This is a genomic window from Burkholderia anthinoferrum (assembly GCF_002925705.1).
GTDB classification, from domain to species: domain Bacteria; phylum Pseudomonadota; class Gammaproteobacteria; order Burkholderiales; family Burkholderiaceae; genus Burkholderia; species Burkholderia semiarida.
In genome coordinates this window covers 1-56,183 of the sequence record NZ_LFZP01000057.1, presented here as the reverse complement: position 1 = coordinate 56,183, position 56,183 = coordinate 1, and the positions used below count along the sequence as shown (strand labels likewise).

Sequence of the window (56,183 nt, the reverse complement as noted above, 5' to 3'; positions counted from 1 at the left end):
GACGGAGGGCGTGATGGAGCAAGCGATCGTGATCGTGCAGGGTATCGGTAATTCGGGACCGGATCATTGGCAGAGCCACTGGGAGGCGGCGTTGCCCGGCGCCGCGCGCATCGCGCCGGCTTCGTGGGAGGCGCCCGAACTGGCCGACTGGACGGCGGCGCTGGACGCGGCCGTCGCGAACGCCGGGGCGCCGCCGCTCGTGGTTTGTCACTCGCTGGGCTGTCTGTTGTTCGCACATTGGCATGCCGCGTCGGCGCGCGCGGTGTGCGGCGCGTTTCTCGTGGCCGCCCCCGACCCGCAAGGGCCGCGCTTTCCGGTTGCCGCCGCCGCGTTCGCGAACCTGCCGAAGCGTTCGTTCGGGCGCGTGCCGGTGCTGGCGATCGCGAGCGCGGACGATCCTTACGATCCATCCGGGCGCGCGCTCGAATGGGCAACGGAACAGGGCGCGACGCCGCTTCTGCTCGGCGCACGCGGCCATCTGAACGCGGCGTCCGGGTTGGGCGGATGGTCGGAAGGGCGCGCCCTGCTTGCGGCTTTTGCGGCCGGACTCGGGCGGTAGTGCGGGTCAGCGCCGGCCGACCTTCGGCTTATTCCCGCCGTTGTGTCGGACAGAGGGGGGCGGGCGCCCCAGCCGTCGCGATTTTGCCGCGTGCGCGCGCCGGTTTCACGGCGGCTCCAGTATGATCGACCGATGGCGGCGGAAGCCCCGGAATCGAACAACGAAGGAGACACCCCCGATGCGTGCAGTGCCGCAACCGGAGCGTGCCGGCCGCTCGCGGCCGGACGCCGGCGCAACCGATCCCGGCCGCATGGCCGCATGGCGGCTCGCGATCGGCCTGTCGCTCGGCAGCGCGATCGCGCTTGGCCTCGCACGCTTTTCGTACGCGCTGCTGCTGCCGCCGATGAAGGCCGATCTCGGCTGGACGTTCGCGCAGGCCGGCGCGCTGAACACGGCGAACGCGGCCGGCTACCTGATCGGCGCGCTGGCATTCCCGCTGCTGTCGCGGCGCTGGCGCGCGGGCACGCTGCTCGCGGCCGGCTGCGCGTTGACCGCCGTGCTGATGGCCGCGGGCGGGCTCACGTCGGACATGCACGCGCTGCTGGCGCAGCGGCTGGCAACGGGTGTCGGCAGCGCATCGATCTTCATCAGCGGCGGCGTGCTGGCCGCGCGGCTCGCATCCGCGTCGCCGCGCGACGCGGGGCTGCTGCTCGGCCTTTATTACGGCGGCACGGGATGGGGCATCGTCGCGTCGTCTTTGCTCGTGCCGGCCACGCTCGTGCCGCGCATGCACGGCTGGCAACCCGCGTGGTTCGCGCTCGCGACGGCATGCGTGCTGTTCTCGGCGGTGGCCGTGTCGGCTGCACGCCGCATCGAGCAGGCACATGCGGCACCGGTGAGGCAGGCCGACGCCGACGGCGCGAAACCGGCGGTGACCGCGAGCCCGGCGCGCTTCGCGCTCGCGCTGGCCGGCTACGGCCTGTTCGGCGTCGGCTATATCGGCTACATGACGTTCATCGTCGCGCTGCTGCGCGGCGCGGGGATGAGCGGCACGGTGGTCGCCGCGTTCTACGTGATGCTCGGGATCGCGACCGTCGTGTCCGCGCGGTTGTGGTCGGGGTTGCTCGACCGGATGCGCGGCGGCCACGCGCTCGCCGTGCTCAATGCGCTGCTCGGCGTCGCGACGCTGATGCCCGCGCTGTTCGTGCATCCGGCTGCCGCGTTCGCGTCGGGCTTGCTGTTCGGCGCGACGTTCCTGTCGGCGGTCGCGTCGACGACGGCCTTCGTGCGGCACAACCTGCCGCCCGACGGCTGGGCGAAGGGCATCAGCGCGTTCACGACGGTCTTCGCGTTCGGGCAGATCGCGGGGCCGGTCGCGATCGGGTGGGTGTCGGACAGCGCGGGCCTTGCGCGCGGGCTCGTGTATTCGGCGCTGACGCTGTTCGCGGGCGCCGCGCTCGCGGCCGGGCAGCGCGCGCTGCACAGCAGGTCCGCGTAGTCACGCGAACGTCACCGCACACACGCGGCGCGCGACACGCGATGAAATGCACGGCTGAAGTAGATGAGGCTGTCGCCGTCGTCGCGCACGCGAATCGACGTCGCCTCGATGAACATCACCGAGTGCGAGCCGACTTCCTTCATCTCGGCGATCGTGCCCTGCAGGCTCGCGAGCGCATCGCGCAGCACCGGCACGTCCTGTTCGCCGCGATCCCATACGGGCAACTGGAAGCGCTGTTCCATCGGCAGGTCGGTGAGCCCCGCGAAGTGTCGCGCGAGCAGTTCGTGCTCGGCCGGCAGCACGTTGATGCACACCTGACGGTTGCGCTCGAAGGTCGCGTGCATCGCGCTCGACCGGTTCAGGCACACGAGCAGCGTCGGCGGCGCATCGGTGACGGAACACACGGCGCTCGCGGTGATCCCGCAGCGGCCGTGCGGCCCCGCGGTGGTGATCACGTTGACGGCCGCGCCGAGGTGGGCCATCGCCTGGCGGAAGGCCTTCTGCGCGTCGGTCGGCTCGACGCGCGGCGGTCGCTGGATATCGGTCGTGGAAGACATGGGCGCTCCTGATTGGACGAAAGCGGCGAACCGCGCGGCGCTGCGAGGGCAGCGCCGGATCGCCGACGATGACCCAAGCGTACGTCGCGAAAAGGCGGCCGACCATTCGCACGATTGACGATCGGGATGGCGTTCCTGCCAACGCGTCTAAAGGTTCTACCTAGACGCGTGCCGCCGCGTGCAAAAAAAGCCGCGATTGTGCGTTCGCGCGGCACGTCCAGGGGTTTGCAGCGGGTTTTCGGCTCGTTATGATGTGCCGCACACCCCCAGCGAACGACGCTTGCGCCACGCCGGCCACCGGCGTTGCGCGCGGCGCGTGCGATACCGATACCGATATTCAGCGAGACCCCCGCGATGACGTCACCCGCACCGATCGTATACATCGTCGACGACGACAGCGGCATGCGGACGTCGCTCGCCTGGTTGCTCGAATCGGTCGGCATCGCGTCCGAGGGATTCGCGAGCGCCGCCGATTTTCTCGCGCGCTTCGACGTGAACCTGCCTGCGTGTCTCGTGCTCGACGTGCGGATGCCGGAGAAAAGCGGCTTCGACGTGCAGGCCGAACTGAACGCGCGCGGCGCGACGCTGCCGGTGATCTTCGTCAGCGGGCACGGCGACATTCCGATGTCGGTGCGCGCGCTGCAGAACGGGGCGATCGATTTCGTCGAGAAGCCGTACAACTCGCAGCAGATGCTCGAGCGCGTGCAGCGTGCGTTGCGGCTCGCGCAGCAGCGGCATGCGGTGAGCCAGCGCCACCGTGAACTGCGCCAGCGGCTCGATGCGCTGACCGCGCGCGAGAAGGAAGTGCTGCGCGGCGTCGTGGACGGCAAGGGCAGCAAGCAGATCGCATCCGATCTGTCGATCAGCGTGAAGACGGTCGACGTGCATCGCGCGAGCATCAAGGAGAAGCTCGGCGCGACGTCGATCGCCGCGCTCGTGCGCGACGTGATGGTCGTGTGGGGCGACGACGGTGAGCCGTCGCGGTGAGGTTCGGCGCGTTCAGCGCATGTACAGCCCGCCGTTGATGTCCCAGCATGCGCCGTTCGCGAAATGCGCGTCGCCCGACGCGAGCAGCACGGCGGCATCCGCGACGAAGCCGGCCGACCCAAGCTTGCCGCCCGGCAGGCTCGCGAGCACCTGACGCAGCTTGTCGGGCGCGACGCTTTCGTACACGATCGGCAGATCGAGCGGGCCCGGCGAGATCGCGTTGACGGTGACGCCCTGCGCGGCGAGATCGCGCGCGAACACCTTGGTCAGCGTCAGCGTGCCGCCTTTCGCAGCCGCATAGTGCGCGCCCGTGGCCGAGCCGCCGTTCTGCCCGGCGAGCGACGCGATGTTGACGATGCGGCCCGCGCCGCGCCGCGCGAAATACTGGCCGAACACCTGGCAGCCGAACAGCACGCTGCGCAGGTTCACGTCGATTACGTGGTCGAACTGCTCGGCCGTGATCTCCATCGCCGGCACGACCTTCGATGCGCCCGCGTTGTTGACGAGCACGTCGATCGCGCCCCAGCGCGCGACGAGCACATCGCGCGCCGCTTCGAAATCGCGTTTCGACGTGACGTCGAGCGGCAGCGCGATCGCGCGTTCGCCGCTCGGATCGAGCTCGCGCGCATGCGCATGAACGGCATCGGCCGCGATGTCGGCCAGCGCGACGCGGTAGCCGGCCGCATGGAAGCGCTCGGCGATGACGGCGCCGAGCCCGCGCGCGGCGCCGGTGACGAGGACGACTCGGTCTGACATGGTGTGGTGTTCCGTGGTTCGTGGGCGCACGCCGGTGAAGGCGGCCCCCGCATCGTGGTTCATGCGGCCAGCGCCGCTTCGAAGTGTGCCGCGATCGCGCAGACCCGTTCGTCCGCGCCCTTGCGCCCGACGATCTGCAAGCCGGCCTTCAACGGTGAACCGGCGAGCGGCAGCGGCAGGCTGAGCGCGGGATGGCCGCTCAGGTTGAACGGCCGGATCAGCGACGACATCGCGATCACCGATACGCCGTCGCGGGCCTGCTGCAGCGTGATCGGCAGCGCGGGTAGCGTCGGCAGCACCAGCACGTCCGCGTGTTCGAGCGCGGCATCGACCTGCGCGGCGAAGCGTGCGCGCACGGCCTCGGCTTCCTTCAATGCCGCAGGCGCGGTCGTTGCGGCCGCACGCAATCGTGCATCGAGATCGGCGCCGAGTTTGCCGGTCGCGACCAGATGGCCGAACGCGCGCGACGTTTCCGCGTTGATCACGGTGAGCCCCGCGGCGAACGCGGCCGGCATTGCATCGAGCACGACGGTGTGCGAGCGCAGGCCCGATGCACGAACGGCCGCGTCGAGCGCGGCGGCGATCGCCGGATCGGCTTCCACGGCGAGTCGAGCGACCGTGCAGCCTTCAACGGAGGCCGTCGCCTGCGCACGATCGAAGCCCGGCGCGATCGCGGCCATCACTGCGACGAGCGTGCGGATGTCGCGGGCGAATGGCCCGACGCAATCGAGCGTGGTTTCCGCGGGCGCGACGCCGCGCCGCGACACACGGCCGAACGTGGGCTTGAGCCCGGCCACGCCGCAGCAGGCGGCCGGCCCGCGAATCGAGCCGCCGGTATCGGTGCCGAGCGCCGCATCGACAGTGCGCAGCCCGACGAGCGACGCGGAGCCGCTCGACGAGCCGCCCGGAATGCGCGAGGCGTCCTGCGGATTGACGGGTGTGCCCGTGTAGTCGTTGATGCCGGTCATGCCGAACGCGAGCTCGTGCATGTTCGCCTTGCCGGCGATCTGCCAGCCGGCGTCGAGCAGCAGGCGGACCACGTCCGCGTGGCGTACGGCGGGCGGCGCGTCGGCGAGCGCGCGGCTCGCCGCGCGGGTCGGATGGCCAGCGATATCGATCGTGTCCTTGATCGCGATCGTCGGGCCCGGGCCGCCGAGCGTGAAAGTGTCGATGAAGCCTGTCATGGTCGGTATCGTGCGAAAGCGGCGGGAAACATCAGGACCGTGGCGCGGCGGCGAGCGGCCACGGGCCGTCGAGCACGCGTTCGGTGCGGAAATGGCGGATCAGCCAGGCGGAGCCGCTGGCGGCCGGCGCGAAATCGACGGTCAGCCGCGCGGCGATCAGCTCGGCCGAGCCGTCCGCGTAGCGCGACGCCTGCAGCATGACCCAGCGGCCGCGTGCGCTTGCATGGCCGGCGCCGATCTCGATCGACTCCGACGTCAGGAAGTGCAGGTTCGCCGCGAAATGCGGATCGGGCGGCAGATAGCGGCCGAGCATCGCGACGATCGCGGCGGTGCCTTCGACGCGGCCGAATTTCCTTGCATACTGCAGGCCGATGCCTTCCCACACGGCGTCGGTCGTGAACAGTTCGGCCAGCGACGGGCCCGCGCCCGCATCGTCGGGTACGTCGCACAGCGCCATGTACCGCGTGATCGTCGCGCGCACCGCGCGCTCGGCGTCGAGCGCCGCGACGCGCCGCGCGAGCGCGTCGATCGCGGCGGGTGTCAGGTCGCTCATCGCGCGCCTCACGCCGCGGGCTTCGCGGCCGGCGGCACGCTCAGCGCGCGGCCGACGCGCGCCTCGATCTTGCCGTAGCGCCACAGGTTGTATTCGCCGACGGGCGTCGTGCGGTACAGGTTGCACACCGCGACCGCCGTGTCGAAATCGGCGACGTCGGCCATGATGTAGAACGTCCATGGCGCGCCGTCGGCCTGGCCGACCACGAGGCGGTCGTCGTCCATCACGCCGAGCACGCGCACGCCGGGCATCGCCTCGACGGCCGCGAGCATCGCGCCGTACGCCTGCCACACTTCGCCGATCCGCTCGCGCGGCAGGTCGAAGAAATTCTGCGACACGCCGCAGCAGAACAGCACGCGCAGCGGCAGCGGATTCGAATCGGACATATCGGGTTCTCCAGAGGAATCGGTTGGATGCATGATCCGGCCGGCGAGCGCGCTCCGGATCCGGTTTCATGCGTATGCATCGAGGTTGCGGTCGATGCCGGTCACAGATAGCCGGGAAACGGCGTGACGCCGGTGAACACCGCGCCCGCGCCGTCGAAGTTGCCTTCGCCGAGAAACGCGTGCTGCGTGACGACCATCGCATCGCGCAGCAGCCGCTGCAACGGATGCGTGCGATAGATCGCCGCCGTGCCGCCGAGGCGGTACGCGCGTTCGACGACGCTCGCGCCTTCGCGCGCGATCTGCGTGGCCGCGAGCCGCAGCAGGCTGATCTGGTCGGGCGTCACCGGATTGCCGGCGAGGATCGATTGCCACACGGTATCGGTCGCGTCATAGAAGAACGCGCGTGCCGAGCGCAGTTGCGCTTCGGCCTTCGCGAGCTCGATGCGGAAGTACGCGCGATCGGCGAGACGCGGCGCGCCGGTCGTCGTCTGGCGGCCGCCCGACATCCGGTTCACGACGTCGAGCGCCGCGCGCGCGAGGCCGAGGTTGACGACGGCCAGCACCTGCGCCGCATACGCGACGGTCGGGTAGCGGTACAGCGGCTCGTCGACCGTCGCCTCGCCGCCGCGCACGAAGGTCCACGCCTCGGGCACGAAGCGGTCGTTCACGCGCAGGTCGTGGCTGCCGGTGCCCTGCATGCCGACCACGCTCCAGTTCTCGACGATCTCGACGTCGGCGGCGCGGAACACGGCCGTGCGCGGCTTGTTGGGCGCCGCGTCCCGCGCGCCCGGCACGGCGATGCCGACGCCGAGCCAGTCGGCGCCCTTGCAGCCGCTCGCGAATTTCCACGTGCCGTTCACGCGCCAGCCGCCCGGAGCGTCCTGCACGGGCTGCACCGGAAACAGGCCGCCCGCGAACACCTGATCGGGGCCGCTCGCGTACAGCTCGGCCTGCGTGTCGAGCGGCAGCGCGGCGAGGTAGACGTTCGCGGAGCCGAAGCTCGCGACCCACGCGGCCGAGCCGTCGGCGGTTGCGATCCGTTCGATCATGTCGAGGAACGCGGTCGGCGCGAGCGCGTCGCCGCCGAAGCGGCGCGGCGTGCCCGCGCGATAGATGCCGGCCTGCTTGAACAGCGCGATCACGTCGCGCGGCACGTGCGACAGCCGGTCGAACTCGTCGCGGCGGGCGGCGACGGTTTCGATCACCGCGTCGAGCGGCGACAACTGCCCGGCCGCGGGACGGGCCGCGGGCGGCGAAGGCGGCGCGGATTCGATGGCGAGGGCGGCTTGCGGCATGAAAGTCTCCTGGGGATGGGGCGATGTCGGGCATTCGCACGTGCGTGTCATATGCAAACAGACCCTAGTCTAGAAACGCCGAAAACACGCAGCAATTGGTGCGTTGGGCCGCCTGACTGGTGACGCTCCGTGCCGGCCTAAAGAAATCTTCAGATGCGATCGGCGCGCGCCGGTGCTATGTTGGGCTTCCGGTCGCGCGACGCCGCGCGCCTTGCTCTGAATCCGATCATGAGTTTTCCCGACGAAGACGATTTCCACCGGCTGCTCGACGCGCTGACCACGTGCGTGCTGCTGCACGACGCGCAGACCAAGGCGATCGTGTGGGCGAATCGCGCCGCGTGCATCGCGCTCGGTTTTTCCGTCGAGGAATTGCTGCCGCTGAAGGCGCCGGACATGACGCGCCCCGAGCCGAAGTACCGGCGCGAGATCGCGGTGAGCGCGTGGGATCGCGCGCTCGTCGACGGGCCGCAGGTGTACGAGTGGTGTTATCGATCGCGTACGGGCGTCGACATGCTGTCCGAGGCCACCGCGACCTACGTGCCGCTGCGCGGGCGCGACGTCGTGATGGTGCAGTTTCGCGACATCAGCGCGGAAGAGGCGGTGCGCCAGCAATTGCGCCGCTACGAGGCGCGGCTGCGCGAGTTCATGCAGGATCTCGACGAAGGGATCGCGGTCGTGACGCCGCACGGCGGCGTGCAGTTCATCAGCGAGTCGGGCCGCCGCGTGCTCGGGCTCGCGCCCGGCGAACCGCTCGGCGAGGTGCTCGACTACTGCGCCGAAGCCGATCGCGACCGGCTCGTCGCGCAGTTGCGCGATGCACCGTCGGCGCATCCGTCCGCGCCGCAGCGCTACCGGATCGTACGGCGCGACGGCTCGGCATGCTGGCTGCGCATCCTGTGCCGGCAGGTCGAGATCGAAGGCGATCTCGACGGGCTGCTCGTGCAGTTCCGCGACGTGAGCGACGAAGTCGCGATCGAGGACGCGCGGCGCGCCGAGGCGCGGATGCTCGAATACGCGGGCCGTTACAACGCGATGGGCGAGATGGCGACCGTGATCGCGCACGAATTGAGCCAGCCGCTCGCGGCCGTGCGCAATTTCATCGAAGGCGCGGTGCGACGGCTGAACGGCAACGGCGCCGTCGACGACGCGATCTGGGGGCTGCGCAGCGCGGACCGGCAGGCCGAGCACGCGGCGCTGATCATCAAGAGCGTGCGCGAGTTCATCGTGAAGCGCGAGCCGGTCGTCGCGCGGGCCGACCTGCGCGACATCCTCGCGGACGTCGCGTACTTCATCGAGCTGCGCGCGAAGGAAGCCGGCGTGACGGTCGCGATCGTGCAGGCCGACACGCCGCTGCCGATCCGTTGCGAGCGCGTGCTGATCGGGCAGGTGATCCTGAATCTCGCGTTCAATGCGATCGAGGCATTCGCCAGTTGCGAGCGCGTGCCGCGCACGCTGACGCTCGGCACCGCGAACGTGGCCGGCCAGGCGGAGTTGCGTGCGGTCGACAATGGCCCGGGCATCGAGGCCGGCGCGCACGAGCGGCTGTTCGACGGCTTCTCGTCGTCGAAGGCCGGCGGCAACGGGATCGGGTTGTCGCTGTGCAAGAGCATCGTCACGCGCCACGGCGGGCGGATCGCCGCGAGCGCGGCCGCAGGCGGCGGGCTCGACTGCCGCGTCACGTTGCCGCTCGCCGATGGTTGAGCGCAACCGCGGCGGCGCGTCGCGGCGGGGCGGTGGCGCACGGCGCATCGTCAGCGCCCCAGCGCCCGCGCGGTCCGGCCGCCGATGCCGAAGTCGGTGTTCGGAATGTCCTTGATGATCACGCGCGTCGCCTGCAGTGGCACGTCGAGCACGTTCGCGCCCGCGTCGGACAGCGCGGCGATCAGCGCGCGCTTCTGCTCGTCGGTGCGGCCGGCGATCAGGATCGCGACGATCACCGGCAGCGACGGCGGCGCGCCGTCCGCGGCGCTGCGGCCGCCGAGGCCGATATGCGTCGCGGGCAGTTCGGTGAGCAGCACGCGTACCGATTCGATCGGTGCGCCGATCGCGTCGACGGTCGCAACGGTCAGTCTCGCGATCAGTTCGGCCTTGCGCGCATCGTCATGGCCGGCCGGCAGGAAAACTTCGAGTGTGGGCATGATGGCTCGGAAAGGTGAAGGTGACCGGTTCACCTTTGCGCGTGCAGCTGTGAACCGGCCACGGCTTACAGCAGGAAGCCGATCGCGCTGAGCGCTTCGGTCGAGTCGATCAGGCGCACGACCTTCTCCGCGATCCGCATCTCGCCGTCGGCATCGACGTGCAGTTTGTGCGTGACGTCGGCCGCGAACAGCGTCGCGGCACCGCGCTTGTACGCGACGACGACCTGCGCCGATTTCAGCTCGACGGTGTCGGCGCTGCCGCTCTCCAGCGTGAAGCGCGACACGGTGCGCACCGTGCGCGCCGCGTCGGCGGCCGACGCCGAGTAACCGGACACCATCCGCTGCACGCGCTTCTCGCGCATGTCGTGGTCGTCGAACACGTAGTTCAGCGTCGCCGCGAAATCGGTCGTGTCGGGATCGATCGGCACCACGTAGTGGCCGGCCGGATCCCACAGGTCGAGCCATGCGCGGTAGTCGCGGCGGTCGAGCATCTCGGCTTCGCGCCACACGAATTCGACCGCGCGGGCGAAGGTCTGCTCGGAAAAGAGGGCGTTGCGGTCGTCCATCACTGTTGCTCCATCATCTTGCGCCACTGCTGGTAGGCCTCGCGCATGCCGGTTTCGTCGGTCGCGTGCGCGGTCTTTTCGCCGTTCGCGGCGGTAATTTCACGGTTCAGCCCGCGATTCACGAGGATCGGCACGTCGGGGCCCGCATGCGCGCCGCGCTGCACGCGCTCCCAGGCTTCCGCGTCGTCGGGGCTGCCGAAGCCGAACGGGCCCTGGAAGTGTTCGTGAATGCGCAGGCGCTCGCGGTTCGCTTCGTCGGGGCCGCCGTCCATCGCGAGCGCGACGTGGCGGATCTCGGTTTCGTTCGCGGAGATCGGCCGCAGCACGCGAAAGAACGCCATCGACAGCGCGAGGTTCGGGAACAGGTTCAGGTTGAAGCCGACGCCCATCAGCGAGCGCACGATGCGGCGCACTTCGTCCGGCGCGTGGCGCTCGGCGAGCTTCGCCGCGAGCGGCGCGAAGCGTTCGGGCAGCGGGGCGCCGTCGTCCGCGTCGAGATCGATCAGCTCGGGCATCAGCACCGCGAGGCTGTGGCCGTTGCCGAGCGCGCGGCAGAACGCGTCCTCGCTCGTCATGAAGCGCGTGATCGCGGCGGCCGTTTCGTCGTCGATCGACTTCATCCACGACTTGTGCACGACCGGGAAGTGGTAGAGGTCGGTGGTGTTCTCGAGCTGGATCTTCCAGTTGCCCTTGAACCTGAACTTGTGCTCGCCATTCGCCTTGATCGGGTAGCCGGCGCCCTGTTTCATGAACAGGTCGATCCACGGCTTCGCGCCGCCGAGGAAATCCTCGAGCGGCTCGATCGCGTCGTTGAAGCTCGCGAAGATCAACCCCTGGTACACGCCGACGCGCAGCTTCACGAGCGGCAGGTCGCCCTTGTCGCACACGCCTTCGTAGCCGTCGCCGTACGGCAGCGCGCGCAGCGTACCGTCGAGCGCGTACGACCAGCTGTGATACGGGCACGTGAAGCCCTTCGCGTTGCCCTTGTGCGCTTCGCACACGGTCGCGCCGCGATGGCGGCAGCGGTTCTGCAGCACGTTGATCTCGCCGGTCTTGTCGCGCACGACGATCACCGGCTGGCGGCCGATCGTCGTCGTGATGAAGTCGCCCGGGTTCGGCAGTTCGCTTTCGTGCGCGACCCAGATCCAGGTGCGGTAGAAGATGCGGTCGAGCTCGGCTTCGAACAGCGCGGGGTCGTGGTACATCGCGGGCGCGATGCGGTCGGGCTGCGCGAGACCGTGCAACGCGCGGGTGTCGATCGTCTGGTAGGCAATGTCGCTCATCGTCGTCGTGGGGAAAGAGTCGCGAAAATCGGGCCGCGCCGGGCGCAGCGTCCGGAGATCAGTCTCGTCTTCTGCTACATATCGGTCAAATTGATCTAAAATCGACGATCAAATAAATGCGGCAAATGATGGAGGTCACGATGACATCGGTCGATCATCTCGATCTGAACCTGTTGCGCGTATTCCAGGCGATCGTCGAGGAACGCAGCCTGACGAAGGCCGGCGAGCGGCTTGCGCTGTCGCAGCCGGCCGTCAGCTATTCGCTCGGCCGGCTGCGCACGCTGTTCGACGATCCGCTGTTCGTGCGCACGCGCGCCGGCATGCAGCCGACGCCGGTCGCGCTGGAACTCGCCGGCATCGTCGGCAAGGCGCTCGACATGGTGCGCGTCGCGCTGCGCTACGCGGAGCGCTTCGATCCGGCCACCAGCACGCGCACGTTCCGGCTGTCGCTGTCGGATGCGGGCGAGATGGCGTACCTGCCGGCGATCTGCCGGGCGCTGCGCGAGCGCGCGCCGCGCGTGACGCTCAGCGTGCAGCCGCTGCCGGTGGAGGAGATCGAGGAAGCGCTGCGCGCGAGCCGGCTCGACTTCGCGATCGGCAACTTGCCGGAGTTGATGCCGCGCACGCGCCACCAGGTGCTGTTCGAGGAAACCTACGTGTGCATGACGGGGCGCAGGCGCGGGCTGCCGACGGCCGCCGCGCTGAGTCTCGAGCAGTTCGTGCGCGCCGCGCACGTGAACGTGAAATCGGTCGAGCACAGCCACCACGCGCTCGACGATGCGTTGCGCGCGCAAGGCGTGGGCCGCAACATCGCGCTCGAGGTGCCGCACTTCGTTGCGCTGCCGAGCGTGCTGTCGGTCACCGATCTGTATGCGACGCTGCCGAAGCGGCTCGCGCGGATTCTCAACCGCGACAACGCGTTCCGGCTGTACGACCTGCCGGTCACGCTGCCGCCCGCGCCGGTGACGATGCACTGGCACGAGCATTTCCACGAGGACGAGGGCAACGCATGGATGCGCGCGCTGCTCGCGGAGATCGTCGAGCGTTTCGACGAATGACGATCGGGCGGTGCGAGATGGGCGGCGGCCGCGTGTCGCCGGCGCCGGCCTGTCCCGACCTGAAGCGCATCGGTGCGTCAGCCGATCGGCAGATCGCGATGCGCCAGCGCGCCCCCGCGCATCAGAGATCGAGCACGAGCACGGGCGAGCGCGCACGCGACACGCAGCAGCAGATCACCGTGTTGCTCGCGCGCTCGGCCTTGCTCAGGCAGTGATCGCGATGATCGGGTTCGCCGTCGAGCACCGGCACCATGCAGGTGCCGCACACGCCTTCGCCGCATGAGGTATCGACCTCGATGCCGATCTTCGCGAGTGCGTCGACGATCGACGTATCGGGTGCGACGCGCACCGATTGGCCGCTGCGTTGCAGGCGCACTTCGAAGCCGTCCGCCGCGGCGTCATCCGCGGCGGTGACGCCCGCCGACGGTTCCGCCGCGAAGCGTTCGAGATGAATCGCGTCTTCCGGAACGCGCGTGACCGCGGCGGCGACGACCGCATCCATGAACGGCCCGGGGCCGCACGTATAGACATGCGCGCTCGAGTCGATCGACTCCATGCAGCGGCCGAGTTCGGCCGCGAGCGCATCGGGCTCGACGCCGTAGTGGAACGTCACGTGCGATGCGAACGGCTCGGCCGACAATTCGTCGACGAAGGCCGCGTGATCGCGGCTGCGCGCGAAGTAATGCAACCGGTAGCGTGCGCCGCGCCGGTTCAGCGCATACGCCATCGACAGCAGCGGCGTGATGCCGATGCCGGCCGCGACCAACACGTGCTCGCTCGCGGCATCGGTCAAGCGAAACAGGTTGCGCGGCGCGCCGATCGACAATTCGGCGCCGACGCTTACGTCGTCGTGCAGCGAGCGCGAGCCGCCGCGCGAGTGCGTTTCCTTCTTCACCGCGAACAGGTAGCTGCGGCGCTCGTCGGGGTTGCCGCACAGCGAGTATTGCCGCGTGATGCCGGACGGCGCGGTGACGTCGATATGGGCGCCCGGTTCGTACGCGTCGAACGGCTCGCCGTCGACGCGCGAGATCCGGAAACAGCGGATGTCCTGCGCCGCGTCGATCAGCGCGTCGATCCGGACCTGGTGGCGGTTCGCTTGCATGGGAAATTCCGTGGGGTAGAGAAAAGCGGCGCGGCCGAGCCCGCGCCGGCATGCAATCGAGAATAGGGATGGGCCTCGCATAAATCAAATCGATTAAAAATCGATGCTGGAATAAGCGGGATGGATGATGGTGAGTGTGCCGATTGTCGCCGGTCGGCGTGGCGGCGATCGCGCGGCCGGTGCGCGGACCACGCGATCGGTGAACCGCGCGGCTTCAGCGAACGGCGATGGCGTTGCCGCCGTCGACGGCCGCGTCGGCCGAAGCCGATGCCGCTGCATGACCGCGTTCGCGTTCGAGGCTGCGGCGATAGTGGCGGCACCCTGCGGCGAGCAGCAGCGCGGCCAGCGTGGCCGCCGCGACGTTGACGATCGCCATCGAATGGCCGACCGCGGCCGGCGCGCCGAACACGCGATCGGTGAATAGCGCGACGACGGTCGTGCCGATCCCGAGCGCGATCAGGTTCGACACGAGCAGGAACAGCGCGGAGATCTGCGCGCGCATCTGGTTCGGCGCGAGCGTCTGCATCGCGGCGGTCGACGTCGGCATTGGGAACGATGCGAAGAACATCGCGACGACCAGCATCGCGAGCGACGCGGGCAGGCTGTCGAGCTGCGTGAACAGCGTCGCGGGAATCACCATGCACGCGGCGCCGATCGCGCCGGCACGCATCGGCGCATCGCTTCGGCCGCGCCGCAGCAGCCAGTCGTTGAGCCAGCCGCCGCAGAACACGCCGGCCGTGTTCGCGGCCAGCAGCACGATGCCGAGCGTGTAGCCGGCTTCGACGGCCGTCATTCCGAAGTGGCGGATATAGAACGCGGGCGTCCAGCTCAGCAGGCAGTACAGCGTCATCGCATAGAACGAGAAGCCGAGGTAGTGGCACGCGAAGGTCGCGCGATGCGCGCCGACGAAGCGCAGCGAATCGCGCATCGACACGCGCCGCACGGCGCCCGAGCGATCCTGCGCGAGCCCCTTGCGCTGCGGATCGCGCACGGTCGCGGCGAACAGCAGCGCAACGAGGATCCCCGGCAGCCCGACGATCAGGAACGTGACCTGCCAGGCATGCACCTGCCCGACGATCGGCAGCGTGAACGCGCTCGCATGCTTGAGCAGCGCGATCACGTAGCCGCCGATCAGGAACGCGATGCCGCCGCCGATGAACGAGCCGAGCGAATACACGGCGATCGCGCGGCCGAGCTTCTCCTTCGGGAAGTAGTCGGCGAGCATCGAATACGCGCCGGGCGACAGCGCGGCCTCGCCGACACCGACGCCCATCCGCGCGACGAACATCTGCACGAAATGCTGGCTGAGCCCGCATGCGGCGGTGGCGACGCTCCACAGCGCGATGCCGAGCGAGATGATGCGCGGGCGCGCATAGCGGTCGGCGAGATACGCGACGGGCAGCCCCATCACCGCATAGAACAGCGAAAACGCGAAGCCGTTGAGCAGGCTGAACTGCGTATCGGACAGGTGCAGGTCGCGCTTGATCGGTTCGATCATCAGGACGAGGACCTGGCGGTCGACGAACGAAAAGATGTACGCGAGCATGCAGATGACGACGACATACCATTCGTACGTATAGCGCTTGCCGTCGGCAGCGCGGGCCGTGGATGCGGACATGCGGGTTCTCCAGGAGCGGGCGGTGGAAACGCGCGGCATCGGCCTCGCGGGCCGGGCGCCGTCGCGGCGCGAACGCGTGCGCGTGACACGATCGGTGACGCAGCGTAGTCGGCCAAATTCGGCCGCCATAGCCGGAGTGACAGCCGCGCCGCACGGACATTTACCGACGCGGATAAAGAAAACACCGAGGCCTTGCGCGCGAGCCGCCCCGCAGCGTACGTGCGACGGGGCGCGCGCGCATCATGCGGCGCGTCTATAAGCGTTATAGAGCGCATTGCGTCGACGTCCGAAATTGTCGTTCCTAGACTCGGCCGGGTTTTGATCGGCGGCGTTCGCGTCTCAAGGCGAACGCGCTTCACACCGAGCGGCGCGATGCCGACAGGCGCCGCAACTTCTACGGGACGACTCAGATGAACCAACCGAACGGGCGGGCCGACCGGCTTGCCGTACTGCTTGCCGCGCTGCTCGCGTGCATGACGCTGCCGGCCGCCGCGCAATCGAGCGTGACGCTCTACGGCCGCATCGACACCGCGATCGAATACGCGAACGCCGGGCCGAACCACGTGACACGCATGGGCAGCGGCAACCTGTGGGCGTCGCAGTGGGGGCTGAAGGGTGTCGAGGATCTCGGCGGCGGCTACGCGACGATCTTCAAGCTCGAGGACGGCTTCAACGCGGCGAACGGTGCGTTGTCGAACAGCAGCGCGCTGTTCGGCCGCGAAGCGTGGGTCGGCATCACGGGGCCGTTCGGCGGCGTGCAGTTCGGCGAGCTCTACACGATCCTGCATACGACGCTCGTCACGTACAGCCTGCCCGGCCTCGGCGCGGGGCTCGCCTGGGGCAACGCGACCAACAACTTCGTCGGGCCCGCGTTCCTGCGCGTGCGCAACTCGATGCGCTACACGTCGCCGCGCTACGCGGGCTTCATGCTGCGCGCGATGGCCGCGCGCGGCGCCAATGGCGCGGCCGGGCAGCCGGCGACGCTCGGCGATACGTACGGCGCGGGCATCAACTACGTGCGCGGCGGGCTGTCGGTCGACGTCGACTACATGCAGCAGAAGTTCAGCCCGGTAGCCGCATCGACGCTCGGCAACACGAGCCCGGCCGCGAACGGCAACTACACGCTCGGCGCGATTTCGTACGACTTCAAGGTCGTGAAGGTGGCCGCGCTGTATATGCGCCATCGCGGCGGCCCCGATGTGGCGACCGCGGTCGACAGCCAGAGCGCGTATCCGCACAGCGACATCATGGAGCTCAGCGCGACGGTGCCGATCGGACGCGCGTCGCTGCTGCTGAGCGTCGGCCATTACCGGAAGGTGGCCGACAGCGACGGCAACGCCGATTCGTACGGCATCCGCTTCGACTATCCGCTGTCGAAGCGCACGGTGCTGTACACGGGCGCCGCGATGGTGCGCAACGGCGCGCATGCGCGCTTCGTCGTCAACGGCGCGGCGGGCGGCGGCGTCGCGGTCGCGAAGCCTGGCGCGACCGCGAGCTCGCTCGTCGCGGGCATCCTCACGTCGTTCTGAGCGTTTTGGCGGACCCGCGCCCTGGTGCGGGCCCGCTCGCGCCGCTACGCGCAGGCGGGCGGGTGCGGCGCGAGCCATGCGTCGAACGGTGCCTGCTCGCCGATATTGAACAGTTCGAGCAGCAGCGCGCGCAGCCAGCGATGGCCGGGGTCCGCGTCGAAGCGACGATGCCAGTACGCGTTGACGGACCACTCGCCGGCGCCGGCGACTTCGTAAAGCACGCACGGCTGGCGCGCCGCGAACGTGATCGCGATCGTCTCCGGCAGGATCAGCGCATAGTCGCCGCCTTGCAGTAATGCCGGCACCACCATGAAATCGGGCAGCGCCGCGCGCACGCGCGGCATCAGTTCGTGCCGTTCGAGCAATTGCATCGATTGCGGATGCGACGTGATCGCGACGAAGCGCAGCGCGTCGGGCGCCGCGCCGTCGAGCACGAAATCGTCGGGCAGGCCGACGCGCCGGGCGGTGCGGCGCGGCATCAGCAGCACGCAGCGCTCGTGCAGCAGCGCGGTGCGCTGGAAATGGCTCGACGCATCGGCGAAATGGCCGAGCGCGAAGTCGATGCGCCCCGATTCGAGTGCGACGTTGAGCTGGCATTCGTCGACGTGCAGCGTCTCGATCACGGCGCCCGGCGCGCGCCGGTCGAACGCGGCGAGCAGCGTCGGCAGGAACGCGCTCGCCGCGAAATCGCTCATGTGCAGGCGGAACACGCGCTGCGTGCTGTCGGGCGCGAAGCGCGAGCCTTCGTCGAGCACGTCCTGCAGGATCGCGAGTGCCTTGTCGACCGAGATCGCGAGCCGTTGCGCGCGCGGGGTCGGCTCGACGCCGGTGCCGGTGCGCACGAACAGCGCGTCGCGGAACATCAGCCGCAGCCGGCCGAGCGCGTGGCTGACGGACGGCTGCGTGACGCCGAGCCGCAGCGCCGCGCGGCCGACGTTCCGCTCTTCATACACCGCGCGAAACGTCTTCAACAGGTTGAGATCGAGATCCTGCACGCGCAGGCCGTCGGGCGAGTCGCCGTCGTGCGGCGCGGCTTCGGGGCGGGCGGGGGCCGTCGCGCGGCCGGGAGTGGAGAGCGTCAACGTGTCTGCCTCGCGGTGACGGAAGGCGCGTGGCCGTAACGCCGCGCATATGCCTTCGCGAAATGGCCGAAGCCATGGATGCCGTGCGCGATCAGCACGTCGGTCACGCTGCGCGCGTCGCCGCGTTGCAGCGCCGCGTGCACGGCGGCGAGCCGGCGCTCGCGCACGTACGCGGCCGGCGTGGTGTGCAGGAACGCGCGGAACGCATGCTGCAGCGTGCGCGGCGCGACGCCCGCGACGGCCGCCAGCACGGCGAGCGCGAGCGGTTCGCCGAGGTGCGCATCGACGTGAGCGCACGCGCGCCGCACGTGCGCGGGCAGCGGTGGCGTGCCGCGCAGCAGCGCGTCGCTGTACGCGTGCGGCAGGTGCGTGAGCAGCAGCGACATCAGCCACGCGGTGAGGTCCGCGCCGAACACCGGCGACGCCGTGCCGATGCGCGGCTGCGCGCCGAGCCGGCACAGGTATTCGAAGGTCGACAGCACGAGCGCGGCGCCCGCGCCCGCGCCGCTCGTCGCGAGGTCGAATTGCAGCGGCCGCGTGAGCGGCGCGCGCAGCATGTCCTGCAACTTGCGTTCGAGCGCGCCGCGTTCGAGCCGCAGCACGAGATTGCGGCAATCGCGGCTCGTGCGCAGGCGGCTCGCGAGCGCGGGCGACGACACGGTCAGCGCGCCGGGGCCGGCGCGCGCGACGACGCTGCCGGCTTGCAGTTCGCACGCGCCCGCGAGCGTCAGCCGGAACAGGAAGTGATCGGCGTCGTCGCCGAAATCGATGCGCGTTTCACGACCGTAGCAGAGTTCGAGCAGCGCGCCGTGATGCAGCGGCACCTCGTACAGCTCCGCATGAAACGGATCGCGGCCGGACGCGGCCATCCGATGCGGCCCGAGACGATGCGCGACCGCGCGTTCGACTTCGTCGGGCGCCTGCAGCGTGCCGAGCCGGTTCGGCGCATGACGGGAAAGGGCGATGTCCATTCCTAGACCTCGAAGCGGAGGCGGGCGTGCAGCGTCGTGCACGGCGCCGCAATTGCGTTGCGCGAACGGGCGCGTCGTTGCGCGTTTTGAAGCGACGCGGCGCAGGCGGCCGCGTAGTCTCGGACAGACTCGATCACCGGGAGAAAACGATGAAGGTATGTGTTCTGGGCGGCGGCCACGGCTGCCATGCGGCGGCCATCGACCTGCTCGAAAAAGGCCACGACGTGACGTGGTGGCGGCGCGACCGCGCGCCGCATGCGCGGCTGCACGAGCTCGGCGTGCTGAACGTCACCGACTATCGCGGCAAGCGCACGGTGCCGCTCGGCGACGCGCCCGGCGCGATTCGCCTGACCGACGATCTCGCCGCCGCGTTGAGCGGCGCGCGGCTCGTCGTGGTGCCGCTGCCGGCCACGTCGCACGACGCGCTCGCCGCGCAGGTCGCGCCGCTGCTGGAGGACGGCCAGGTCGTGTTTTTGCCGCCCGGCACGTTCGGCAGCGTCGTGTTCGCCCGCGCGGCGGCCGACGCCGGCAATCGTGCGCGCGTCGCGTTCGCCGAAACGGGCACGCTGCCGTACCTCGTGCGCAAGCATGGCGACAACGACGTCGTGATCAGCGCGTACGCGACGCGCCTGCCGACCGGCGTGTGGCCGGCGAACGCGGCCGGCTGGGCGTTCGACGTGCTGCGTGCGGGCTATCCGTCGGTCGAGGCGGTCGAGGATGCGTTGTCCGGCGCGCTGATGAACGCGGGCCCGGTGATCCATCCGCCGCTGATCCTGATGAACGCCGGGCCGCTCGAACACTTCGACGCGTGGGACATCCACAACGAAGGCACGCAGCCGTCGATCCGCCGCGTGACGAACGCGCTCGACGCCGAACGTATCGCGGTGCGCGAAGCGCTCGGCTACCGCGCGCCGCATTTTCCGCTCGCCGATCACTACGCGACCGAAGGCGACGAGTGGATGTACGGGCGCGGCGCGCACGGCAAGCTGACCGATAGCGGCGACTGGCGCGAGAAGATCGATCTGCGCACGCATCGCTACATGCTCGAGGACACCCGGCTCGGGCTGTCGTTCATCGTGTCGTGCGGGCGTTGGGCCGGCGTGCCGACGCCCGTCGCGCAGGGACTGCTGGGCATCGCGAGCGCGGTGGCGGTGCGGGACCTGTACGCGGAAGGCCGCACGCTGGAACGGCTCGGGCTCGCGACGCTGTCACGCGACGCGCTGCGCGTGCTGCTCGGCGCGGGGTACACGGCATGAAGGCGGCCGCGGAAGTGACGCGCATCCACGTGCTCGGCGCGGGGCGCATGGGGCAGGGCATCGCGCTCGTGTTCGCGTTCGCGGGCCTCGACGTGACGCTGATCGACTTCAAGCCGCGCGATGCGGCCGGCCGTCGCGCATTCGACGATCGCACGCGTGACGAGATCGCCCGGCCGCTGCATGCGCAGGTCGCGCTGGGCCGCATCGATGCCGCACAGGCGGATGCCGTCGTCGCGCGCATCGCGATCGTCGCGCGGGACGGCGCGGCCGACGCGGTGCGCGATGCCGATATCGTGTTCGAAGCGCTGCCCGAAGTGCTCGATGCCAAGGCGGACGCGCTGCGCTGGCTCGGCGAACACGTCGATGCGCACGCAACGATCGCGTCCACCACGTCGACGTTCGTCGTCACCGAATTGCAGCGCTACGTCGCGCACCCGGCGCGGATGCTGAACGCACACTGGCTCAATCCCGCGCTGCTGATGCCGCTCGTCGAGGTCAGCCGCAGCGAGGTAACGGATCGGTCCGTCGTCGACGCGCTCGCGGCGCTGCTCGAACGCGTGGGCAAGAAGCCGGTGATCTGCGGGCCGGCGCCCGGCTATATCGTGCCGCGCATCCAGGCGCTCGCGATGAACGAGGCCGCACGGATGGTCGAGGAAGGCGTCGCAAGCGCGGAGGATATCGACACGGCCATCCGCACCGGCTTCGGCCCGCGCTTCGCGGTGCTCGGGCTGCTCGAATTCATCGACTGGGGCGGCTGCGACATCCTGTATTACGCGTCGACGTACCTGGCCGGCGAGATCGGGCCGCGCTTCGCGCCGGCCGCGAGCGTCGTGCGCAACATGGAAGCCGGCCGCGACGGCGTGCGCACGGGCGCCGGCTTCCACGACTATGCGAACGTGGATGTGCCCGCGTACATGCGCCGGCGGCTCGGCGAATTCGCGCGGCTGCTCGACCATCTCGGGCTCGTGCCGACGTTCGACAGCGCGCGGCGCGGCCGGGACGCGTAGCCTCGACGTTGCGGCTGCGTGCGCTTGCGGCGCCGCGCCAGCGCGCACGTGGCGCCGTGAACCGGTGCGCCAATCGTTTACCGGCAACGCGGGTGCGGCGGCCGGCGCGGGCCGCGCGCTCATGCCGCGTCGCCGCGCGTGCCGGCCGCCGGTACGGCACGCGTCTCGCGCATCACGCACAGCGTCGCGACGGTCACGAGGCCGAGTGCGACGAGGAACAGCGATACGGGCCACGACGCGTGATAGCGCGCGAGCAGCGCGGTCGCGATCAGCGGCGACATGCCGCCCGCGAAGATCGACGCGACTTCATGGCCGAGCGCGACGCCCGAGTAACGCACTTCGGTGCTGAACAGCTCGCCGACGAGCGCCGGCAGCGTGCCGATCATCGCACCGTGGCTCACCGCCGTGCCGACCGTCAGCGCGAGCCACACGAGCGGCGTCACGCGCGTATCGAGCAGCCAGAAGAACGGAAACGCGCACGCGATCAGGCTCAGCGCGCCGATCAGGTACACGGGCTTGCGGCCGATCCGGTCGGACAGGCGACCCCACGCGAGCATCGCGCCCATCTCGACGATCATCGCGATCATCACGCCAGTCAGCATCGTGCCGTTCGGAATCCCGACGTACTTGCCGTAGACGAGCGAGAACGCGAGGAAGATGTACGCGCCGCCGTTCTCGGCCACGCGCAGCCCCATCGCGAGCAGGATTTCCTTCGGATGGCGGCGGATGCACTCGATGATCGGCAAATGCGTGCGCGCACCGCGCTTGCCGGCCTGCTCGAAGTCGCGGCTTTCCGGCAGATGGCGGCGGATATAGATGCCGATCGCGAAGATCGCGATGCTCGCGAGGAACGGCAGCCGCCAGCCCCACGTGCGGAACATGTCGTCCGGCAGCGCCTGCGCGGCGAGAAACGCGGCCGACGACAGCACGAAGCCGCCGCCCACGCCGAGCTGGCTCCACGCCGCGTAATAGCCGCGCTGCTCGGGCGGCGCGTTCTCGCTGATCATCAGCACGCCGCCGCCCCATTCGCCGCCGGACGCGATGCCCTGCAGCAGCCGCAGCACGACGAGCGCGGCCGGCGCCCACAGGCCGACCTGCGCGTAGGTCGGCAGCAGGCCGATCGCGAAGGTCGATGCGCCCATGATCAGCAGCGTCCACACGAGCGACGCCTTGCGTCCGTAACGATCGCCGACGTGGCCGAACACGATTCCGCCGAGCGGCCGCGCGACGAAACCGAGCGCGAATGCGGCGAACGCGGCGAGGCTGCCGGCCAGTGGCGATGCGCCGGGCGGAAAGAACACGTGGCCGAACACCAGCGCTGCGGCCGTGCCGTAGACGAAAAAGTCATACCATTCCATCGCGTTGCCGGCGACGGAGGCGATGACGATCCGGCGTAGCTGCCGGTCAGCGAGCGGCCGGGCGGCGCTCGGGGATTGCACGGTGTCGGTCGGGTACATGGCGGACTCTGAAGGGGAGGCGGGCGCGTGCCGTCTTTTGCAGCACTGCGGGCTAGTGTTGTCGGCCCCGGCAGCCCCGTCAAATCCGCAGAAAAAGGGGAGTGTCATCACTCCGGTTGATGATGGGTACAACCCTCGCGGGTGGAAAAGGTCACGCTGCGTGCCTGCATTTGCGTGGAAACTGGCATGGATGTTTCGGGCGGGCCAGAAAAGTTCAGACAGACTCCATGCAGGCGTCCGGTTGCTTGCGACCGGTACAAATCGGATCACGCAGAAAAGGGGCTTTATTAACGAAAGTCGAAGCCGGAAAATTCGTATTCATCCCATAGGCGGCGTTGCATTTCCGCGTTATCAATCTCGATCCACGTGATATGCGAGATCGCTGATGAAGAACGAACAAGGCCATGAAATGGTTCGCCTCGGAGACGCCACCGACCACGACGGCACCGTCATCGAAGCCGCCGACGACCTGAAACATCTCGGAATCGGCGTGGCGCTTGACGGCCATGGTGTTCGTTGTCCGAAATGCGATGGCGTGTTTCCGCTGCTGGCGAGCGGGCCGCGCATGCACCATGGCCGCCTGGTGGGATATCGCGGCGACGCAACCGGCTGCGGCGCAATCGTCATTGGCCCGCGAGCAACAGGGGCGGCATGAATGGCGATTTTTGCTCATGCTCGCACGCTCTCGATCTCCGGCGCATCGTTGCCGACCTACGGAATGGATGCGCTGCCGGTCTTCGTTCCCGTGCGCTTGCAAGGCACCGAAACCCTTGGCCGTCTCGATGCATGCCGCTACCTCGTCACGCTGCGAACCGACGACGCCTATGCGTTCTCTCCCAGTCGCACGGCCGATGTCGAGCTGGACGAGATCGTCGGCACCGAAGTGACGGTGTCGATCCGGCTCCAGGACACAGGGTCGCTCGCGCCGGAGCCGCCCGGCACGGCTGGACACGACAACAGGGGCGCCGGAACGCGCGAGATCAGCGGACTGGTCGAAGCGGCACGGCTGGCCGGGCAGGATCGCGATTCAATCCTGTACGAACTGGAGCTGCGCCCGTGGCTCTATCGCGCGGCGCTGACGCAGGATTGCCGTCTGTTCCAGGATATGACCGTCGTCGAAATCACCGACGCGGTACTCGAGAAATACCCATACCCCGTCGACAAGCGCCTGGGCGCATTCCGCGGCGCGTATCCGACACGCGACGTCCAGCGTCAGGCGTTCGAATCGGATTGGGCGTTCCTGCAACGCCTCTGGGAAGAATGGGGAATCTGGTGGTGGTTCGAACACGACGGCGGCCGTCATCGCCTGGTCCTGTGCGACTCGATGGGCGGGCATCGGCCGCATCGTGCCGCTTATGCGACGTTGCGCTATCTGCCGCCCGGCGCGCGGCGCATCGACGCGGAACACATCCATACGCTGTCCGTGACCCGGCGTCTGACGCCGGGCGGCATGAGCGTGACGGACTACGACTACACGCGCCCGCGGGCCGATCTCGCCGCGACGGCGGAAGCCCCTCGCCCGAACGCAAGCGCCGATGGCGAGATCTACGGATGGGGCGATTACAGTCAGCCGCTTGCCGGCGCGCCTGGGCTGACGGGCCAACCGAACGATACGGCGCGCGAGGCGCATCACTTCGCAAACGTTCAACTCGAGGCGCAGCGCTCCAAGGGGCTGCGTGCGAACGGGCAAGGAAACCTGCGCGGCCTCGCGGCCGGGCATACCTTTGAGTTGACCGGCTATCCGCAGCAGGCGGCCAATCGAGAGTACCTCGTCGTATCGTGCACGCTCGATATCGAAGAGCTCGCGCAGCGCACCAGCGACGCGCCGACCTGTCGCGTCGACGCGCGATTCGAGCTGTTGCCGGCCAACGAGCCGTTCCGCCTGGAACGCAGCGTTCGCAAGCCGGTCATGAGCGGGCCGGAGACAGCCATCGTCGTCGGCCCCGCCGGACAGGAAGTCTGGACCGACCGATACGGCCGCGTGAAGGTGCAGTTCGCCTGGGACCGGCACGGCACGCACGACGAGCATGCCGGTATCTGGCTGCGCGTGCTGTCGCCGTGGCAAGGCGTGGACATGGGGGCGACGTTCATCCCGCGCATCGGCCACGAGGTCGCGGTGTCGCACTACCAGGGCGACCCGGATTTGCCGGTGATCATCGGCAGCGCGGTCAACGCGTTCCGACAGCCTGCGCTGGAGCTGCCGTACAACCATTCGCTCGCCGTGATCCGCGGTCGGGAGTTTCACGGCACCGCGTCCGGTCATCTCGCGATCGACGATACGCGGGAACAAATCCAGACGCAGCTGTCGAGCGATGCCGGTGCATCGACGCTGAGCCTGGGTAACCTCCGCCGTATCACACGCAAGAAAGGTCGCGGCGACGCGCGTGGCAAGGGTTTCGAGCTTCGCACCGACGACTGGGGTGTTGTTCGGGCGTTGAAGGGACTGTTCGTATCAACGGACGGCCAGCCAGGCGGCCCCGGCCACGCGAAGGCCGCGAAAGCGGCCGTCGGCCGGCTGACGCAGGCGCGTGACCTGCAGAAAAGCCTCGCGGATCTGGCGCAACGGCACGACGCACCACCACCCGGCGCCGATCAGCGCGACGTCCACCGGGCGATCAACGCGCGCAACGATGCGATTCGGGGCACACCGTCCGGGGGCACGAACGACTTCCCGGAACTGGCCGAACCCGACATCGTGCTGGCCGGATCTGCCGGCATCAGCATGGCGGCCGAGCGCGGCGCGCATATCGCCAGCGGCGAGGACGTGGCGGTGACGAGCGGCCGGCATGTCGGGATCGCCGTGGGGCGGTCGTTGTTCGCGAGCGTGTCGAACGCGTTCTCGCTGTTCGTGCACAAGGCGGGCATGGCGCTCGTCGCTGCCGCGGGGAAAGTGCGGATCGATGCGCAGACGGATGGCGTCGACGTCACCGCGAGGAAAGCCATCCGGCTCACGAGCACGGCCGACAGTATCCACCTGCACGCGGCAGAGGAAATCGTGCTGCACGCCGGCAGGACGGAAGTACGCATCAGCGACCGCGGATATGTGGTGCGCACGGCGGGTGAGCACACGATCCATGCGGGCAGTCATCAGACCGACCATGCACGGGTGCGACCGATGCGCATGCCGGTCACGCCCGAACACCCCGGGCGGTACGCCGCGCAGTTCGTGCTGCTGGAGCACGGCAGCGGGTTTGCCTTGCCGAAGCAGCCGTATCGGATCACGCTGGACAACGGACGCGTGATCGAGGGCGTGAGCAACGAGCGGGGCGAAACGGACGTGGTGACGAGTCACGACATCGCGTTCGGCACGGTGGAATTGCTGGCGGCGAGCGCGCCGGACAAGGTGATTGCGGTGAATCGGGCCGCGATCGTGCGCGAGAACACGGCGCCCTACACCGCCCGGGCGCCGAACGCCGACAAGCGCGCGGCGACGATCATGGGTAGGGAGGCCAGTACCCCGGAACAGGGCGCTACGTCGGGCAGCCAGCGGCCCGCGTTCGCGGCATGCGATCCGCTGAACTTCGGGTTGCGTTTCCATCACTTCATCGACGGGGCCAAACAGGGGGATACGCCGCGCAATATGCCGGTGCGCCGGGATGTCGAGTATCCGGTGACGAAAGCTTATACGGTGGCGATCAAGAAGGTGCTCAAGGGGATTCCGTGGGGCAAGTACTATACGGTGAGCGGCGAGTTAACAAGGAATCTGAATGAAAACATTGCGCTCGCAGTTGAAAAAATACTATGCGTCGCACTTTCGACCGGGCCGTTTGGATTGCCAAGTGGTTCTTCAAGCGACCCAATGAAATCAAATGGCGCAACTCCCAAGATCGTCATTGTTAATGCGATTGAAGGTCGATCCAGGTACAACATGCGCTCAGACGTAAGCGCGTCGTTTTCCACGCCAAAGTGGACGATCGTCATTCAAGAAACCGAGATACTGAAGATCATCGCATCGTCAAACAACGCAGCTGCCTTGGATAGAAACCTGAAAGCATTCGCCGACTTGCTTTATCACGAAGCACGACATTGTCAGCAGGCATTCTGGATGATGGCTTTGCTTAATCGGCACTGTGAAGATTATTCTTCATTTAAGAAAATAAATGTCGTTTATAAACAATATATCCCCGAAGATATTTTCGCGGTTACGAAGAAAACTCAAATTCCGAGCGATGCACGAGTTTCCACAGGACTTCATCGCATGCTTATTTTTCACTATTACTGGATGATTTCGCATCTGCAGAATCAGACTGGCGGATCCTATGTGAAACCCGACGTGCCAATTGCACAGGCCGAGGTGTGCAAGCTGTTGAGAGTGCCGCCAGAGACGGCGGCGAAGATGGTCAGTTTCGAAGAGGGATACCGGAGTCAGTTACATGAAGAAGATGCATATGCGTGTGCGGAAGTGGTGCAAGCCTATTGGGACCGTCCTGATCGTGCTTTCGTGCGTAACCCCGGTACATGCACAGGAGAATACGATGCTTCATTTCACGCCATTGGGGGAGGGATTTGAAGTGCAAACGACAGACGAGGAGCAACGCACCGTGCTGCGCACCATCCTTGAAACGGCCATGGCGATCCTGCGCGATGATGCACCCTACGATCCGAAACATATTGTCTTTGGAACAAACTACACGACATGGACGCACCATCCTGCAAAAGGATATCTTTATAAGTACGCAAATCGTGCACTCCATCGAACGACGATCGAATTTTCCACAGGCGACGACCCGGAGGACTACAGCGATAATCGCGACAAGGTAAAAATTGTTCCAGCCGGAGTAAGGATTATCTTCGACGCAAGGGTTGCTGGTTTGTCGGCTGCAGAAATAAAATCGCTTCTCCAGCTGGAGGATTATTGGATTGACGGAGAGGGAAATCGTCAATACGGGAACGAGATGATGGTGCGCGACCCGAAAATGCCGAATTTGCAGTCCTTCCGCTACCGATCGAAGGACCTTCCGGGAAGCAAGTTTCCCGTGAACGTGAATCTATTTTACGTGAATTCCCCGGACGGATTATCCCCGCCGGTCCTTGATGAAGTGAGGATACGTCGCGCATACAAAATCCTGACGCCGGACGAACGCAAGCAACGCCGTCTCGAAGAGCAACGAGCGAAGCGGCAGAAATATGGGGAAATGAACCTGTGCACAGGCATGCTGTGCCCGGAAACGGGGATATGGCAGGGATACAGCAAAACATCGGAGTCGCATCGGTTGCTGATCCGCAAGGGTCAAAAATTCCCTGACGTCCGCAAGTTGACCCCTTGGGAGCAAGCACAACGAGCGCAATACGCGGACCTCTTCGAACCCGGCCGATGGATGTGGTTGGAGGAATACGGCGACCCGCCGTGGACACAGGAAGGATGACGTCGCATCCGCGTTAGCGAATGCCCACAGCTGGCCGATTTCACACATGCAGAATCGGCCACGCCGCGCTTATGTAAAGCCCGACGTGCCAATTGCACAGGCCGAGGTGTGCAAGCTGTTGAGAGTGTCGCCGGAAACGGCGGCGAAGATGGTGAGTTTCGGAGAGGGATACCGGAGCCAGTCACATGAAGAAGATGCTTATGCGTGTGCCGAAGTGGTGCAAGCCTATTGGGATGAGCGCGTTATGTCCCGAGACCGGCTTGTGGCAAGGATTCATCCCCGTCTCGGGTTCACAGTAATGGTTGGCCTACGAGAGACGAAAATTTCCCGCAGTCCGCACATTGCCCCCAGGCGGAACGCGAGCAAGGGCGGCGCATCGAGCACGTACCGGGTCGCCGGGTGTGATTTAGAGCGCCACACGACCACCCGTTATAGGATGCAGGACGCCTCCGAACCTGACAAGGCATGAACTCGAGGGCGGGCCCGGCCCGCCCTTTGTGATTTGTTGAACGCCCACGTGCCGCGGGCCAGAAATGGACCCGACTGCGCTCTCCTTGGCTTCGTCCCTTTTCGCCCGCGGCGGCGCACGCTACCCCCTCACCGCTCGATCTGCCGATTCCACCGCGTATCCCACTGCGCACGGCGTGCGTTGATCGCGGTCCAGTCGACCACCGTCACCTTGCGCACCAGATCGTCGACGTTGCCGAGGCTTTGCTGCATCGTGGCAGGCATCTTCGCGAGACGGTTGGTCGGAATCTGCTTGCCGGCCTCGGCCGCCTTCGTCTGCGCGGGCGCGGACAGCAAAAACTGCGCGAGCTTCTGCGCGAGTTGCGGATCGGGATTGTTCGCGACCACGCACAGGTCGACGAGCAGCAGCACCGGGCCTTCCTTCGGATTCGCATACGCAACGGGGATGCCCTTGTCCTGCAGGTCGCCGACGCCGGTCGGCGTCAGCGGGAACAGGCCGGCTTCGCCCGTCTGTACCATCTCCGAGATCTTCGCCGAGTTCGGGATGTATTCGACGACGTTCGGCCCGACCGTGCTCGCCCACTTGCTGAAGCCCGGCTCGACGTTCTGTTCGTTACCGCCGAGCAGCCGGTTGATCGCGAGGAAGCCGTGCAGCCCGAACGTGCTGCTCGACGCCGACTGGAACACGACCTTGCCCTTGTATTTCGGATCGGCGAAATCCATCCACGACGTCGGCGGCGCCCAGCCTTTCTCGGCGAACAGCTTCTTGTTGTACGCGATGCCGGTCATCCCGAGCTGCACGCCCGCGCCGACGTCGTCCTTCATCCGCGCGAACGGGTACAACTCCTTCAATACCGGCGAATCGTCGAGTTTCTGGCATACGCCGAGGCTCACCGCGCGCGCCATCACACCGTCGTCGAGGAACGCGACGTGGATCTGCGGCTTGTTGCGGTTCGCGAGCAGCTTCGCGAGCACGTCCGACGACGTGCCGGGCACGATCACCACCTTCACGTTGTTGGCCTTCTCGAAGTCGGGCAGCACCTGGCTCGTATAGGCCTTTTCCATCGGCCCGCCGTTCATGCCGACGTAGATCGTCTTCGTTTGCGCGCACGCGGGCGCGCCGGCGCCTGCGATGCAAAGGGCGGCGGCCGCCGCGATCGTGCCGAGCAGTTTCATTTTTGGATCTCCTCTTGACGGAAAGGGGCGGTCGGCGCGGCTTGCGGGAAGAAGCGGCCGATCGAGAATGCATCGAGTGGCGTGACGGTTTCGCCGGTGGTGACGAGATCGGCGAGTACCTCGCCGACACCCGGCGCGAGCAGGAAGCCGCCGCCTGAAAAGCCGAATGCATGCAGCAGGTGCGGCGTCGTGCGGCTCGCGCCGATGATCGGGTTGTGGTCGGGCGTGCAGCCTTCGACGCCGCTCCACGTGCGGATCAGCAGCGCGTCGCGCAGCGCGGGCAGCAGCGCGCACGCGTCGCGCATCACCGCGCGCGTCGTATCGACCGACGGCTGGCCGAATTCGCCGTCGCCGCGGCCGCGGCCGCCGCCGATCACGCAGTTGCCGCGCGCGACCTGGCGCGCGTACACGCCGCCGCCGTACACGCCGAGGTTGTGCGCGATGAACGGCGGCAGCGGTTCGGTCACCCACATGTTCGGGTAGATCGGCTCCATCGGCACGGCTTCGCCGAAGCGCTCGGCGATCGTGTTCGCCCATGCGCCGGCCGAATTGATCAGCCATGTCGCCGTGTGCGCGCGGCCGCCGGCCTGCACGTGAAAGCGCGTGCCGTCGTGGTGAACCTCGTCGACCGCGGTGTGCTCGAACACGTCCGCGCCCGCCGCGCGAGCCGCGCGCGCGAACGCGGGCGACACGAGGCGCGGGTTCGCATGGCCGTCGGCCTCGCACAGCGAGCCGCCGAGCGCCGCGCGGCCGAGCCACGGGTAGCGGCGGCGGAACGCGTCGCCGCGCATCACCTGCAGCGGCAAGCCGTGTTCGCCGGCGAGCGCGGCGTACGCGTCGAGCGCGTCGAGATCGGCGTCGCTGCGCGCAAGCCGCAAGTGGCCGGACACGACGAATTCGCCGTCGATGCCGATCAGTTCGGGCAGGCGATCCCAGATACGCCGCGCGCGCAGCGCGAGCGGCAATTGCTCGGCCGGGCGGCCCTGGCAGCGCACCCCGCCGTAGTTCACGCCGCTCGCCTGCGCACCGCAGTCGCGCCGCTCGAACAGCCCGACGCGCAAGCCGCGTCGCGTGAGCGCGAGTGCGGCCGACGCGCCGACGAGGCCGCCGCCGACGATCGCGACGTCGTAATGTCGACGCTCACTCATCGCGCGCCTCGTCGGGAATCGCCGCGACGTCGTCGCCCGCGAGCGCGGCCGAGATCGGGAACGGCTTCACCGGCGGTTGCGCACGCAACCGGCCGACGTCGGCGAGCGGAAGGCCGGTTTCGGCGGCCAGCACGAGCGCGGCCGCGTCGCCGCACATGCGGCCCTGGCAGCGACCCATGCCGACGCGCGTCAGCGCTTTCAGCCGGTTCATTTCGGTCGCTGCGCCCGCGCGAATGCAGCGGCGCAGCGTGCCCGCGTCGACTTCCTCGCAGCGGCACACGATCGTGTCGTCGGGGCAGCGCGCGGCTTGGTCGGCCGGCGGCGCGAATGCCGCTTCGAGGCCCACGCGGAACGAGCCGATGCGTGCGAGCGTGCGGTCGAGCGCCGCCGTGTCGGGTTTGCCGGACGGCGAGCGAGAGGCGATGCCGGCATCGTCGAGCAACGCGAGCGCCGCACGTCGGCCCGACGCTTCGGCCGCGTCGGCGCCCGCGATGCCCGCGCCGTCGCCGGCGACGTAGATACCGCGCACCGACGTGCGCCCGGCCGCGTCGCGCTCCGGCAGCCATGCGCGATTGAGCGGGTCGAAGCCGAACCGGCAGCCGGCCAGATCGGCGAGCTGCGTTTCGGAACGCAGGCCGAAGCCGAGGCCGAGCGCATCGCAGTCGAGCACGCGCGGCGACGCGGTGCGCTCGTCGTCGCCTGCGGCGCGCCATGCGAGCCCCGTCACATGTCGGGCGCCGAGCACGCGCTCGAACGTGACGCCCGTTTCGATCGTGACGCCGTGCGCGCGCAGCCAGCCGATGGTGTAGAGCCCCTTCGCGAAGATCGACGGCAGGCGCAGCAGCGCGGGCGCGGCGGCGGCCTGGCGGCGCAGCGGGCTCGTATCGAGCACGGCCGCGACCTGCGCGCCGGCCTTCGCATACTGGTAAGCGACGAGGTAAAGCAGCGGCCCCGTGCCCGCGAAAACGATGCGCCGGCCGATCGCGCAGCCCTGCGCCTTCAGCGCGACCTGTGCGCCGCCGAGCGTATAGACGCCCGCGAGCGTCCAGCCCGGCACGGGCAGCACGCGGTCGGTGGCGCCGCTCGCGACGATCAGGTGCGCGTACGGCACCGTCACTTCACGGCCGTCCTGCAGCGTGTCGACGCGGCCCGCGCCGCATGACCACGCCAGTGTGTTCGGCCGGTAGTCGACGTGCGGCAGCAGCGCGGCCATCGTCCGGTGCAGCGCGTCGGCCTTCGCGGCCTCGAAGCCGTATAGCGTGCGCTTGTCGCGCGCGAACGCGGCGCCGGCCGGCGGTTGACGATAGATCTGTCCGCCCCAGCGCGCGTTCTCGTCGATCACGACCGGCCGCAGTCCCGCGTCGACCAGTGCCTCGGCCGCGCGCACGCCGGCCGGCCCCGCGCCGACGATCACCGGCTGCAGCGCGGCGTTCATGCTGCGTCTCCGGCTGCGATCGGCCGGGCGATCGTGAGAATCCGCATGCCTTCGACGATCGGCGTCGAGCATGCGCGCACGCGTGCGCCGGCTTCGGTGCGCACCCAGCAGTCCTGGCACGCGCCGATCAGGCAGAAGCCCGCGCGCGGCTGCCCGCTGAATTCGCTGATGCGCACGCGACGCTGCGCGACCAGAATCGCGGTGAGCACGGTGTCGCCGGCGAGCGCCTGCGCAGGACGGCCGTCGAGCGTGAACGCGACGGACGCGCGCTCGCGTTCGGCGACGCGCACGAACTGCGCGCCGTCGTCCGCGATGTCGTTGGTACGGGAAACGGGAGTCGTCATCAATGTTGGCCGATCAGGATGCGGTTCAGGCCGTACACGCGATCGAGCAGCAGCATCGCGCCGGCGGTGATGAAGATGACGAGCGCCGACACCGACGCCATCATCGGGTCGATCGATTCGGTCGCGTACATGTACATGCGCACGGGCAGCGTGACCGTCTGCGGCGACGTGACGAAGATCGACATCGTCAGCTCGTCGAAGCTGTTGATGAACGCGAGCAGCCAGCCGCCCGTGATGCCGGGCACGATCATCGGCAGCGTGATGCGGCGGAAGGTCGTCCACGGGTCCGCGCCGAGCGAGCATGCGGCCTGCTCGATGCTGCGGTCGAGGCCCGCGACGGACGCGAGCACGAGCCGCATCACGAACGGCGTGATGACGATCATGTGCGCGAGCACGAGCCATGCGAACGAACCGGTCGCGCCGATCAGCGCGAAAAAGCGCAGCAGCGCGATGCCGAGCACGAGGCCGGGAATCACGAGCGGCGACAGCAGCAGCCCGTTCAGGAACGCGCGGCCCGGAAACGTCGCGCGGCCGATCGCGAGGCCGGCCGGCAATGCGATCGCGAGCGACAGCGTCGCCGACGCGAACGCGAGCTTCACGCTGTTGAGGAACGCGGTGACGAAGTCGGGATAGTCGAGGATCGCGCGGAACCAGCGCAGCGACACGCCGCGGGTCGGCAGCGTCAGCGTTTCGTCGGGCGTGAACGCGACGAGCACGACGATCACGAGCGGCGCGAGCACGAACAGGATCACGAGCGTGTGGAACGCCAGCGCAAAGGGGCCGTTCTTTCTCATCGGGAGGCGCCTCCGAGGCTGCGCGCGTAGCGGCGTTCGAGCACGCGGTAGTAGGTGAGCATCACGACGAGGTTCGCCGCGAGCAGCAGCACCGCGATCGTCGCGCCGAGCGGCCAGTTCAGCGAGCCGAGGAATTCGTCGTAGACGGCCGTGGCCGCGACCTTCAGGCGGCGCCCGCCGAGCAGGCCCGGAATCGCGAACGCGCTCGCCGACAGCCCGAACACCATCAGGCTGCCCGACAGCACGCCGGGCATCAGTTGCGGCACGACGATGCGGCGCAGCGTCGTGAACGGCGACGCGCCGAGCGACAGCGCGGCGTGCTCGGTCTGCGGATCGAGCCGCTGCAGCGCGGTCCACACCGGGATCACCATGAACGGCAGCATCACGTGCACCAGCGCGATCACGATCGCGAAGGTCGTGTATTCGAGCTTGTACGGCCCGAGGCCGACGAGCGCGAGCGCCTGGTTCACGAGCCCGCTCGTGTTCAGCAGCATGCTCCAGCCGAACGCGCGCACGACCACCGACACGAGCAGCGGCGCGAGGATCGCGAGCAGGAACAGCGAGCGCCACGGGTCGCGCATTTTCGACAGCACGTACGCTTCGGGCGTGCCGATCGCGACGCAGATCGCGGTGGTCAGCGCGGCAATGCCGAACGTGCGCGCGAAGATCGTGTGGAAGTACGACGAGCCGAGCACTTCCGCGTAGTTGCCGAACTGGAACGCGGCGATCGGGCCGGTGGCCGGGTCGAAGCGGTAGAACGTCAGCACGAACGTCATCGCGAGCGGCACGAGCACGAGCGCGGCGAACAGCGCGAATGCAGGTGCGCACATCAGCCACAGCGGCGCATGCGCGCGCCAGCGCGCGCGCGGTGCGCCGCCGCCGACGGCACGGGGCGTCACCGCGTCCGCCGCGGCCGTGGCGGCCACGGTCGCGCCCGATTGCGCGAGCCCGGCCGGTGCGCCTTCGGTCGAGAGCGGGCGGGAAGGCTGTCGCATTCAGGCCTCCCGGCGCATCACGCGCACCGCGTCGCTGTGCCAGTCGATGCCGACCGGCGCGCCTTCCGCGAGCGGCTCCGCGCCTTCGTTCTGGCAGCACACGAGCACTTCGCCGAGCGCGCTGTCGACGCGGTACAGCCACTGGCTGCCGAGGAAGAAGCGGCTCGTGACGGTCGCCGCGAAGCGGCCGGCCTCGGGCGCGCACAGCCGCAGCTTTTCGGGGCGGATGCAGACCGATACCGCGTCGCCCACGCGCACGTCGCGCTCGCGCGGGGGCAGATGCGCGGTGCGGCCCGTCTCGGCGAGATCGTGCCCGAGGTCGATGCGGATCGCGTCGCCGTCGTGCGCGACGATCGTGCCGGGCAGCAGGTTCGCCTTGCCGATGAATTGCGACACGAAATGATTTTCGGGGCGCTCGTATGCGCGATACGGCGTATCGGTCTGCGTGATGCGGCCGGCTTCCATCACGACCACGCGGTCGCTGATCGACAGCGCTTCCGACTGATCGTGCGTGACCATGATCGTCGTCGTGCCGATCTTGCGCTGGATCGCGCGCAGCTCGAACTGCATGTCCTCGCGCAGCTTCGCGTCGAGATTCGACATCGGTTCGTCGAGCAGCAGCACGGGCGGCTCGATCACGACCGCGCGCGCGATCGCCACGCGCTGCCGCTGGCCGCCGGACAATTCGCGCGGAAAGCGGTGCGCGAGCGCGTCGAGCCGCACGAGCGCCAGTGCCGCGCGAATGCGCTCCGCGCGCTCGGCCTTGTCGACGCCGCGCATGTCGAGGCCGAAGCCGACGTTCTCCGCGACGCTCATGTGCGGAAACAGCGCATAGCTCTGGAACACGATGCCGAGCCCGCGGCGGTTCGGCTTCAGGTGCGTGATGTCCTGCCCGTCGAGCGCGATGCGGCCGCGCGTGACGTCGACGAAGCCGGCGATCATCTGCAGCGTGGTGGTCTTGCCGCAGCCGGACGGCCCGAGCAGCGACACGAATTCGCCTTGCTCGACCGACAGGTTGACGTCCGCGACGGCGGTGAGCTCGCCGAAGGTTTTCGTCAGATCCGTAAGCGTGAGAAACGACATGGAGAGCTCCGGGTTCGCACACCGCATGGCCGGTGCGCCGATGACGCGGACTCTAGCCAGCCATATTTCGGCGCGTCAATTTCGAATTCTGCTGAACGGGATGAATTTCGGAAAAATTCCATTGACCGGAACGAATCGGAGAATCGCCTGCGAATCGTTCCGTTGGATGACGGGCGGCCGAGCCGCGAAATGCCCGCGTCAATCCCGTGCACACCCGGATGCCCGCGGATTTTCGGCCGGACGACAATAGCGGCTACCGTATTCCATTCATTGAAATCGTCGAGGAGAGCCGACATGCAGGAACCTCGTTCGCGCGGAACGTCGCCGTCCGCCCGCGCGCCGCGCCCGGACGAGCACGCCGCCGATGCGGCAGATCCCGTCGATTCCGCCGGTGCGCCCGGCACCGGCATGCTGCAGCGTGCGTTCGCGATCCTGCGCGCGCTGGCCGGCATGCAGCAGGACGGTGTGCGCGTCACGCATCTGGCGAAGGCCGTCGGCCTGACGCAGGGCACCGCGCACCGCATCCTGCAATCGTTGATTGCCGAAGGGATGGTCGAACAGGACGAGCAGTCGAAGCTGTACCGGCTGAGCGTCGACTTTTTCGCGCTCGCCGCGCAGGCCGGCAACCCGAGCAGCATGCGCACGCTGTGTCGTCCCGCGCTGCTGCGGCTGTGCGCGAGCCTCGGCGAAACCATCTTCCTGCTGGTGAAGAGCGGCTTCGACGCCGTGTGTCTCGACCTGTGCGAAGGGCCGTTTCCGATCCGGTCGTTTACCGGCGATATCGGCGGGCGCATCGCGCTCGGCGTCGGGCAGGGCAGCCTTGCGATCCTCGCGTTCCTGCCCGAAGCCGAGCGCGAGGAGGTGATCCGCTTCAACGTGCCGCGCATCCGCGGCTACGGTGTGCTCGACGAGGTGTATCTGCGCACCGAGATCGAACGCGTGCGGCAACTCGGCTACGCGGGCCGCAACAGCGGCGTGCTCGACGGGATGGCCGGTGTCGCGGTACCGATTCTCGATCGCACCGGTTATCCGGTGGGTGCGCTGAGCGTCGGCACGCTCGCGTCGCGGCTCGGCGACGACCGGATGCCGATGGTCGTCGAACTGCTGCGACGTCAGGCCGCCGCGATCGGCCCGCGCACCAATCCGTTCGACGCCGCGTTGCGGCGGCCGATGCACGGGCTGTCGGGGAAAACCGTCTAGCCGCGTCGCGCGTGGCCGTTTCATCGGCTTGCCCGGCCCAGGCGCCATGCCGTTCGCCGGGGCGGATCGAACGCCTCGAATGACGTTTTTCGAGGGTTATACGACCTTTGAGCCATCCGCGTCACGTTCCATACTACATGTGAACGATCAAGCAGGAACCCGCACGCAAGCGCCATCGCGTGTCGCGTAGCCGGCCTGGTCAATCACGACACGAAAAGGAACGGAAGATGCGACTCAAAAGTAAATCGGCGTTGATCACGGGGGGCACCAGCGGCATCGGTCTGGCCACCGCGAAGCTGTTCATGGCGGAAGGTGCGCGCGTCGCGGTGACGGGGCGCGACGAGGCCGCATTCGAGCGCGTGAAGGCGGAACTCGGCGAGCATGCGCTCGTGCTCAAGGGCGACGTCAGGTCGCTGGACGACATGCGGGCGATTGCCGCCGCGGCCGACGAGACGTTCGGCGGCCTCGATGTCGTGTTCGCCAACGCGGGCTGGGCGTTCCCGTCCGCCGTGAACGACATCGACGACACGCTCTACAACGACATCATGGACGTCAACGTCAAGGGTGTGGTGTTCACGCTTCAAGCAGCGCTGCCGTACCTGCGCGAAGGTTCGTCGGTGATCCTCAATACCTCGTTCGTCGATCGGACCGGCAAGCACGGCATCTCGTTGACCGCGGCGGCAAAAGCCGCCGTGCGTTCACTGGCCCGCAGCTGGTCGTACGAATTTCTCGACCGGAAAATCCGTTTCAACGCGATCGCACCCGGCCCGATCGATACGCCGCTGCTCTCCAGGTGGGGCAAGCCCGACGAATGGGTGCGCGAGCGCAAGGCCGAATTCGCGCACGCGATTCCGGTGGGCCGCATGGGCAAGGCCGACGACATCGCGTACGCGGCGCTCTATCTCGCCAGCGACGAATCCTCGTACGTCGTCGGTACCGAGCTGGTCGTCGACGGCGGTGCGTCGCAGCTTTAAGCCCGCGCTTCGCGATCGCCGGGCCCGGCATGTCACCCCGGCTCATCCTCATCCCGATTTCACGTCCGCCGCGCCGTTCGCCGCGGCGGTTCTTCAATCCGGCCCGGCGCGGTTGCGCGCGCTCATGGGCTGAAGTTGCAAGGAGCAATCATCTTGACCGACAGTAGCGATAACCATGCGTCCGCCGGGCCGCTCACGCGGGCAGGCCGTTCGCGCCGCGACGTCCTGAAGTTCGGCAGCGCGGCCACCCTCGGCGCCGTGCTGGGTGGCGGCGTGGTGCTCGGGCACGCCACGCCGGCACCTGCGGGCAGTACGGGGCTGCTCGCGCCGAACGAGCCGCTCGAGATCCTGATCGTCAATTACGACGGCGGCACGCTGCTCGACTTCGCGGGCCCCAGCGAGGTCTTCCACCGCTTGCCGAATACGAACGTGCGCTATGCGAGCCTCGACGGCGGCAGCGTGACGCTCGAATTCGGCGTCGTGTACGGCAAGACCGAACGGCTGGCCGATATCGACAGGACCGACGTGATCCTCGTGCCCGGCGGGTCCAATTTGTCGGTGCCGATGCGGCCGGCGTATCAGGCGCAGATCCGCCGTCTGGCGGAGAGCGCCAAACACGTGACGTCGGTGTGCAACGGCTCGCTCGTGCTCGCCGCGACGGGCGTGCTCCAGGGCAAGCGCAGCGCCTGCCATTGGGCGTTCGTCAACAAGCTGGCCGAATATGGTGCGATTCCCGTTCCCGATCGCTTCGTCGAAGACGACAACGGCCGCTTCATGAGCGGCGGCGGCGTGACGGCGGGCATCGACTTCGCGCTGCGCGTGGCGGCGAAGCTGCGCGGCCAGCAGGCCGCCGAATACACGCAGCTCGTGATCGAATACGATCCCGATCCGCCGTTCCACGCCGGTCATCCGGGAGAGGCGCGGCCCGAACTCGTCGCGATGGTCGACAAGAAGCTGCCCGGTGCATCAAAGGGGCTCGCACGCATTCCCGGCGTGCGCTGAAACGCTTGCCGGCACCGCGAGCAGCGTTGCCGCCTCTTCAATTCAAACCCGATTCGGAAATCATTCGATGCGACGGATTCATCTTTGTACTGCCGCGCTTGCAGCGTGCGCGTCCTTTTTTGCACTCGCGGCGCCGGCTGTCGCCGCTGGTGCGCAACGCCTGCCTGAAGCGGCCATCAAGGCCGAAAACGCGCGATGGGCGGACGCCTTTGCGCGAGGGGATTACGACTCGATCGGCCGCCTCTATACCGACGACGGCGCGCTCTTGCCGCCGGGCGGCGACAAGGTCACGGGGCGCCGCGCGATCACCGAGTACTTCACCAACGGGTATGCCGGATCGAAACCCGGCACCGTGTCGTTCGACAACTACGAGTTCTACGGTAACGACCGGGCCGTGACGGAGGTATCGGATGTGGAGGTTCGCAATCACGACGGAGTGCTGAAGATCCGCGCGAAGCAGACGCTCGTGTTCCTGAAGCAGGGCGGCACGTGGAAGCTGCATCGCGACATGTGGAACGCTTACCCGCCCGTCAAGGATTGACGACGACTATCGACGTCCGGCGAAATGGCGCGTTGGGTACCCCCGCGCCAATCACCCATTGGCGAGACGTCGACCCGGCAGCGCGCTGACCGGCAGGCGGCCGATCAGCGCGCGGCGTTCGACCTGCTCTCGCGTCGAACCGCTTGCGGCGGGTGCCCGAGCAGCTTGATGAAGGCACGGCGCATCCGTTCCGGATCGGTGAATCCCACCGCCAGCGCGATCTGTTCGATCGGTTCGCTGCCGCTCTGCAGGCGTAGCCTTGCCGCTTCTACTCGTAGACGCTCGACCGCCCTCGCGGGCGTTTCCCCGGTTTCCCGGCGAAAGGCGCGCCCGAACTGTCGCACGCTCAAGCTCGCCGCATCGGCGAGCCGTTCGACCGGCAACGCTTCGGCCAGATGTTCGCGAGCGAAATTCAGTGCGATACGGATGCGATCCGATTCCGGCTCCATCTGCGACATCGCGGAGAATTGCGACTGCCCGCCGGGCCGCCGATACGGAACGACGAGAAGCCGCGAGACCTCGCGCGCGATCTCCGCGCTCATGTCCCGTTCGATCATGCCGAGCGCGAGGTCGATGCCGGACGCGATGCCCGCCGACGTCCAGACGCGGCCGTCGACGACATAGATGCTGTCGCCGTCGACCCGTGTGCGAGGAAAGCGCGACTGCAATTGCGCGGCGTATCGCCAGTGCGTCGCCGCTCTCAACCCGTCCAGCGAACCGGTTTCCGCAAGCAGGAATGCGCCGGTACACACGCTTGCCACTCGCGACGCCCTGGCGGCCAGCTTGCTGGCCGCGACGATATTCTCCGACGTTTGCATCGGCGCGATATCGCCGCCGACGAACACGACGGTGTCGAACGCGCGCCGTCCGATCGGCTTCGTGTCGATCGAAAGGCCGGTATTGCCGGGAATCGGGCCGCCGAATGGCGAGATGACGTGAAGATCGTATGGCGTGCGGCCGGCGGCCGTGGCCACCTGATTGAAGGCCGATAGCGGCCCGCCAAGATCGAGCGCGTCGTAGCCGCGGCAGACGAAAAATCCAATTCGATGCATGACGAAGCAATGAGTCGATAACCCCGGAATGGCGAATTTTACGGGGGAACCCTCGAATCATGTCATTTGGCTTGAAACGACGGAAAAGCGTCCTTTACGTCTTCATCGATCGACTGTATGGGTTTGCGCCGCGCGGATGCGATGCCGACAAGGAAGCAACGAACAGCGACGATAGGTGAATGCCGGTTGATCTCGCGCAGCGGGCGTCCCGATCCGGGAAAAAGCGCCGGTATTGCAGCGCAGCGAAAGACGGCGACGCCCGCCCGGTCGAGCCTCCGTCACGAACTGAAACCGCCGCCGCGGCCATCATGCGGATGCCGATGGTTGACCGCCGGCGGTCATGCTAGGATTTCCGTCAAACAACTCCGGAGACTGCGATGCCGTTCATCTGCGAAAACGTCGAATGTCGTGCCGTGCTGGCTCGCGGGCAGGTCAGGCACCATCAGGAGGGCGCGGGCTGGTGCTTCTACTGCCCCGACTGCAACACCCGAAACGAGTTGATGAATATCGGCACGGCCAGCGGTCCTGTCGAACTGGTTCAGCCGGAGCGGGCGAGCCCGCCGCACAAGGTCGTCGCGACGGCACGGCCGCTGGACGACGGCCGCTACGCGGCGCAGTTGAGCGTTCAGCGAGCGCTCGCCGTGAAGGGCACGTACGCGGCCGAAGAGCACTGGGACGAACTCGGCGTATTCGGCGACGCGCAGGAAGCCGTCGCGCATGCGAAGTCATTCGCCACGGACCTGCTGCAGCGCGCCGCGTAATCCGGCATTTTTCCGTGAATGAACAAGAGGCGTCGCGCATTCGTGCGCGACGCCTCTTTGCATTTTCCGCCTGCGTTTTTCAATCGCGGATATCGAACGCGAAGGACTGCTGCGCGATCCGTCGAACCATGCCGTCCCGAACCAGGCTCGCGAGAAGGCCATGCGTGGTCACGCAGCCGGCGCCTGTGCCGCGCGACCCCGTTCGCGGGCCGCGACGAGTTCCCGGATCCGCTCGCGGTCGGCCGGCGTCACCGGCGTGAAGGTCACGAGGCTCAGGTCCGGACTGCCGGTGACCGAGAACGCCGAATAGTCGAGCGCGATCCGGCCGACTTCCGGATGGCGGATCTCCTTCGTGCCTTCGTCGTGCGTTCGGATATCGTGGTCGCGCCACATCGCGTCGAATTCGGCGCTGGTCGCGCGCATCTCGTCGACGAACGCCTGCACGGCCTGCGTCGCGCCGCTGCGCGCGACGTCCGCACGAAACGCACCGACCGCGAACCGCGCGACGCGCTCCCAGTTCGGCTGCGCATCGCGCACGCGCGCGTCGACGAAGATCAGCCGCAGGATGTTGCGCGCGGCGGGCGGCAGCGTCGCATAGTCGGTCAGCGTCGCGGCCGCGGCGTCGTTCCATGCGACGACGTCCCACGTCGCGGTGCGGATGATCGCGGGGCTCGCGTCGAGCGAATCGAGCACGCGTTGCAGCCGCGGCGTCACGCTGGCCGGCGCGTGATAACGCACCTCGGGCGGATGGCCGACGCCGAGCAGGAACAGGTGTTCGCGTTCGGCGTCGTTGAGCATCAGCGCGCGGGCGAGCCGGTCGAGCACGTCGGCCGACGGTGCGCCGCCGCGCCCCTGTTCGAGCCACGTGTACCACGCGGCGCTCACGTGCGCGCGCTGCGCGACTTCCTCGCGCCGCAGGCCCGGCGTGCGGCGGCGTGTGGGCGGCAGTCCGAGCGCGGCCGGGTCGAGTTTCTCGCGGCGGTCCCGCAGGTACGCGCCGAGCAGGTTGTCGGGGGCGTCAGCCATATCCTGTTAGTTCGTTTACCGGTAAACCGTCACGGCTTCACCGCGAGCGGCGCTCGGCAGATAGTAAGCCTCCATTTCATCCGGAGGTGCTGAACATGCGTGTCTTTGTTACGGGAGCGTCGGGATTCGTCGGCTCGGCCGTCGTCGCCGAACTCTTGGCCGCCGGGCACTCGGTGCTCGGGCTCGCGCGGTCGGATGCAGCGGCGGCATCGGTTGCCGCGGCCGGCGCCGACGTCCATCGCGGGTCGCTCGAGGATCTCGAGAGCCTGACGCGCGGCGCCGACGCCGCCGACGCGGTGATCCACACGGGATTCAATCACGACTTCTCGCGCTTCGCGCAGAACTGCGAACTCGACCGCCGCGCGATCGAGACGATCGGCGCGGCGCTCGCCGGTTCGGCGCGGCCGCTGATCGTCACGTCGGGCCTCGCGCTCGTCGCGCCCGGCCGCGCGGCGACGGAGGACGATTCGCATGTGCCGGTGTCGGCGAATTATCCGCGTGCGTCCGAAGCGAGCGCGGTCGCGCTCGAAGCGCGCGGCGTGCATGCGTCGGTTGTCCGCCTGCCGCCGTCCGTGCACGGCGACGGCGATCACGCGTTCGTGCCGCGCCTGATTGCGTTCGCGCGGGAGAAAGGGGTGGCGGCGTACATCGGCGACGGCGCGAACCGCTGGCCGGCCGTGCACCGGCTCGACGCGGCGCGCGTGTATCGGCTCGCGATCGAGCGCGGCGCGGCCGGCGCGCGCTATCACGCGGTCGACGACATGGGCGTGCCGTTTCGCGAAATCGCGGAGGTGATCGGCCGCCGGCTGAACGTGCCGGTCGTCGCGAAGTCGGCGGCGGAAGCCGGCGAGCACTTCGGCTGGTTCGCGATGTTCGCGGGGATGGATGCGCCCGCAACCAGCGAGCGCACGCGGGCGTCGCTCGGCTGGACGCCGACACAGCCGGGGCTGCTGGCCGACATCGACCGGCCGGCGTATTTCGGAAGCTGACGAGCGACGGGCGCCGCGCATCATGCGCGGCTCGGGCCGTGACGAACACGCGTACGTCGCGGCCGCCCGCCTGCGGTGCGTCATTCGACCGGATGCAGATCCTGCAGCAGCGTCGGCACCAGCTCCGATACGGTCGGGTGGATATGCATCGCGCGGCTGATCGTCGTGTACGGCGCGCCGGCGGTCATCACGTCGAGTATCCCGTGCACGACTTCGTCGCCGGTCACGCCGAGGATCGACGCGCCGAGGATCGCGTGGCTATCCGCGTCGACGATCACCTTCATGAAGCCCTGGCTTTCGCCTTTCTCGACCGCCCGGCCGACGCGCGTCATCGGGCGCGTACCGACCAGCAGCCGGCGGCCCGTCTGCTTCGCTTCCTCGAGCGTCATGCCGACGCGGCCGAGCGGCGGATCGATGTACATCGCGTAGGCCATGATGCGGTCGGACACCTTGCGCGGATCGTCGTCGAGCAGGTTGGCCGCGACGATCTCGTAGTCGTTGTACGCGGTGTGCGTGAACGCGCCGCGCCCGTTGCAGTCGCCGAGCGCCCAGATGCCGGGCACGTTGGTGCGCAACTGATCGTCGACGGTGATGTAGCCGCGCGCGTCGGTGACGACGCCCGCGCGGTCGAGCCCGAGATCGTCGGTGTTCGGCACGCGCCCGACCGCGAGCAGCAGGTGCGAGCCCGCCACCTCGCGGCGGCCGCCCGCGCAGTCGAGGCCGACCACGATGCCGTCGCCGTCGCGGCGCGCGCTCAGGCAGTTCGCGTCGAGCTGCACGTCGATCCCTTCTTTTTCGAGGATCTCGCGCACGGCCTGCGACACGTCTTCGTCCTCGCGGCGGATCAGGCGCGGGCCTTTCTCGACGATCGTGACCTTCGAGCCGAAGCGGCGGTACATCTGGCCGAATTCGAGCCCGACGTAGCTGCCGCCGACGATCACGAGATGGTCGGGCAGGAAGTCGACGTCCATCATCGTCGAGTTGGTCAGGTACGGCACCGAGTCGAGGCCCGGCATCGCGGGCACCTGCGCGCGTCCGCCGACGTTGATGAAGATGCGTTCGGCTTCGAGCACGTCATCGCCCACGCGCACCGCGTTCGCGCGTTCGAAGCGGGCATGACCCTGAAAGACGGTCGTGTTGTCGAGGCCGCGCACCCATTGCTCGACGCCGTGGTTCGAGCGGCCCGAGATCTGGTCCTTGCGCGCCTTCACGGCTTTCATGTCGACGGTGACGGGGCCGCCAATCGACACGCCGTATTCGCTGGCGCGTCGGGCGAGCTGCGCGGCGTATGCGCTCGCGATCAGCGTCTTGGTGGGGATGCAGCCGGTATTTACGCAGGTGCCGCCGAAGCGGCCGCGCTCGACGATCGCGACTTTCATGCCGGCGCCTGCGAGCCGCGCGGCGAGCGGCGGCCCGGCCTGGCCGGTGCCGATGACGATCGCATCGAAGTGTTGCGTCATGACGTCCTCCTGGGCGGGGACAACGGGGAAAGGGGCAGGCGCAAGCCGCATGCCGTGCCGGCGGTCGCGCGGGCGACGAGCGCCTATGGTAGACCTGTTGGCCCGGTGTCGCGAGCGTCGGGCGGGCGACGCGCCGTATTGAAAAATGGCGCCGCCGCGGGTGGCGCGGCGTGCGGCGTCTAGTCCTTGCGCTGCCAGTGCCCGAACGACACCGGCCGGTGCGCGTCGGCGCGCGTGACGGTGACGTGGTCGGGCTGGTCGTCGAGCGGAAACGATTCGGTGACGATCCGGTTCGAAAACAGCCAGCCGTGCGTGCGCGGGTCGTAGCGGAACGTGATGTAGTCGGTCCAGTGCTGCCCGCACGCGACGGCGTTCTGCACGGTGAAATAGCGGCCCTTCACCGACACGCCGTTGCCGGCCGCATCGTCGGGATCGAACGGGTCGCACTGGCCGCCTTCGTTCGCGCGCAGCACGACTTGGTCGTTGCGGGCGGCGAGCCGGTACGTGTGATCGGCCTGTTCCTCGTAGATCAGCAGCGGGCGCGGCGACGGCTGCTCGCGCGTGTCCACTGCGCGATGCACGACGACGAGAAAGCTGTGCCGCCCGTTGTCGAGATCGGGGCCGGCCTGCGCGGTCAGCGGCTGGTAGCCGGGCGGCAGTTGCGCGGCGATCGATTTCGGCAGGGGGGCGGCGCGGGCGTGGAGCGAGAGGGCGGCGAACAGCGGGAGCAGCAGGGCGGAAAGGCGAAGGGCGCGCATGACAGGCGGTCCGGTCGAAAGGAGGAAAGGGAGATGAGTCGCGCGGCGCGTGACAGATCACGTCCGGACAACGCGCCGCCCGGCGCCGGATTTCCGCGCTCGTCGCTCGGGAAGGCGAGGCTGACGGTCGGGCTCGCGATGGACTCGCGAAGGATCGGATCGGCGACGGCGGCATCGTCGGGATAGCGGGCGGCGCGGATCTCGATCATGGGGCGGCGCGGGATCACGGGAAAGAGGGCCAGCATAGCAGCGCACAGCCGCTTTCGGCCATCCGCGAAGCGTGCCAGAATCGACCGCTCGACCGTCGGAAACGACACGCAGGCGCCGGCGCAGCGGCGTCGCTGACCAAGGAGACTTCGATGACCGCATCGGCTGCCGTACTCGCCATCCTGGCTGCGCTGTTTCTCGGCGCGATGATCCCGGGCCCGAGCTTCGTGCTGGTTGCCCGCAATTCGATCGGGCTGTCGCGCCGCGACGGGCTCGCCACCGCACTCGGCATGGGCATCGGCGGCATCGTGTTCGGCGGCGTCGCGCTGGCCGGGCTCTACACGCTGCTGCAGGCCGTCGAATGGCTGTACGTGGGCCTCAAGGTCGCGGGCGGCGCGTACCTGATCTACATGGCGTCGAAGATCTGGCGCGGCGCCGACCGGCCGATCGCGATGGACGATCCGCAGGCGATGGCCGGCGGCAGCGCGCGCAAGTCGTTCTGGACCGGCCTCACGACCCAGCTCAGCAACCCGAAGACGGCGATCTGGTACGGCAGCATCTTTGCGGCGCTGCTCCCGCAGCACCCGCCGCTGTGGTGCTATCTCGTGCTGCCGCCGCTCGTGTTCGCGGTCGAATTCGGCTGGTACACGCTCGTCGCGCTGTGTTTCTCGACGCGCCGGCCGCGCGAGCTCTACCTGCGCGCGAAGAAGTGGGTCGACCGCATCGCGGCCGGCGCGATCACGCTGCTCGGGCTGCGGCTGATCCTGAATGCGCCGAAAGCGGGGATCTGAGCTTCATTCCTGATCAGTACCGGCGCGAACCGGGGAGTCGGCCGGTTCGCAAACGTATGACTTCCTCGTGGCGCGCCGCTCGCCGGCTGCCGCCGTTCCTGCTTCCCCACCCGGCACCGCCGCCCGCCAAGCCTTGCGCGACGGGCGTTCGCATGGGTTGACCGGCGCGCCGAACGGCGCCGCTTCTCCGATTCTGGCGGTCGACTGCCCGACGACGTGTAAACTGCTGCCTTTTTTGACGGTTTGCAGCATGGTGCAAGCATTTCCGCGCCCGGCGTTGAGCGGTCCGACGCTCGTCCGGCTGCTCGCGCGCCTGGCCGATGCCGACGTCGCGGAATCCCGGCAGACACTGTCCGACCGGCTGAGCCAGTGGCTCGGCTGGACTGACGCGATCACGCTGTCGTCCGCGCTGAATGCGAGCCCGCCGGGCGTCGCGGCCGGCGTGCGCGGCTACGACGCCGAGCGCGATTGCGCGCGCGTGCGCCACGATCTCGCGCAGGCGATCACGGCCGCCAGCCGGCCGCGGGCGCGGCGCCGGCCGGGCGATCCGCCGCCGCCGGCCGCCGACACGGCCGATTTCGCGGATTTTCGTCAACGTTATCTGACCCTGCAGCAGGATATGGAAACGGCGATCGGCCAGTTGCGCGGCCGCCTGCGCGTCGCGCTCGCGGCACGCTCGTCCGGGATGGCGCGGCTCGCGACGCTCGACACGATCATGGAGCGCGTGCTCGGCGCGCGCGAGCGCAGCCTGTTGTCGGCCGTGCCCGCGCTGCTCGGCACGCGCTTCGCGCGGCTGCGTGAAGCGGAGCGGCAAGCGCTGGCTGACGCCGAATCCGCGGCCGCACTCGACGCCGCCGCCCCATCGGCGCCGGCCGATGAAGGCCCGGTGGCCGATACCCCGACCGTCGCGGCGATCGTGCCCGGCGCATGGCTCGATACGTTTCGCGACGAGATGCAAAGCATCCTGCTTGCCGAACTCGAAGTCCGGTTTCAAACGGTAGACGGGCTGCTCGCGGCCCTTCGCACCTGCTAATCAACACGCTATGTCCAGAATTCGCCTTGATCTCGTTGTCTTCGTCGCCGGTCTGCTCGCAGTGGGCTGGATCGGTGCCGGCTATGTCGCATCGAACCCGCTGGCGGCGGCCGTCACGCTGCTGATCGGCGCGTGCTACGTCGCCGGCGCATGGGAGCTGCTGCGCTACCGGCAGGCGACCGCCACGCTGTCGCGCGCGGTCGCCGGCCTGACCGAGCCGCCCGCGAAGCTCGATACGTGGCTCGACACGCTGCATCCGGGCCTGCGCGGCGCGGTGCGCGCCCGGGTCGAAGGCGCGCGCGTCGCGCTGCCGGGCCCGTCGCTCACGCCTTACCTCGTCGGCCTGCTGGTGCTGCTCGGCATGCTCGGCACGCTGCTCGGGATGGTCGTCACGCTGAAGGGCACGGGCGCCGCGCTCGAGAGCGCGACCGATCTCGACGCGATCCGCGCGTCGCTGATCGCGCCGGTGAAAGGGCTCGGGTTCGCGTTCGGCACGTCGATCGCCGGCGTCGCGACGTCCGCGATGCTCGGGCTGCTGTCCGCGCTCGTGCGCCGCGAACGGATCGATGCGGCCCAGCAGCTCGACGCGAAGATCGCGACGACGCTGCGCGTGCATTCGTCCGCGCACCAGCGCGACGAATCGTTCCGGCTGCTGCAGCGCCAGGCCGACGTGATGCCGGCCCTGGTCGACCGGTTGCAGACGATGATGACGACGCTCGAGGCGCGCAGCGTCGCGTTGCACGATCGTCAGCTCGAAAGCCAGCAGGCGTTTTTCGACCGGACCGAGCGGGCGTACGCGGGCCTGGCATCGAACGTCGGCGACGCGCTGAAGGAAAGCGCCGCCGAAAGCGCGCGCGTGGCCGGCGCCGCGTTGCAGCCGGTCGTCGCTGCGACGATGACGGGGCTCGCGCAGGAGATGGCCGCGCTGCGCGACACCGTGACGGGCGCGGTGCAGCGACAGCTCGACGGGCTGACGGACGGCTTCGAGAAGACCACCGGCAACGTGACGGCTGTGTGGAACCGCGCGATCGACGAACAACGTCAGGCGGGCAACGCCGTCGCGCAGCAGTTGCAGACGACGCTCGGCCAGTTCACCGACACGTTCGCGCAGCGTTCGTCGGATTTGCTCGACGGCGTCGCGACGCGCCTCGAATCGACCGAAGGCCGCCTGTCGGACGCCTGGCGCGATGCGCTGGCGCGCCAGGAGCAGGTCGGCGAGACGCTGGCCGGCCAGCATGCGCGTGCGCTCGGCGAAGCGGCCGCGACGTTCGAACGCCATTCGGCCGCGACGCTCGCCGCGATGCGTGAGTCGCACGCGGGTTTGCAGACGCAACTGGCCGCACGCGATGAAGAACGTCTCGCTGCGTGGAACGACTCGCTGGCGGCGATGGCCGCGAAGCTCGGCGACGAATGGCAGCGTGCGGGCGCGCATAGTGCCGCTCGTCAACAGGAAATCTGCGATGCACTCGCTCAGACGACGCGTGATCTGGCCGCACAGGCATCGACGTTCGAACAACGCTCGAACGACTTGCTGTCGACAATCCGCGAATCGCACACCGGCCTGCAATCGCAACTGGCAGCACGCGATGAAGAACGCCTGTCGGCATGGAACGATTCGTTGGCCGCAATGGCCGCGAAGCTTGGCGAAGAATGGCAGCGTGCCGGCGTGCACAGCGCCGGCCGTCAGCAGGAAATCTGCGATGCACTCGCTCAGACGACGCGTGATCTGGCCGCACAGGCATCGACGTTCGAACAACGCTCGAACGACTTGCTGTCGACAATCCGCGAATCGCACACCGGCCTGCAATCGCAACTGGCAGCACGCGATGAAGAACGCCTGTCGGCATGGAACGATTCGTTGGCCGCAATGGCCGCGAAGCTTGGCGAAGAATGGCAGCGTGCCGGCGTGCACAGCGCCGGCCGTCAGCAGGAAATCTGCGATGCACTCGCTCAGACGACGCGTGATCTGGCCGCACAGGCATCGACGTTCGAACAACGCTCGAACGATCTGCTGTCGACGATCCGCGAGTCGCACACGGGCTTGCAATCGCAACTGGCGGCGCGTGACGAAGAGCGCCTCGCCGCGTGGAACGATTCACTGACCGCAATGGCCGCGAAGCTCGGCGAAGAATGGCAGCGTGCTGGCGTGCACAGCGCCGGCCGTCAGCAGGAAATCTGCGAGGCGCTTGCACAAACGACGCGCGACCTCGCCGCACAGGCATCGGCGTTCGAACAACGCACGAACGATTTGCTATCGACGGTCCGCGAATCGCACACCGGCCTGCAATCGCAACTGGCTGCACGCGATGAAGAACGCCTGTCGGCATGGAACGATTCGTTGGCCGCGATGGCCGCGAAGCTGGGCGAAGAATGGCAGCGTGCAGGCGTGCACAGCGCCGGCCGTCAGCAGGAAATCTGCGACGCCCTCGCACAAACGACGCGCGATCTGGCCGCACAGGCATCGACGTTCGAACAACGCTCGAACGATCTGCTGACGACGATCCGCGAATCGCACACCGGCCTCCAATCGCAACTGGCCGCACGCGACGAAGAACGTCTCGCTGCATGGAACGATTCGCTCGCCGCGATGGCGGCCGCGCTGCGCGACGAATGGGCGCAGACGAGCGCGCAGGCCGCGGCGCGCCAGCAGGACATCTGCGACACGCTCACCCGCACCGCGAACGACATCACCGCGCAGGCGCAGGTTCACGCGAGCGACACGATCAACGAAATCGCACGTCTCGTGCAGGCCGCGTCGGAGGCGCCGAAGGCCGCGGCCGACGTCGTCGCCGAGTTGCGCCAGCGCCTGTCCGACAGCATGGTGCGCGACACCGCGACGCTCGAGGAACGCAGCCGCCTGCTCGCGACGCTGGAGACGCTGCTCGGCGCGGTCAACCACGCATCGACCGAACAGCGCGCCGCGATCGACGCGCTCGTCAGCACGTCGGCCGATCTGCTCGATCGCGTCGGTGCGCGCTTCAACGACACCGTCGATGCCGAAACGCGCAAGCTCGATTCGGTGGCCGCGCAGGTCACGGCCGGCGCCGTCGAGGTGGCGAGCCTCGGCGACGCGTTCGGGATGGCCGTGCAGGTGTTCGGCGAATCGAACGACAAGCTGCTCGCGCATCTGCAGCGCATCGAGGCCGCGCTCGAGAAATCGCTCGCGCGCAGCGACGAACAGCTCGAGTACTACGTCGCGCAGGCGCGCGAGGTGATCGACCTGAGCGTGATGTCGCAAAAGCAGATCGTCGAAGACCTGCAGCAGCTCGCCGGCCGGCGGGCGCCCGTCGGAGCGTAACGCATGCACGAGGAAATCGACGGCGGCGCGCAATCGGCGCCGGTATGGCCCGCGTTCGCCGACTTGATGTCGGTGCTGCTCGGCGCGTTCGTGCTGATCCTCGTCGGCGTGATCGGCATGCAGCTCCAGCTCACGTCGAAGCTCGAGGAAGCGGTGCGCGCGCGCCAGCTCGAGGCGCGGCAGCGCAAGTCGCTCGAACAGGCGCTCGCCGGGCCGCTCGCGGCCGGCCGCGTGACGCTCGTGAACGGGCGCATCGGCATCAGCGGCAACGTGCTGTTCGCGCTGAATTCCGACCAGTTGCAGCCCGCTGGCCGCGACCTGCTGAAGACGCTCGCCAGCCCGCTGGCCACGTACCTGAAGACGCGCGACGAGATCCTGATGGTCAGCGGCTTCGCGGACGACCAGCAGGTGCACGCCGGCAACCGCCTGTTCGCGGACAACTGGGAACTGTCGGCCAAGCGCGCGTTGACGGTCACGCGCGCGCTGATCGATGCCGGCGTGCCGGCCTCGTCGGTGTTCGCGGCCGCGTTCGGCTCCGAACAGCCGGTCAGCTCGAATGCGGACGATGAAGGCCGCGCGAAGAACCGCCGCGTGGAGATCGCGCCGGTGCCGCGCAAGTCGGCGTCGAACGGAGGAAAGGCAAAGTGACGGGCGACGCGACGCGGGTGCGCGCGACGCTCGATGCATGGCGCGAGCAGGGCGCCGACCGGCTCGATCCCGTGCGCTTTCATCGGATCGATGCGCTCGAACGGCGCGCCGCCGTGCTCGACGGCGCCGCGCGCGCGTTGCTCGACGCGCGGCTGGCGGCGCTGGTCGAAGGGTTTGCGGAGACCGTCGCGCGTGCGCGCGAAGCCGAAGCGACGCGCATGACGGTGGAAGCTTCGCCGGGTGCGCCCGCGCGTGGCGCGCTTGCCGCGCTCGTCGAAGGGCTCGCGCGCGATGCTCGGGCCGACCGGCGCGGGCTCGATCCCGAACTGGTCGACTACTTCCGCGCGACGTGGTCGAAAGTCCGCACGGAGCAGCAGTATCGACAGTCGCTCGATCAGGTGCCGCGCAACGCGGGGCCGCTCAACTCGAACAGCCTCGTGCACCGCTCGCTCGCGACGATGCGCGAACTGTCGCCGGACTATCTGCAGCAATTCCTGTCGTACGTCGATGCGCTCGCATGGCTCGAGGATCTCGCCGGCGGCGGCGCGCAGCCCGAGAAGGAAGCGCCGCGCGCGAAGGCCGCCAAACCGGCGAAGAAGTCGACGCGCGCCAAGGCGCGATAACGCCACGTCACGCCGCGCCGCGCGCGGTCCGCGTGCGGATCGCCTACCGGTTCGGCGTTGGGCGTCGATCGCCGCGCGTAGCGCGTGCAATGCTTCGACCCGTGCCGATATCGCGCGTGCGTTCGACGTCGGTGCGGGGATCGAGCGTCATCGAAGGGCGTTTCGATTGGCGGGTTGAGCCCGCGCGTCGCGCGGATCCGACGGATTATCGCATCGGCGTTCGGGGCCATGTATCGCTCATCCCGGCCGCCTGCGCGAACGTGTCGAGCGCCCAGCCTTTCCCGAGCAACAGCCGCCGCGTGTGCAGCGCGCCGTGCACGTCGTCGGCAACGGTGTCGCCGAGATAGCGCAACGCGCGGCCTTCGACATCGACGAAACCATGCCGGTAGTCCTGCGCGAGCGCCGTCCACAGCCGCGCGGCGCCGACCGACTGGCGCGCGCCGCTGATCAGACACAGGCCCGCGTCGAGCCCCCAGCGGTACAGCGTCGTCGCGAGGCCCTGGCGTTGCGCCGAGCCGCGCAGCCGTGTGTGCGGCGCGCGCAGGTAGCGGTCGGCGCGGCGCGGGATTTCGGGAAGCCGGTTGAACACCGTATAGCCGGCGAGCTGCCGGGCCGACGGATCCTCGACGTACAGGAAGTATTCGCCGTCGGCTTCGCGATGGCGCACGATCAGGCCCGAGCGGCCGAGCGCGACGCCCGGCAGCCCGTGCAGGCGATGCCCCGGCTGGTGGAGACGTTCATAAAGGGTGTCGAGTTCGTCGTCGATGTCGTGCTGGGAATGCTGTACGTCGATACGCATGGCAAAAGGCGCCCGTCCCGGGCGCATCGAGAAAGAAGTTCATGGCAACGGGGAAACGGAAATGAAAGCGGCCCCCGGGCTCGGCGAAGCGAGCCGGGGCCGCGAATCAGCTGGGGATGTGCTGGAAACCGGCGGCGATCGCGGCGAGGCCCGCGATGCAGAGTGCGAACAGGATCAGGACTTTGTGGATCACGCCTCTTTCCTCATGAACGCGCGGCGCCGAACGGGCGGCATCGCGGAGACGGTGAGCGGCGGGCACGGCCCGCGCGGCCGCCGCGCGGGGCGACGGTCGGGTGTCCGGCGACGGATCGTACGCGGACGGCCAGCACCATACGCGACGCGTCGGGAGCGGGCAATCGGACGGGTGGAGAAAAGCGACGAAAAGCGGAGAATCGCCGTGTTTCGCGACAATTGGCCGCATGGGGCGCGTTCAGGCGTGTGGAGATCCACGCGCAAGCGCATCGTCGAGCGCTGGACGGCGCATGTGGAAAGTGTCGCGGCCTGTGCGACGCCCGCGCCCGCTTGGCATCCGCGCGAGGAACCGGAGTGGCATGAACCGCCGCCCCGGCCGCGCCGTCACACCGCCTGCCGCCCGCCAAACGCCTGCCTGACCCGCGCGAACAAGCCGTGTTGCGCGATCCATTCGGCATACGCGCGATAGTCGGGGTCGCGCATCAGGTGGCGCTCTTCCGTTTTCGCGCGCGTGTAGTAGATCAGGTTGACGGCGACGAGCCCGGCGCAGTGCATGAGCCCGATCTGCCAGCCGAGCGGCTCGACGAACGGCACCGACACCATCCAGTACGACAGGTTCTTCGTGATGTACGCGGGATGCTTCGTGAAGCGGTACGGGCCCGACGTGATGATCCCGCGGTTGGTGAGGTTCGAGAACCGCAGCCCGAACGAGATCGTGCACAGCGCGTAGGTCAGCAGCAGCAGGATGATCACCGTGCCCCAGATCACGCGCAGCGTCGGCGCCGACAGCAGCCAGTTGTCCCAGAACATCGAGCCTTCGTAGCGGATGTAGTTGTTCGAGATCAGCGACCAGAACGGTTGATAGCAGATCAGCGCGGCGACCCAGCCGAGCGTCGTCGGCTCGACGGTGCGCACGTGGCTGTCGAGGATACGGAACGTGCACAGGTAGCCGACGGTGCCGAACATCAGGTCCATCGTGAACGACAGGTCGTACATGAACACGAAGGTCGCGATCGTCATCGGCGCATGCATCGCGTTTGCGAGCGACGCGCTCAGGTGATCGGCGTCCTTCGACAGGTAGACGGTCATCAGCGGCAGGAAAAACGCCTTCACGCCCCAGCCGGCCAGCATCTCGCGCACCGGCTTCCAGCTCGCGGGCCGCTCGCGGCGAAACAGGAAGCGGCCCCACAGCAGGTACGCGTCGTCGGTTTCGCGCTGGTGGCGGTCCATCCACGCGAAGTAGAACGGCGCGGCGACGATCACGTACGGCGCGAGCGAGCGCAGCAGCGACCAGAACGGCAGGTAGAACGCGCCGTGGTATTCGGGCAGCAGCCAGTAGAGGAGGCCGATGCCCGCGTAGATCGACGTCAGCGCGCCGAGCCGCGTCGCGACGCGCGCGACGCTCAGCGGCCGGACGGCCTGCCGTGACAGCCCCGCGCTCGGACGCAGGTAGACGCGCGAGATGAAGAGTTCGTGCAGCGCGATCGTGCCGATGATCGCGAGGCTGGCGACGACCGCGCGTGTCGCCGCGTCGAGGGCAGGGTGGTCGCGCGTGATCCACAGCGCGAAGAGCCCGGCCGCGATGCCGAGCAGGCCGGCGCGGAACGGCGTGGCGGAACGGGGTGGGCGGTCCGGAGCGGCGACGATGCCGTCGAGCGTCGAGTTCATGATCGGATCCTCGTAGGGATGAGGGCCGGCGCCCCCGCTTGGCGGGTGACGCCGGCCGTCGGCCGGGCTGTTTATGGATGCGCGCCCGGCCATTGGCCTGTCGTTTTGATACGTGATGCGTCGAGGCTTACTTCTTGGTGCCGGCGCCGAGCAGGCCGCCGAGCAGGTTGGTGACCGGCGACAGCAGGTTGCCGGTGCCGCTGGCGGCGCCGCCGCTCGTGCTGCCGGTCAGGCCGGTCACCACGGAGCCGCTGCCGCCCGGCGTCGTCACGGTGCCCGTCGCGCCGCCGGGGCTGACCGTGCCGACGGCGCCGGCCGAGCCGGCCGGCGTGCCCAGCGCACCCGTGAGCGTGCCGACCGGGCCGCTCGTCAGCACCCCGCCGAGCGTGCCGGACAGGTTGCCGCCCGGCGTCGTGACGGTGCCGGTGAGGCTCGCGCCGAGCGGCGTCAGCGAGTTGACGAGGTTGGTGACCGGCGCGAGCAGGCCGCCGAGACCCGCGCCGCTCGTCCCGCTGGTGCCGCTTGTGCCGCCGGTGCCGCTCGAGCCGATGCTGCCGAGCGCACCCGTCACCGTGCCGAGCAGGCCGGTGATCGGAGCGAGCGGGCCGCCGCTCGTACCGCTCGTGCCGCCCGAGCCGCTCGAACTGCTGCCGCCGCCGAGTGCGCCCGTCAGCGAACCGAGCACGCCCGTGATCGGGGCGAGCGGATTGCTGCCGCTGCTGGAACTGCCGCTGGACAGCAGGCCGCCGGCCGACGCCACCGTGTTACCGAGCTGGGCCACGCTGTTCCCGGCGCTCGTGCCGACCGGGTTGCCGGTTGCGCCGCCGACCTGCGAACCGGCCAGGCCGAGGCCGCTGCCGAGCGTGTTCAGCAGGCCGCTGAGCGGGGCGCCGAGCAACGTGGCGTTGCCGAGCGTTTGCGTGACGCCCGGCGTCGTGACGCCACCGGTCAGCGTGTTCGTGATCGGGTTGATCACGCTGCCGAGTTGCGTCTCGATTTGCTGCACCGGCGCGCTGTTCAGCGCCGTGTTCAGCGCCGATGCGGTCGAGTTGACTGCGGTGCCGACCGTGTTGACGAGACTGCCGACCAGCGTCGTCGCCGGCGCGAGCGGCGACAGCGGACCGGTGCCGAGGCTCGTCACGGCATTGCCGAGGCTGTTGACCGCACCGCCGGCGCCGGTCAGCAGGCCGGTGGTCGACGTGATCGTCGGGCCGAGCGGGTTCGGCGACACGCCGATCGAGCCCAGGCCGGCTGCGACGCCGTTGCCGAGCGATTGCACGCCGTTGCCGAGGCTGCTGACCGCATTGCCGACGCTGGTGGCCGTCGTCGGGTTCGTGCCGGGGATCTGCACGCCGCCGATCTGGGTGCCGCCGTTCACGACCGTCGTGCCGAGCGCCGTCACGAGGTTGCCGGATTTCTGGAGGACGTTGCCGAGCGGGGTGACGCTGGTGCCGGAGGTGCCGGAAGTACCCGAGGTGCCCGAGGTGCCGGAAGTGCCGGAAGTGCCGGAAGTGCCGGAAGTGCCGGAAGTGCCGGAAGTGCCGGAAGTGCCGGAAGTGCCGGAAGTGCC

General features: G+C 68.5%; 51 protein-coding genes. 22 read left to right on the top strand and 29 right to left on the bottom strand.

The annotated features are described in order from the left end of the window. The first annotated feature begins 13 nt into the window (after window positions 1–13). Together C5F75_RS27540 and C5F75_RS27535 are read left to right on the top strand one after the other, a co-directional pair. A complete protein-coding gene (locus C5F75_RS27540; RefSeq protein WP_059580092.1) occupies window positions 14–559 on the top strand; it encodes an RBBP9/YdeN family alpha/beta hydrolase in 546 nt (181 codons plus the stop codon). Between the two features lie 178 nt (window positions 560–737). Then, entirely contained in the window at window positions 738–1,997 is a 1,260-nt protein-coding gene (locus C5F75_RS27535; RefSeq protein WP_059580095.1) for a YbfB/YjiJ family MFS transporter, read from the top strand. An 11-nt stretch (window positions 1,998–2,008) separates the two neighbouring features. On the opposite strand, the gene hpaC is transcribed toward C5F75_RS27535, so the two are convergent. Then, entirely contained in the window at window positions 2,009–2,554 is a 546-nt protein-coding gene (gene hpaC / locus C5F75_RS27530; protein WP_059580098.1) for a 4-hydroxyphenylacetate 3-monooxygenase, reductase component, read from the bottom strand. Window positions 2,555–2,908: 354 nt separating this feature from the next. Between hpaC and C5F75_RS27525 the strand changes: the two genes are divergently transcribed. Continuing rightward, on the top strand, window positions 2,909–3,541 hold the full coding sequence (locus C5F75_RS27525; protein WP_059580100.1) for a response regulator transcription factor: 633 nt from the start codon (window positions 2,909–2,911) through the stop codon (window positions 3,539–3,541). Between the two features lie 12 nt (window positions 3,542–3,553). Here C5F75_RS27525 and C5F75_RS27520 read toward each other — a convergent pair whose 3' ends face one another. From C5F75_RS27520 to C5F75_RS27500, 5 genes are all read right to left on the bottom strand, one after another. Beyond that, on the bottom strand, window positions 3,554–4,297 hold the full coding sequence (locus C5F75_RS27520) for an SDR family NAD(P)-dependent oxidoreductase (RefSeq protein WP_059580103.1): 744 nt from the start codon (window positions 4,295–4,297) through the stop codon (window positions 3,554–3,556). A 59-nt stretch (window positions 4,298–4,356) separates the two neighbouring features. Then, complete coding sequence (locus C5F75_RS27515) at window positions 4,357–5,481, bottom strand: amidase (protein WP_059580105.1); 1,125 nt, start codon at window positions 5,479–5,481, stop codon at window positions 4,357–4,359. Window positions 5,482–5,512: 31 nt separating this feature from the next. Further along, the gene (locus C5F75_RS27510; protein WP_059580107.1) at window positions 5,513–6,034 is read right to left on the bottom strand and encodes a nuclear transport factor 2 family protein; all 522 of its coding nucleotides are present in this window, start codon (window positions 6,032–6,034) and stop codon (window positions 5,513–5,515) included. A gap of 8 nt (window positions 6,035–6,042) precedes the next feature. Further along, a complete protein-coding gene (locus tag C5F75_RS27505) occupies window positions 6,043–6,420 on the bottom strand; it encodes a hypothetical protein (protein WP_059580110.1) in 378 nt (125 codons plus the stop codon). 101 nt (window positions 6,421–6,521) lie between these two features. Then, window positions 6,522–7,715: an acyl-CoA dehydrogenase family protein gene (locus tag C5F75_RS27500; protein WP_059580112.1), complete on the bottom strand. Its 1,194-nt coding sequence runs from the start codon at window positions 7,713–7,715 to the stop codon at window positions 6,522–6,524. A gap of 153 nt (window positions 7,716–7,868) precedes the next feature. On the opposite strand from C5F75_RS27500, the gene C5F75_RS27495 reads away from it, so the two are divergent. Further along, entirely contained in the window at window positions 7,869–9,416 is a 1,548-nt protein-coding gene (locus C5F75_RS27495; protein WP_104013009.1) for a sensor histidine kinase, read from the top strand. Between the two features lie 50 nt (window positions 9,417–9,466). Here the strand turns inward: C5F75_RS27495 and C5F75_RS27490 are convergent, their stop codons facing one another. The 3 genes from C5F75_RS27490 to C5F75_RS27480 all read right to left on the bottom strand — a co-directional run bounded on the left by C5F75_RS27490 (window position 9,467) and on the right by C5F75_RS27480 (window position 11,702). After that, on the bottom strand, window positions 9,467–9,853 hold the full coding sequence (locus C5F75_RS27490) for a tautomerase family protein (protein WP_104013008.1): 387 nt from the start codon (window positions 9,851–9,853) through the stop codon (window positions 9,467–9,469). A gap of 65 nt (window positions 9,854–9,918) precedes the next feature. Then, the gene (locus C5F75_RS27485) at window positions 9,919–10,422 is read right to left on the bottom strand and encodes an aromatic-ring-hydroxylating dioxygenase subunit beta (RefSeq protein ID WP_104013007.1); all 504 of its coding nucleotides are present in this window, start codon (window positions 10,420–10,422) and stop codon (window positions 9,919–9,921) included. After that, window positions 10,419–11,702 (bottom strand): aromatic ring-hydroxylating oxygenase subunit alpha, encoded by a 1,284-nt coding sequence (locus C5F75_RS27480; protein ID WP_060967911.1) that lies wholly within the window; start codon window positions 11,700–11,702, stop codon window positions 10,419–10,421. Before C5F75_RS27480 ends, C5F75_RS27485 begins: the two co-directional genes overlap by 4 nt. Window positions 11,703–11,842: 140 nt before the next feature. Here C5F75_RS27480 and C5F75_RS27475 point away from each other — a divergent pair, with 140 nt between their 5' ends. Next, window positions 11,843–12,760: a LysR family transcriptional regulator gene (locus tag C5F75_RS27475; protein WP_059580327.1), complete on the top strand. Its 918-nt coding sequence runs from the start codon at window positions 11,843–11,845 to the stop codon at window positions 12,758–12,760. Between the two features lie 121 nt (window positions 12,761–12,881). Here C5F75_RS27475 and C5F75_RS27470 read toward each other — a convergent pair whose 3' ends face one another. Then, window positions 12,882–13,862 carry a PDR/VanB family oxidoreductase gene (locus C5F75_RS27470; RefSeq protein ID WP_104013006.1) on the bottom strand — a complete coding sequence of 327 codons (981 nt, stop codon included), beginning with the start codon at window positions 13,860–13,862 and terminating at the stop codon, window positions 12,882–12,884. 214 nt (window positions 13,863–14,076) lie between these two features. After that, on the bottom strand, window positions 14,077–15,480 hold the full coding sequence (locus C5F75_RS27465; RefSeq protein ID WP_059580128.1) for a spinster family MFS transporter: 1,404 nt from the start codon (window positions 15,478–15,480) through the stop codon (window positions 14,077–14,079). Between the two features lie 410 nt (window positions 15,481–15,890). Here C5F75_RS27465 and C5F75_RS27460 point away from each other — a divergent pair, with 410 nt between their 5' ends. Then, window positions 15,891–17,009 (top strand): porin, encoded by a 1,119-nt coding sequence (locus C5F75_RS27460; RefSeq protein WP_104013005.1) that lies wholly within the window; start codon window positions 15,891–15,893, stop codon window positions 17,007–17,009. A gap of 44 nt (window positions 17,010–17,053) precedes the next feature. Here C5F75_RS27460 and C5F75_RS27455 read toward each other — a convergent pair whose 3' ends face one another. Further along, window positions 17,054–18,091, bottom strand: a complete 1,038-nt coding sequence (locus C5F75_RS27455; RefSeq protein WP_099317123.1) for a LysR family transcriptional regulator — start codon at window positions 18,089–18,091, stop codon at window positions 17,054–17,056. Next, window positions 18,088–19,062 carry an AraC family transcriptional regulator gene (locus C5F75_RS27450; protein WP_099317124.1) on the bottom strand — a complete coding sequence of 325 codons (975 nt, stop codon included), beginning with the start codon at window positions 19,060–19,062 and terminating at the stop codon, window positions 18,088–18,090. The genes C5F75_RS27455 and C5F75_RS27450 overlap by 4 nt, the downstream gene beginning before the upstream one ends. A gap of 149 nt (window positions 19,063–19,211) precedes the next feature. On the opposite strand from C5F75_RS27450, the gene C5F75_RS27445 reads away from it, so the two are divergent. Next, window positions 19,212–20,318, top strand: coding sequence for an NAD/NADP-dependent octopine/nopaline dehydrogenase family protein (locus C5F75_RS27445; RefSeq protein WP_059580138.1), 1,107 nt, complete (start codon window positions 19,212–19,214; stop codon window positions 20,316–20,318). Then, window positions 20,315–21,325, top strand: a complete 1,011-nt coding sequence (locus C5F75_RS27440) for a 3-hydroxybutyryl-CoA dehydrogenase (protein ID WP_104013004.1) — start codon at window positions 20,315–20,317, stop codon at window positions 21,323–21,325. Before C5F75_RS27445 ends, C5F75_RS27440 begins: the two co-directional genes overlap by 4 nt. 119 nt (window positions 21,326–21,444) lie before the next feature. On the opposite strand, the gene C5F75_RS27435 is transcribed toward C5F75_RS27440, so the two are convergent. Next, complete coding sequence (locus C5F75_RS27435; protein WP_104013003.1) at window positions 21,445–22,782, bottom strand: MFS transporter; 1,338 nt, start codon at window positions 22,780–22,782, stop codon at window positions 21,445–21,447. A 385-nt stretch (window positions 22,783–23,167) separates the two neighbouring features. Between C5F75_RS27435 and C5F75_RS27430 the strand changes: the two genes are divergently transcribed. Genes C5F75_RS27430 through C5F75_RS27420 form a run of 3 tightly spaced genes read left to right on the top strand, consistent with a single transcriptional unit; the run spans window position 23,168 to window position 28,148 of the window. Further along, entirely contained in the window at window positions 23,168–23,437 is a 270-nt protein-coding gene (locus tag C5F75_RS27430) for a PAAR domain-containing protein (RefSeq protein ID WP_059580146.1), read from the top strand. Further along, window positions 23,438–27,292 (top strand): type VI secretion system Vgr family protein, encoded by a 3,855-nt coding sequence (locus C5F75_RS27425; protein ID WP_104013002.1) that lies wholly within the window; start codon window positions 23,438–23,440, stop codon window positions 27,290–27,292. After that, window positions 27,258–28,148, top strand: a complete 891-nt coding sequence (locus tag C5F75_RS27420; protein WP_258048603.1) for a hypothetical protein — start codon at window positions 27,258–27,260, stop codon at window positions 28,146–28,148. Before C5F75_RS27425 ends, C5F75_RS27420 begins: the two co-directional genes overlap by 35 nt. Window positions 28,149–28,745: 597 nt before the next feature. On the opposite strand, the gene C5F75_RS27410 is transcribed toward C5F75_RS27420, so the two are convergent. The 7 genes from C5F75_RS27410 to C5F75_RS27380 are packed head-to-tail and all read right to left on the bottom strand — an operon-like array spanning window position 28,746 to window position 35,591. Continuing rightward, complete coding sequence (locus C5F75_RS27410) at window positions 28,746–29,792, bottom strand: ABC transporter substrate-binding protein (protein ID WP_099317128.1); 1,047 nt, start codon at window positions 29,790–29,792, stop codon at window positions 28,746–28,748. Further along, window positions 29,789–30,940 (bottom strand): NAD(P)/FAD-dependent oxidoreductase, encoded by a 1,152-nt coding sequence (locus C5F75_RS27405; RefSeq protein WP_104013000.1) that lies wholly within the window; start codon window positions 30,938–30,940, stop codon window positions 29,789–29,791. Before C5F75_RS27405 ends, C5F75_RS27410 begins: the two co-directional genes overlap by 4 nt. Next, a complete protein-coding gene (locus C5F75_RS27400) occupies window positions 30,933–32,375 on the bottom strand; it encodes an FAD/NAD(P)-dependent oxidoreductase (protein ID WP_104012999.1) in 1,443 nt (480 codons plus the stop codon). Before C5F75_RS27400 ends, C5F75_RS27405 begins: the two co-directional genes overlap by 8 nt. Then, window positions 32,372–32,719 carry a (2Fe-2S)-binding protein gene (locus tag C5F75_RS27395; RefSeq protein WP_059580162.1) on the bottom strand — a complete coding sequence of 116 codons (348 nt, stop codon included), beginning with the start codon at window positions 32,717–32,719 and terminating at the stop codon, window positions 32,372–32,374. The genes C5F75_RS27400 and C5F75_RS27395 overlap by 4 nt, the downstream gene beginning before the upstream one ends. Beyond that, window positions 32,719–33,513, bottom strand: a complete 795-nt coding sequence (locus C5F75_RS27390) for an ABC transporter permease (RefSeq protein WP_059580164.1) — start codon at window positions 33,511–33,513, stop codon at window positions 32,719–32,721. Before C5F75_RS27390 ends, C5F75_RS27395 begins: the two co-directional genes overlap by 1 nt. After that, window positions 33,510–34,508 carry an ABC transporter permease gene (locus C5F75_RS27385; protein ID WP_059580167.1) on the bottom strand — a complete coding sequence of 333 codons (999 nt, stop codon included), beginning with the start codon at window positions 34,506–34,508 and terminating at the stop codon, window positions 33,510–33,512. Before C5F75_RS27385 ends, C5F75_RS27390 begins: the two co-directional genes overlap by 4 nt. Continuing rightward, the gene (locus tag C5F75_RS27380) at window positions 34,509–35,591 is read right to left on the bottom strand and encodes an ABC transporter ATP-binding protein (protein ID WP_059580170.1); all 1,083 of its coding nucleotides are present in this window, start codon (window positions 35,589–35,591) and stop codon (window positions 34,509–34,511) included. It lies immediately after the preceding gene. Between the two features lie 294 nt (window positions 35,592–35,885). Here C5F75_RS27380 and C5F75_RS27370 point away from each other — a divergent pair, with 294 nt between their 5' ends. From C5F75_RS27370 to C5F75_RS27355, 4 genes are all read left to right on the top strand, one after another. Next, a complete protein-coding gene (locus C5F75_RS27370; protein WP_089465415.1) occupies window positions 35,886–36,791 on the top strand; it encodes an IclR family transcriptional regulator in 906 nt (301 codons plus the stop codon). A 227-nt stretch (window positions 36,792–37,018) separates the two neighbouring features. Then, window positions 37,019–37,765, top strand: a complete 747-nt coding sequence (locus C5F75_RS27365) for an SDR family oxidoreductase (RefSeq protein WP_104012998.1) — start codon at window positions 37,019–37,021, stop codon at window positions 37,763–37,765. A 153-nt stretch (window positions 37,766–37,918) separates the two neighbouring features. Beyond that, complete coding sequence (locus C5F75_RS27360; protein WP_104012997.1) at window positions 37,919–38,767, top strand: DJ-1/PfpI family protein; 849 nt, start codon at window positions 37,919–37,921, stop codon at window positions 38,765–38,767. Between the two features lie 67 nt (window positions 38,768–38,834). After that, window positions 38,835–39,308, top strand: a complete 474-nt coding sequence (locus tag C5F75_RS27355; protein ID WP_104012996.1) for a YybH family protein — start codon at window positions 38,835–38,837, stop codon at window positions 39,306–39,308. Window positions 39,309–39,412: 104 nt separating this feature from the next. Here C5F75_RS27355 and C5F75_RS27350 read toward each other — a convergent pair whose 3' ends face one another. Beyond that, window positions 39,413–40,360: a GlxA family transcriptional regulator gene (locus C5F75_RS27350; RefSeq protein WP_104012995.1), complete on the bottom strand. Its 948-nt coding sequence runs from the start codon at window positions 40,358–40,360 to the stop codon at window positions 39,413–39,415. Between the two features lie 377 nt (window positions 40,361–40,737). Here C5F75_RS27350 and C5F75_RS27345 point away from each other — a divergent pair, with 377 nt between their 5' ends. Continuing rightward, window positions 40,738–41,121: a hypothetical protein gene (locus tag C5F75_RS27345; protein ID WP_059580183.1), complete on the top strand. Its 384-nt coding sequence runs from the start codon at window positions 40,738–40,740 to the stop codon at window positions 41,119–41,121. A 168-nt stretch (window positions 41,122–41,289) separates the two neighbouring features. Here C5F75_RS27345 and C5F75_RS27340 read toward each other — a convergent pair whose 3' ends face one another. Next, complete coding sequence (locus tag C5F75_RS27340; RefSeq protein WP_104012994.1) at window positions 41,290–42,147, bottom strand: helix-turn-helix transcriptional regulator; 858 nt, start codon at window positions 42,145–42,147, stop codon at window positions 41,290–41,292. Between the two features lie 95 nt (window positions 42,148–42,242). Here C5F75_RS27340 and C5F75_RS27335 point away from each other — a divergent pair, with 95 nt between their 5' ends. Continuing rightward, window positions 42,243–43,136 carry an SDR family oxidoreductase gene (locus C5F75_RS27335; RefSeq protein WP_059580330.1) on the top strand — a complete coding sequence of 298 codons (894 nt, stop codon included), beginning with the start codon at window positions 42,243–42,245 and terminating at the stop codon, window positions 43,134–43,136. An 80-nt stretch (window positions 43,137–43,216) separates the two neighbouring features. Here C5F75_RS27335 and C5F75_RS27330 read toward each other — a convergent pair whose 3' ends face one another. Beyond that, complete coding sequence (locus C5F75_RS27330) at window positions 43,217–44,596, bottom strand: FAD-containing oxidoreductase (protein ID WP_104012993.1); 1,380 nt, start codon at window positions 44,594–44,596, stop codon at window positions 43,217–43,219. Between the two features lie 179 nt (window positions 44,597–44,775). Then, on the bottom strand, window positions 44,776–45,354 hold the full coding sequence (locus C5F75_RS27325) for a hypothetical protein (RefSeq protein WP_104012992.1): 579 nt from the start codon (window positions 45,352–45,354) through the stop codon (window positions 44,776–44,778). 359 nt (window positions 45,355–45,713) lie between these two features. Between C5F75_RS27325 and C5F75_RS27315 the strand changes: the two genes are divergently transcribed. Further along, window positions 45,714–46,352, top strand: a complete 639-nt coding sequence (locus C5F75_RS27315; RefSeq protein WP_059580193.1) for a LysE family translocator — start codon at window positions 45,714–45,716, stop codon at window positions 46,350–46,352. Between the two features lie 3 nt (window positions 46,353–46,355). Here C5F75_RS27315 and C5F75_RS36485 read toward each other — a convergent pair whose 3' ends face one another. Then, window positions 46,356–46,604 carry a hypothetical protein gene (locus tag C5F75_RS36485; RefSeq protein ID WP_146075226.1) on the bottom strand — a complete coding sequence of 83 codons (249 nt, stop codon included), beginning with the start codon at window positions 46,602–46,604 and terminating at the stop codon, window positions 46,356–46,358. On the opposite strand from C5F75_RS36485, the gene C5F75_RS27310 reads away from it, so the two are divergent. The 4 genes from C5F75_RS27310 to C5F75_RS27295 are packed head-to-tail and all read left to right on the top strand — an operon-like array spanning window position 46,603 to window position 51,954. After that, on the top strand, window positions 46,603–47,385 hold the full coding sequence (locus C5F75_RS27310; RefSeq protein ID WP_060315665.1) for a DUF3348 domain-containing protein: 783 nt from the start codon (window positions 46,603–46,605) through the stop codon (window positions 47,383–47,385). The genes C5F75_RS36485 and C5F75_RS27310 overlap by 2 nt on opposite strands. Window positions 47,386–47,395: 10 nt before the next feature. After that, window positions 47,396–50,683 carry a DUF802 domain-containing protein gene (locus C5F75_RS27305; RefSeq protein WP_104012991.1) on the top strand — a complete coding sequence of 1,096 codons (3,288 nt, stop codon included), beginning with the start codon at window positions 47,396–47,398 and terminating at the stop codon, window positions 50,681–50,683. Between the two features lie 3 nt (window positions 50,684–50,686). Beyond that, window positions 50,687–51,331 (top strand): OmpA family protein, encoded by a 645-nt coding sequence (locus tag C5F75_RS27300; RefSeq protein ID WP_059580201.1) that lies wholly within the window; start codon window positions 50,687–50,689, stop codon window positions 51,329–51,331. Further along, the gene (locus C5F75_RS27295; protein WP_059580205.1) at window positions 51,328–51,954 is read left to right on the top strand and encodes a DUF2894 domain-containing protein; all 627 of its coding nucleotides are present in this window, start codon (window positions 51,328–51,330) and stop codon (window positions 51,952–51,954) included. Before C5F75_RS27300 ends, C5F75_RS27295 begins: the two co-directional genes overlap by 4 nt. 205 nt (window positions 51,955–52,159) lie before the next feature. Here the strand turns inward: C5F75_RS27295 and C5F75_RS27290 are convergent, their stop codons facing one another. From C5F75_RS27290 to C5F75_RS27280, 3 genes are all read right to left on the bottom strand, one after another. After that, window positions 52,160–52,753: a histone acetyltransferase gene (locus C5F75_RS27290; RefSeq protein ID WP_179231762.1), complete on the bottom strand. Its 594-nt coding sequence runs from the start codon at window positions 52,751–52,753 to the stop codon at window positions 52,160–52,162. A gap of 576 nt (window positions 52,754–53,329) precedes the next feature. Continuing rightward, window positions 53,330–54,613: an isoprenylcysteine carboxylmethyltransferase family protein gene (locus tag C5F75_RS27285; protein WP_059640246.1), complete on the bottom strand. Its 1,284-nt coding sequence runs from the start codon at window positions 54,611–54,613 to the stop codon at window positions 53,330–53,332. 127 nt (window positions 54,614–54,740) lie between these two features. Then, window positions 54,741–56,015 (bottom strand): collagen-like triple helix repeat-containing protein, encoded by a 1,275-nt coding sequence (locus C5F75_RS27280; protein WP_104012990.1) that lies wholly within the window; start codon window positions 56,013–56,015, stop codon window positions 54,741–54,743. Window positions 56,016–56,183: the final 168 nt, after the last annotated feature.

Bases quoted from the DNA above. Each gene is read 5' to 3' on its own strand.
- C5F75_RS27540 (WP_059580092.1), top strand. From the start codon at position 14: ATGGAGCAAGCGATCGTGATCGTGCAGGGTATCGGTAATTCGGGACCG.
- C5F75_RS27535 (WP_059580095.1), top strand. From the start codon at position 738: ATGCGTGCAGTGCCGCAACCGGAGCGTGCCGGCCGCTCGCGGCCGGAC.
- hpaC (WP_059580098.1), bottom strand. From the start codon at position 2,554: ATGTCTTCCACGACCGATATCCAGCGACCGCCGCGCGTCGAGCCGACC.
- C5F75_RS27525 (WP_059580100.1), top strand. From the start codon at position 2,909: ATGACGTCACCCGCACCGATCGTATACATCGTCGACGACGACAGCGGC.
- C5F75_RS27520 (WP_059580103.1), bottom strand. From the start codon at position 4,297: ATGTCAGACCGAGTCGTCCTCGTCACCGGCGCCGCGCGCGGGCTCGGC.
- C5F75_RS27515 (WP_059580105.1), bottom strand. From the start codon at position 5,481: ATGACAGGCTTCATCGACACTTTCACGCTCGGCGGCCCGGGCCCGACG.
- C5F75_RS27510 (WP_059580107.1), bottom strand. From the start codon at position 6,034: ATGAGCGACCTGACACCCGCCGCGATCGACGCGCTCGCGCGGCGCGTC.
- C5F75_RS27505 (WP_059580110.1), bottom strand. From the start codon at position 6,420: ATGTCCGATTCGAATCCGCTGCCGCTGCGCGTGCTGTTCTGCTGCGGC.
- C5F75_RS27500 (WP_059580112.1), bottom strand. From the start codon at position 7,715: ATGCCGCAAGCCGCCCTCGCCATCGAATCCGCGCCGCCTTCGCCGCCC.
- C5F75_RS27495 (WP_104013009.1), top strand. From the start codon at position 7,869: ATGCGATCGGCGCGCGCCGGTGCTATGTTGGGCTTCCGGTCGCGCGAC.
- C5F75_RS27490 (WP_104013008.1), bottom strand. From the start codon at position 9,853: ATGCCCACACTCGAAGTTTTCCTGCCGGCCGGCCATGACGATGCGCGC.
- C5F75_RS27480 (WP_060967911.1), bottom strand. From the start codon at position 11,702: ATGAGCGACATTGCCTACCAGACGATCGACACCCGCGCGTTGCACGGT.
- C5F75_RS27475 (WP_059580327.1), top strand. From the start codon at position 11,843: ATGACATCGGTCGATCATCTCGATCTGAACCTGTTGCGCGTATTCCAG.
- C5F75_RS27470 (WP_104013006.1), bottom strand. From the start codon at position 13,862: ATGCAAGCGAACCGCCACCAGGTCCGGATCGACGCGCTGATCGACGCG.
- C5F75_RS27465 (WP_059580128.1), bottom strand. From the start codon at position 15,480: ATGTCCGCATCCACGGCCCGCGCTGCCGACGGCAAGCGCTATACGTAC.
- C5F75_RS27460 (WP_104013005.1), top strand. From the start codon at position 15,891: ATGAACCAACCGAACGGGCGGGCCGACCGGCTTGCCGTACTGCTTGCC.
- C5F75_RS27450 (WP_099317124.1), bottom strand. From the start codon at position 19,062: ATGGACATCGCCCTTTCCCGTCATGCGCCGAACCGGCTCGGCACGCTG.
- C5F75_RS27445 (WP_059580138.1), top strand. From the start codon at position 19,212: ATGAAGGTATGTGTTCTGGGCGGCGGCCACGGCTGCCATGCGGCGGCC.
- C5F75_RS27440 (WP_104013004.1), top strand. From the start codon at position 20,315: ATGAAGGCGGCCGCGGAAGTGACGCGCATCCACGTGCTCGGCGCGGGG.
- C5F75_RS27435 (WP_104013003.1), bottom strand. From the start codon at position 22,782: ATGTACCCGACCGACACCGTGCAATCCCCGAGCGCCGCCCGGCCGCTC.
- C5F75_RS27430 (WP_059580146.1), top strand. From the start codon at position 23,168: ATGAAGAACGAACAAGGCCATGAAATGGTTCGCCTCGGAGACGCCACC.
- C5F75_RS27425 (WP_104013002.1), top strand. From the start codon at position 23,438: ATGGCGATTTTTGCTCATGCTCGCACGCTCTCGATCTCCGGCGCATCG.
- C5F75_RS27420 (WP_258048603.1), top strand. From the start codon at position 27,258: ATGCTTCATTTCACGCCATTGGGGGAGGGATTTGAAGTGCAAACGACA.
- C5F75_RS27410 (WP_099317128.1), bottom strand. From the start codon at position 29,792: ATGAAACTGCTCGGCACGATCGCGGCGGCCGCCGCCCTTTGCATCGCA.
- C5F75_RS27405 (WP_104013000.1), bottom strand. From the start codon at position 30,940: ATGAGTGAGCGTCGACATTACGACGTCGCGATCGTCGGCGGCGGCCTC.
- C5F75_RS27400 (WP_104012999.1), bottom strand. From the start codon at position 32,375: ATGAACGCCGCGCTGCAGCCGGTGATCGTCGGCGCGGGGCCGGCCGGC.
- C5F75_RS27395 (WP_059580162.1), bottom strand. From the start codon at position 32,719: ATGACGACTCCCGTTTCCCGTACCAACGACATCGCGGACGACGGCGCG.
- C5F75_RS27390 (WP_059580164.1), bottom strand. From the start codon at position 33,513: ATGAGAAAGAACGGCCCCTTTGCGCTGGCGTTCCACACGCTCGTGATC.
- C5F75_RS27385 (WP_059580167.1), bottom strand. From the start codon at position 34,508: ATGCGACAGCCTTCCCGCCCGCTCTCGACCGAAGGCGCACCGGCCGGG.
- C5F75_RS27380 (WP_059580170.1), bottom strand. From the start codon at position 35,591: ATGTCGTTTCTCACGCTTACGGATCTGACGAAAACCTTCGGCGAGCTC.
- C5F75_RS27370 (WP_089465415.1), top strand. From the start codon at position 35,886: ATGCAGGAACCTCGTTCGCGCGGAACGTCGCCGTCCGCCCGCGCGCCG.
- C5F75_RS27365 (WP_104012998.1), top strand. From the start codon at position 37,019: ATGCGACTCAAAAGTAAATCGGCGTTGATCACGGGGGGCACCAGCGGC.
- C5F75_RS27355 (WP_104012996.1), top strand. From the start codon at position 38,835: ATGCGACGGATTCATCTTTGTACTGCCGCGCTTGCAGCGTGCGCGTCC.
- C5F75_RS27350 (WP_104012995.1), bottom strand. From the start codon at position 40,360: ATGCATCGAATTGGATTTTTCGTCTGCCGCGGCTACGACGCGCTCGAT.
- C5F75_RS27345 (WP_059580183.1), top strand. From the start codon at position 40,738: ATGCCGTTCATCTGCGAAAACGTCGAATGTCGTGCCGTGCTGGCTCGC.
- C5F75_RS27340 (WP_104012994.1), bottom strand. From the start codon at position 42,147: ATGGCTGACGCCCCCGACAACCTGCTCGGCGCGTACCTGCGGGACCGC.
- C5F75_RS27335 (WP_059580330.1), top strand. From the start codon at position 42,243: ATGCGTGTCTTTGTTACGGGAGCGTCGGGATTCGTCGGCTCGGCCGTC.
- C5F75_RS27330 (WP_104012993.1), bottom strand. From the start codon at position 44,596: ATGACGCAACACTTCGATGCGATCGTCATCGGCACCGGCCAGGCCGGG.
- C5F75_RS27325 (WP_104012992.1), bottom strand. From the start codon at position 45,354: ATGCGCGCCCTTCGCCTTTCCGCCCTGCTGCTCCCGCTGTTCGCCGCC.
- C5F75_RS27315 (WP_059580193.1), top strand. From the start codon at position 45,714: ATGACCGCATCGGCTGCCGTACTCGCCATCCTGGCTGCGCTGTTTCTC.
- C5F75_RS27310 (WP_060315665.1), top strand. From the start codon at position 46,603: ATGGTGCAAGCATTTCCGCGCCCGGCGTTGAGCGGTCCGACGCTCGTC.
- C5F75_RS36485 (WP_146075226.1), bottom strand. From the start codon at position 46,604: ATGCTGCAAACCGTCAAAAAAGGCAGCAGTTTACACGTCGTCGGGCAG.
- C5F75_RS27305 (WP_104012991.1), top strand. From the start codon at position 47,396: ATGTCCAGAATTCGCCTTGATCTCGTTGTCTTCGTCGCCGGTCTGCTC.
- C5F75_RS27300 (WP_059580201.1), top strand. From the start codon at position 50,687: ATGCACGAGGAAATCGACGGCGGCGCGCAATCGGCGCCGGTATGGCCC.
- C5F75_RS27290 (WP_179231762.1), bottom strand. From the start codon at position 52,753: ATGCGTATCGACGTACAGCATTCCCAGCACGACATCGACGACGAACTC.
- C5F75_RS27285 (WP_059640246.1), bottom strand. From the start codon at position 54,613: ATGAACTCGACGCTCGACGGCATCGTCGCCGCTCCGGACCGCCCACCC.